At 44.0% G+C, this 57,671-nt stretch carries 58 protein-coding genes (2 of these 58 running past the window's edge); 49 read left to right on the top strand and 9 right to left on the bottom strand.

The annotated features are described in order from the left end of the window. The 6 genes from M9194_RS12250 to nqrM form a co-directional block, all read left to right on the top strand. A protein-coding gene (locus M9194_RS12250; protein ID WP_250612934.1) for a Na(+)-translocating NADH-quinone reductase subunit C crosses the window boundary here: on the top strand, positions 1-193 show its 3' end. The gene continues 581 nt to the left of window position 1, outside the view; only the last 193 of its 774 coding nucleotides appear in the window; its start codon lies off the left edge, out of view; the stop codon is at positions 191-193. Beyond that, positions 186-818 (top strand): NADH:ubiquinone reductase (Na(+)-transporting) subunit D, encoded by a 633-nt coding sequence (locus tag M9194_RS12245; protein ID WP_250612933.1) that lies wholly within the window; start codon positions 186-188, stop codon positions 816-818. Before M9194_RS12250 ends, M9194_RS12245 begins: the two co-directional genes overlap by 8 nt. 8 nt (positions 819-826) lie before the next feature. Then, entirely contained in the window at positions 827-1,423 is a 597-nt protein-coding gene (gene nqrE, locus M9194_RS12240; protein WP_250612932.1) for an NADH:ubiquinone reductase (Na(+)-transporting) subunit E, read from the top strand. Positions 1,424-1,456: 33 nt separating this feature from the next. Then, on the top strand, positions 1,457-2,683 hold the full coding sequence (gene nqrF, locus M9194_RS12235; protein WP_250612931.1) for an NADH:ubiquinone reductase (Na(+)-transporting) subunit F: 1,227 nt from the start codon (positions 1,457-1,459) through the stop codon (positions 2,681-2,683). A gap of 75 nt (positions 2,684-2,758) precedes the next feature. Then, positions 2,759-3,820 (top strand): FAD:protein FMN transferase, encoded by a 1,062-nt coding sequence (locus tag M9194_RS12230; protein ID WP_250612930.1) that lies wholly within the window; start codon positions 2,759-2,761, stop codon positions 3,818-3,820. A gap of 10 nt (positions 3,821-3,830) precedes the next feature. Then, on the top strand, positions 3,831-4,064 hold the full coding sequence (nqrM, locus tag M9194_RS12225) for a (Na+)-NQR maturation NqrM (protein ID WP_250612929.1): 234 nt from the start codon (positions 3,831-3,833) through the stop codon (positions 4,062-4,064). A gap of 17 nt (positions 4,065-4,081) precedes the next feature. Here nqrM and M9194_RS12220 read toward each other — a convergent pair whose 3' ends face one another. Continuing rightward, a complete protein-coding gene (locus M9194_RS12220) occupies positions 4,082-5,296 on the bottom strand; it encodes a GGDEF domain-containing response regulator (protein ID WP_250612928.1) in 1,215 nt (404 codons plus the stop codon). A gap of 201 nt (positions 5,297-5,497) precedes the next feature. Here M9194_RS12220 and dinB point away from each other — a divergent pair, with 201 nt between their 5' ends. Together dinB and M9194_RS12210 are read left to right on the top strand one after the other, a co-directional pair. Then, positions 5,498-6,574: a DNA polymerase IV gene (dinB, locus tag M9194_RS12215; protein WP_250612927.1), complete on the top strand. Its 1,077-nt coding sequence runs from the start codon at positions 5,498-5,500 to the stop codon at positions 6,572-6,574. A 40-nt stretch (positions 6,575-6,614) separates the two neighbouring features. After that, entirely contained in the window at positions 6,615-7,361 is a 747-nt protein-coding gene (locus tag M9194_RS12210) for a DUF2884 family protein (RefSeq protein WP_250612926.1), read from the top strand. A gap of 81 nt (positions 7,362-7,442) precedes the next feature. Here the strand turns inward: M9194_RS12210 and M9194_RS12205 are convergent, their stop codons facing one another. After that, positions 7,443-8,915 (bottom strand): aminoacyl-histidine dipeptidase, encoded by a 1,473-nt coding sequence (locus tag M9194_RS12205; RefSeq protein WP_250612925.1) that lies wholly within the window; start codon positions 8,913-8,915, stop codon positions 7,443-7,445. 762 nt (positions 8,916-9,677) lie between these two features. On the opposite strand from M9194_RS12205, the gene M9194_RS12200 reads away from it, so the two are divergent. The 13 genes from M9194_RS12200 to pgpA all read left to right on the top strand — a co-directional run bounded on the left by M9194_RS12200 (position 9,678) and on the right by pgpA (position 20,812). Further along, positions 9,678-10,967 (top strand): NCS2 family permease, encoded by a 1,290-nt coding sequence (locus M9194_RS12200; protein ID WP_250612924.1) that lies wholly within the window; start codon positions 9,678-9,680, stop codon positions 10,965-10,967. A gap of 29 nt (positions 10,968-10,996) precedes the next feature. Beyond that, complete coding sequence (gene gpt, locus M9194_RS12195; RefSeq protein ID WP_250612923.1) at positions 10,997-11,461, top strand: xanthine phosphoribosyltransferase; 465 nt, start codon at positions 10,997-10,999, stop codon at positions 11,459-11,461. A gap of 99 nt (positions 11,462-11,560) precedes the next feature. Further along, entirely contained in the window at positions 11,561-12,808 is a 1,248-nt protein-coding gene (frsA, locus tag M9194_RS12190) for an esterase FrsA (protein ID WP_250612922.1), read from the top strand. Between the two features lie 85 nt (positions 12,809-12,893). Next, positions 12,894-13,283: a sigma factor-binding protein Crl gene (gene crl, locus M9194_RS12185; protein ID WP_250612921.1), complete on the top strand. Its 390-nt coding sequence runs from the start codon at positions 12,894-12,896 to the stop codon at positions 13,281-13,283. A 180-nt stretch (positions 13,284-13,463) separates the two neighbouring features. Then, entirely contained in the window at positions 13,464-14,603 is a 1,140-nt protein-coding gene (gene proB, locus M9194_RS12180) for a glutamate 5-kinase (protein WP_250612920.1), read from the top strand. A gap of 21 nt (positions 14,604-14,624) precedes the next feature. Beyond that, positions 14,625-15,875 (top strand): glutamate-5-semialdehyde dehydrogenase, encoded by a 1,251-nt coding sequence (locus M9194_RS12175; RefSeq protein WP_250612986.1) that lies wholly within the window; start codon positions 14,625-14,627, stop codon positions 15,873-15,875. A 56-nt stretch (positions 15,876-15,931) separates the two neighbouring features. Further along, positions 15,932-16,381 (top strand): transcriptional regulator NrdR, encoded by a 450-nt coding sequence (nrdR, locus tag M9194_RS12170; protein WP_250612919.1) that lies wholly within the window; start codon positions 15,932-15,934, stop codon positions 16,379-16,381. A gap of 12 nt (positions 16,382-16,393) precedes the next feature. Beyond that, entirely contained in the window at positions 16,394-17,500 is a 1,107-nt protein-coding gene (ribD, locus tag M9194_RS12165) for a bifunctional diaminohydroxyphosphoribosylaminopyrimidine deaminase/5-amino-6-(5-phosphoribosylamino)uracil reductase RibD (RefSeq protein WP_250612918.1), read from the top strand. Positions 17,501-17,521: 21 nt separating this feature from the next. Next, positions 17,522-18,178 carry a riboflavin synthase gene (locus tag M9194_RS12160; RefSeq protein WP_250612917.1) on the top strand — a complete coding sequence of 219 codons (657 nt, stop codon included), beginning with the start codon at positions 17,522-17,524 and terminating at the stop codon, positions 18,176-18,178. 148 nt (positions 18,179-18,326) lie between these two features. Continuing rightward, complete coding sequence (gene ribH / locus M9194_RS12155) at positions 18,327-18,797, top strand: 6,7-dimethyl-8-ribityllumazine synthase (RefSeq protein WP_250612916.1); 471 nt, start codon at positions 18,327-18,329, stop codon at positions 18,795-18,797. Then, positions 18,797-19,264, top strand: coding sequence for a transcription antitermination factor NusB (nusB, locus tag M9194_RS12150; RefSeq protein ID WP_250612915.1), 468 nt, complete (start codon positions 18,797-18,799; stop codon positions 19,262-19,264). Before ribH ends, nusB begins: the two co-directional genes overlap by 1 nt. A gap of 73 nt (positions 19,265-19,337) precedes the next feature. After that, positions 19,338-20,312, top strand: coding sequence for a thiamine-phosphate kinase (thiL, locus tag M9194_RS12145; RefSeq protein ID WP_250612914.1), 975 nt, complete (start codon positions 19,338-19,340; stop codon positions 20,310-20,312). Continuing rightward, complete coding sequence (gene pgpA, locus M9194_RS12140; protein ID WP_250612913.1) at positions 20,309-20,812, top strand: phosphatidylglycerophosphatase A; 504 nt, start codon at positions 20,309-20,311, stop codon at positions 20,810-20,812. Before thiL ends, pgpA begins: the two co-directional genes overlap by 4 nt. 82 nt (positions 20,813-20,894) lie before the next feature. On the opposite strand, the gene M9194_RS12135 is transcribed toward pgpA, so the two are convergent. The 3 genes from M9194_RS12135 to map form a co-directional block, all read right to left on the bottom strand. Further along, a complete protein-coding gene (locus tag M9194_RS12135; RefSeq protein ID WP_250612912.1) occupies positions 20,895-21,278 on the bottom strand; it encodes a DUF3461 family protein in 384 nt (127 codons plus the stop codon). 77 nt (positions 21,279-21,355) lie between these two features. After that, a complete protein-coding gene (gene glnD, locus M9194_RS12130) occupies positions 21,356-23,980 on the bottom strand; it encodes a bifunctional uridylyltransferase/uridylyl-removing protein GlnD (protein ID WP_250612911.1) in 2,625 nt (874 codons plus the stop codon). A gap of 145 nt (positions 23,981-24,125) precedes the next feature. Next, entirely contained in the window at positions 24,126-24,965 is an 840-nt protein-coding gene (gene map, locus M9194_RS12125; RefSeq protein ID WP_250612910.1) for a type I methionyl aminopeptidase, read from the bottom strand. 396 nt (positions 24,966-25,361) lie between these two features. Here map and rpsB point away from each other — a divergent pair, with 396 nt between their 5' ends. The 21 genes from rpsB (at position 25,362) to M9194_RS12020 (ending at position 47,863) form a co-directional block, all read left to right on the top strand. Then, positions 25,362-26,093 (top strand): 30S ribosomal protein S2, encoded by a 732-nt coding sequence (rpsB, locus tag M9194_RS12120; RefSeq protein ID WP_250612909.1) that lies wholly within the window; start codon positions 25,362-25,364, stop codon positions 26,091-26,093. 127 nt (positions 26,094-26,220) lie between these two features. Further along, entirely contained in the window at positions 26,221-27,063 is an 843-nt protein-coding gene (tsf, locus tag M9194_RS12115) for a translation elongation factor Ts (protein ID WP_250612908.1), read from the top strand. A gap of 184 nt (positions 27,064-27,247) precedes the next feature. After that, on the top strand, positions 27,248-27,982 hold the full coding sequence (gene pyrH, locus M9194_RS12110) for a UMP kinase (RefSeq protein ID WP_250612907.1): 735 nt from the start codon (positions 27,248-27,250) through the stop codon (positions 27,980-27,982). 91 nt (positions 27,983-28,073) lie between these two features. Next, positions 28,074-28,631, top strand: coding sequence for a ribosome recycling factor (frr, locus tag M9194_RS12105; protein WP_250612906.1), 558 nt, complete (start codon positions 28,074-28,076; stop codon positions 28,629-28,631). A 101-nt stretch (positions 28,632-28,732) separates the two neighbouring features. Then, entirely contained in the window at positions 28,733-29,485 is a 753-nt protein-coding gene (gene uppS, locus M9194_RS12100) for a polyprenyl diphosphate synthase (RefSeq protein ID WP_250612905.1), read from the top strand. An 18-nt stretch (positions 29,486-29,503) separates the two neighbouring features. Beyond that, the gene (locus tag M9194_RS12095) at positions 29,504-30,346 is read left to right on the top strand and encodes a phosphatidate cytidylyltransferase (protein WP_250612904.1); all 843 of its coding nucleotides are present in this window, start codon (positions 29,504-29,506) and stop codon (positions 30,344-30,346) included. Between the two features lie 48 nt (positions 30,347-30,394). Next, entirely contained in the window at positions 30,395-31,594 is a 1,200-nt protein-coding gene (gene ispC / locus M9194_RS12090; RefSeq protein ID WP_250612903.1) for a 1-deoxy-D-xylulose-5-phosphate reductoisomerase, read from the top strand. Position 31,595: 1 nt separating this feature from the next. After that, complete coding sequence (gene rseP, locus M9194_RS12085; RefSeq protein WP_250612902.1) at positions 31,596-32,954, top strand: sigma E protease regulator RseP; 1,359 nt, start codon at positions 31,596-31,598, stop codon at positions 32,952-32,954. 32 nt (positions 32,955-32,986) lie between these two features. After that, positions 32,987-35,431 carry an outer membrane protein assembly factor BamA gene (bamA, locus tag M9194_RS12080; RefSeq protein WP_250612901.1) on the top strand — a complete coding sequence of 815 codons (2,445 nt, stop codon included), beginning with the start codon at positions 32,987-32,989 and terminating at the stop codon, positions 35,429-35,431. Between the two features lie 24 nt (positions 35,432-35,455). Further along, complete coding sequence (locus tag M9194_RS12075) at positions 35,456-35,956, top strand: OmpH family outer membrane protein (RefSeq protein WP_250612985.1); 501 nt, start codon at positions 35,456-35,458, stop codon at positions 35,954-35,956. Positions 35,957-35,963: 7 nt separating this feature from the next. Then, positions 35,964-36,995: a UDP-3-O-(3-hydroxymyristoyl)glucosamine N-acyltransferase gene (lpxD, locus tag M9194_RS12070; RefSeq protein WP_250612900.1), complete on the top strand. Its 1,032-nt coding sequence runs from the start codon at positions 35,964-35,966 to the stop codon at positions 36,993-36,995. Positions 36,996-37,131: 136 nt separating this feature from the next. Further along, positions 37,132-37,584, top strand: coding sequence for a 3-hydroxyacyl-ACP dehydratase FabZ (fabZ, locus tag M9194_RS12065; RefSeq protein WP_250612899.1), 453 nt, complete (start codon positions 37,132-37,134; stop codon positions 37,582-37,584). Positions 37,585-37,586: 2 nt separating this feature from the next. Continuing rightward, entirely contained in the window at positions 37,587-38,375 is a 789-nt protein-coding gene (lpxA, locus tag M9194_RS12060) for an acyl-ACP--UDP-N-acetylglucosamine O-acyltransferase (RefSeq protein ID WP_250612898.1), read from the top strand. Positions 38,376-38,497: 122 nt separating this feature from the next. Next, complete coding sequence (gene lpxB / locus M9194_RS12055; RefSeq protein WP_250612897.1) at positions 38,498-39,634, top strand: lipid-A-disaccharide synthase; 1,137 nt, start codon at positions 38,498-38,500, stop codon at positions 39,632-39,634. Positions 39,635-39,643: 9 nt separating this feature from the next. Beyond that, a complete protein-coding gene (rnhB, locus tag M9194_RS12050) occupies positions 39,644-40,264 on the top strand; it encodes a ribonuclease HII (protein WP_250612896.1) in 621 nt (206 codons plus the stop codon). 36 nt (positions 40,265-40,300) lie between these two features. After that, positions 40,301-43,780, top strand: coding sequence for a DNA polymerase III subunit alpha (gene dnaE, locus M9194_RS12045; RefSeq protein WP_250612895.1), 3,480 nt, complete (start codon positions 40,301-40,303; stop codon positions 43,778-43,780). Positions 43,781-43,817: 37 nt separating this feature from the next. Beyond that, the gene (gene accA, locus M9194_RS12040) at positions 43,818-44,777 is read left to right on the top strand and encodes an acetyl-CoA carboxylase carboxyl transferase subunit alpha (RefSeq protein ID WP_250612894.1); all 960 of its coding nucleotides are present in this window, start codon (positions 43,818-43,820) and stop codon (positions 44,775-44,777) included. Positions 44,778-44,882: 105 nt separating this feature from the next. Beyond that, positions 44,883-46,211, top strand: coding sequence for a tRNA lysidine(34) synthetase TilS (gene tilS / locus M9194_RS12035; RefSeq protein WP_250612893.1), 1,329 nt, complete (start codon positions 44,883-44,885; stop codon positions 46,209-46,211). A gap of 44 nt (positions 46,212-46,255) precedes the next feature. Continuing rightward, positions 46,256-46,570: a c-type cytochrome gene (locus tag M9194_RS12030; protein ID WP_250612892.1), complete on the top strand. Its 315-nt coding sequence runs from the start codon at positions 46,256-46,258 to the stop codon at positions 46,568-46,570. Between the two features lie 65 nt (positions 46,571-46,635). Next, positions 46,636-46,974, top strand: a complete 339-nt coding sequence (gene glnB / locus M9194_RS12025; RefSeq protein WP_250612891.1) for a nitrogen regulatory protein P-II — start codon at positions 46,636-46,638, stop codon at positions 46,972-46,974. A gap of 34 nt (positions 46,975-47,008) precedes the next feature. Next, positions 47,009-47,863, top strand: coding sequence for an endonuclease/exonuclease/phosphatase family protein (locus tag M9194_RS12020; RefSeq protein ID WP_250612890.1), 855 nt, complete (start codon positions 47,009-47,011; stop codon positions 47,861-47,863). Between the two features lie 89 nt (positions 47,864-47,952). Here M9194_RS12020 and M9194_RS12015 read toward each other — a convergent pair whose 3' ends face one another. Both M9194_RS12015 and gloB read right to left on the bottom strand, forming a co-directional pair. Then, positions 47,953-49,548, bottom strand: coding sequence for a lytic transglycosylase (locus M9194_RS12015; RefSeq protein WP_250612889.1), 1,596 nt, complete (start codon positions 49,546-49,548; stop codon positions 47,953-47,955). 70 nt (positions 49,549-49,618) lie between these two features. Then, positions 49,619-50,377 carry a hydroxyacylglutathione hydrolase gene (gloB, locus tag M9194_RS12010; protein ID WP_250612888.1) on the bottom strand — a complete coding sequence of 253 codons (759 nt, stop codon included), beginning with the start codon at positions 50,375-50,377 and terminating at the stop codon, positions 49,619-49,621. Between the two features lie 37 nt (positions 50,378-50,414). Between gloB and M9194_RS12005 the strand changes: the two genes are divergently transcribed. Together M9194_RS12005 and M9194_RS12000 are read left to right on the top strand one after the other, a co-directional pair. After that, complete coding sequence (locus M9194_RS12005; RefSeq protein ID WP_250612887.1) at positions 50,415-51,152, top strand: methyltransferase domain-containing protein; 738 nt, start codon at positions 50,415-50,417, stop codon at positions 51,150-51,152. 58 nt (positions 51,153-51,210) lie between these two features. Continuing rightward, positions 51,211-51,771, top strand: a complete 561-nt coding sequence (locus M9194_RS12000; protein WP_250612886.1) for a sugar O-acetyltransferase — start codon at positions 51,211-51,213, stop codon at positions 51,769-51,771. Positions 51,772-51,836: 65 nt separating this feature from the next. Here M9194_RS12000 and M9194_RS11995 read toward each other — a convergent pair whose 3' ends face one another. Together M9194_RS11995 and rnhA are read right to left on the bottom strand one after the other, a co-directional pair. Then, positions 51,837-52,580 carry a metallophosphoesterase gene (locus M9194_RS11995; RefSeq protein WP_250612885.1) on the bottom strand — a complete coding sequence of 248 codons (744 nt, stop codon included), beginning with the start codon at positions 52,578-52,580 and terminating at the stop codon, positions 51,837-51,839. Positions 52,581-52,604: 24 nt separating this feature from the next. Next, complete coding sequence (rnhA, locus tag M9194_RS11990) at positions 52,605-53,072, bottom strand: ribonuclease HI (protein ID WP_250612884.1); 468 nt, start codon at positions 53,070-53,072, stop codon at positions 52,605-52,607. Between the two features lie 56 nt (positions 53,073-53,128). Here rnhA and dnaQ point away from each other — a divergent pair, with 56 nt between their 5' ends. The 5 genes from dnaQ to M9194_RS11965 all read left to right on the top strand — a co-directional run. Further along, on the top strand, positions 53,129-53,866 hold the full coding sequence (gene dnaQ, locus M9194_RS11985; RefSeq protein WP_250612883.1) for a DNA polymerase III subunit epsilon: 738 nt from the start codon (positions 53,129-53,131) through the stop codon (positions 53,864-53,866). A gap of 45 nt (positions 53,867-53,911) precedes the next feature. Then, positions 53,912-55,159 carry a TIGR03503 family protein gene (locus M9194_RS11980; protein WP_250612882.1) on the top strand — a complete coding sequence of 416 codons (1,248 nt, stop codon included), beginning with the start codon at positions 53,912-53,914 and terminating at the stop codon, positions 55,157-55,159. 574 nt (positions 55,160-55,733) lie between these two features. Beyond that, on the top strand, positions 55,734-56,381 hold the full coding sequence (locus M9194_RS11975; protein ID WP_250612881.1) for a S24 family peptidase: 648 nt from the start codon (positions 55,734-55,736) through the stop codon (positions 56,379-56,381). Positions 56,382-56,388: 7 nt separating this feature from the next. After that, positions 56,389-57,141, top strand: coding sequence for a queuosine precursor transporter (locus M9194_RS11970; RefSeq protein ID WP_250612880.1), 753 nt, complete (start codon positions 56,389-56,391; stop codon positions 57,139-57,141). After that, positions 57,131-57,671 carry the 5' portion of a DMT family transporter gene (locus M9194_RS11965; RefSeq protein ID WP_250612879.1) on the top strand. Its footprint extends 320 nt past the window's final position, so 541 of the gene's 861 nt are visible here — the first part of the coding sequence; it begins with the start codon at positions 57,131-57,133; its stop codon lies off the right edge, out of view. The genes M9194_RS11970 and M9194_RS11965 overlap by 11 nt, the downstream gene beginning before the upstream one ends.

Raw genomic sequence — 57,671 nt, 5'->3', positions numbered from 1 at the left:
CTCAAACTTTAAACCAGCTATCGAAGTGGTGAAAGGTGGCGCGCCTGAAGGATCAACTCATGACGTCGATGCCCTTTCTGGTGCCACACTGACCAGTAATGGTGTGCAACATACGTTTGACTTTTGGTTTGGTAAGCTGGGATATGGGCCTTTCTTAGCAAAAGTGAGAAATGGAGAGCTAAATAATGGCTAGTGGGCAATCATTGAGAAAGAGTTTGCTTTCTCCAATCTTAGACAACAATCCAATTGCACTACAGGTACTTGGGGTTTGTTCAGCCCTAGCGGTGACGACAAAGCTAGAGACGGCATTTGTAATGACGGTTGCGGTATGTTTCGTAACGGCGTTTTCAAACCTGTTCGTTTCTTTAATTCGTCATCACATTCCAAATAGTGTGCGTATTATCGTCCAAATGGCGATCATCGCGTCTTTGGTTATCGTGGTCGACGAAGTGTTAAAAGCCTTCTTGTTTGAAATCTCTAAGCAGTTGTCGGTTTTCGTTGGTTTGATTATTACAAACTGTATCGTTATGGGCCGAGCTGAAGCATTTGCGATGAAGTCTCCACCGATGCCGTCGTTCTTAGATGGTATTGCAAACGGACTGGGGTATGGATTCGTTTTGTTAACCGTTGGTTTCTTCCGTGAGCTATTGGGTTCCGGTAAGTTGTTTGGTATGGAAGTACTGCCTTTAACTAAAAATGGTGGCTGGTACGAACCAAATGGCCTAATGCTATTAGCACCTTCCGCGTTTTTCCTAATCGGTTTCCTTATCTGGGGTATCCGTACGTTTAAACCAGAACAAGTTGAAGCTAAGGAGTAATAATCGCCATGGAACATTATATTAGCTTATTGGTTAAATCCATATTCATAGAAAATATGGCACTGGCGTTTTTCTTGGGAATGTGTACCTTCTTAGCCGTATCCAAGAAAGTAAAAACCGCGTTTGGTCTTGGGGTAGCGGTGACCGTGGTATTAACACTTGCCGTTCCAGTGAACGAGCTGGTTTACAACCATGTTCTTAAGGAAAACGCCTTGATTCAAGGTGTTGATTTAAGCTTCCTTAACTTCATCACCTTCATTGGTGTTATCGCTGCTCTGGTTCAAATCTTAGAGATGATTTTGGACCGCTTTTTCCCACCACTTTACAACGCATTGGGTATTTTCCTGCCCTTGATTACCGTGAACTGTGCCATCTTTGGTGGTGTGTCGTTTATGGTGCAGCGCGATTACAATTTCGCAGAATCAGTAGTATATGGCTTTGGTTCTGGGGTGGGCTGGCTTTTAGCCATTGTTGCTCTTGCGGGCATTCGCGAGAAGATGAAGTATTCTGACGTTCCCCCTGGATTACGTGGCTTAGGTATCACGTTCATCTCTGTGGGTCTGATGGCGTTAGGTTTTATGTCTTTCTCTGGTGTTCAACTGTAAGTCGGGTAAACCGCAACAATAAAGGATTAGTCAATGGAGAGTATTCTTCTTGGTGTAGTGATGTTTACCCTGATCGTACTGGTATTGGTGTTAGTGATTTTGTTTGCTAAGTCCAAACTGGTACCGACAGGTGACATCACCATTGCAATTAATGGAGACGATGATAAGTCGATCATAACCGCCCCTGGTGACAAGTTACTTGGTGCTTTAGCTGGATCTGGAGTCTTTGTATCCTCAGCATGTGGTGGTGGTGGCTCATGTGGTCAATGTAAAGTAAAAGTGAAATCTGGTGGTGGTGATATTTTACCCACGGAACTTGATCACATTACCAAAGGTGAGGCGCGCGAAGGTGAGCGATTAGCGTGCCAAGTTGCTGTTAAAGCAGACATGGAAATCGAGCTTCCAGAAGAGATTTTTGGCGTTAAAAAGTGGGAATGTACGGTTATTTCTAACGATAACAAGGCGACATTCATCAAGGAACTTAAACTGCAAATTCCTGACGGAGAGTCCGTGCCGTTTCGTGCTGGTGGCTACATCCAAATTGAGGCGCCGTCTCACCATGTTAAATACGCGGATTTCGATGTGCCCGAGGAATATCGCGAGGATTGGACTAAGTTCAATTTGTTCCGTTACGAGTCGAAAGTTAACGATGAAACGATTCGCGCTTATTCGATGGCAAACTATCCGGAAGAAGAGGGCATCATTATGCTCAATGTCCGTATAGCAACGCCTCCACCAAATAACCCAGATGTGCCACCAGGTATTATGTCTTCCTATATTTGGTCATTGAAAGAAGGTGATAAATGTACCATCTCTGGCCCATTTGGTGAGTTCTTTGCCAAAGATACCGATGCTGAGATGGTGTTTGTCGGTGGTGGTGCTGGCATGGCACCAATGCGCTCTCATATCTTCGATCAGCTAAAACGATTGAACTCAAAACGCAAGATGTCTTTTTGGTATGGTGCTCGCTCTAAACGGGAAATGTTCTACGTGGAAGATTTTGATGGCCTGCAAGCAGAAAATGACAACTTCAATTGGTACTGCGCGCTTTCCGACCCGATGCCTGAAGATAATTGGGAAGGTTATACTGGCTTTATTCACAATGTCTTGTATGAGAACTATTTGAGAGATCACGAGTCTCCAGAAGATTGCGAATATTATATGTGTGGTCCACCAATGATGAATGCTGCAGTAATTGGCATGCTGAAAGACTTAGGGGTAGAGGATGAAAACATTCTCTTAGATGACTTCGGCGGTTAATGATTGGGTCACTAGATAACATCCGAGGCTGCCAACAGGCAGCCTTATTTTTTACTGGCAATTGATGAAGTAAATATGATTAGGATAAGACGATACGCAACCTCCGTGAACTCTTCAATCACCGCACTAAAACTCATAGTGTTAGGGTTATCGGCTCTGCTACTTTTTGGGTGCGGACAGCAGCGCGAGCTGGTTTCGATCAGCGGAACCACAATGGGCACCTACTATTCAATAAAATGGGTTAACCAAGCAGGCCTACCAAGCCCTGAAGTTATACGTCAGCAGGTGGAAGAACGGCTCGAGCTTGTCAATGACCAGATGTCAACCTATCGGCCTGATTCAGAGTTAAGCCGATTTAATCAGTTTCAATCGGATACGCCTTTCCAAGTATCAGCCGCAACGGCAAAAGTGGTACAAGAAGCGCTCAGGATATCTAAGCTTAGTGATGGTGTGTACGATGTCACTATTGGACCTCTAGTGAATTTATGGAGCTTCGGCCCCGAGGCAAGGCCAGAGCAAATTCCGAGTGATAAGCTCATCCATCAAAGGTTGTCCGAGGTGGGTTATGAGCATCTAAAGGTGATGCCCGATTATAGGCTTTCCAAAGATATTTCACACTTATATGTGGATTTATCCTCTATTGCTAAAGGTTATGGTGTGGACTTTGTTTTTGATTACCTAAAAGACAGTTTACATATTAACAACTTGATGGTGGATATTGGTGGCGAAATACGTGTACAAGGGGAAAACCAGTCTGGTGTGCCTTGGCGGATTGCAATTGAAAAACCGCTAGCTGATCAAAGAACCGTGCAACAGGTTATTGAGGTAGGAAATAAAGCGATCGCTACATCAGGTGATTACAGAAATTACTTTGAAGAAAACGGTAAACGTTTTTCTCACCTTATCAATCCTAAAACTGGTCGCCCTATTCAAAACCATGTCGTCTCTGTTACTGTTATTGATGATAATTGCATGACCGCCGATGCTTACGCTACTATGTTTTCTATTATGGGAGAGAAAGAGTCGATAGCATTAGCGAACCAACATAAGATTCCGCTGTTACTTATCGTCAAAACAGACAAGGGCTTTGCGGAGTATCCTTCTAACACGTTTGAGCAATTCGTGAAGAAACAGTAGAGAGGCACATGTGGAAGTATTTTTGATAACATTTGCTATATTTTTGCTAGTGATTGCTGGCATGGCTATCGGTTATATCGTGCAGCGCAAAACGGTCAGTGGCAGTTGTGGTGGTCTAGGCGCGGTGGGTATTGAAAAAGTTTGTAATTGCCCAGAGCCCTGCGATGCGAGAAAAAAGCGTGAGGCTAGAGAAGCGGCGAGAGCTGCGAAACTAGCAGAATGGGAAAAAGATAAAATTTTGTAGATATTTACGGTTAGCGGCTAGTCGTAAGCGACTCTATTTCGCCCGTTTTCTTTGGCATAATAAAGCTTCTCATCGGCAAGTGTAATTTGCTGGTCTAAGTTACCATTAGTATTGGTTGCGCCAATGCTGATGGTGACTTGTAGGCAGTTATCATCATAGGGCACGCTAACTTTTTCGATTTGCTCTCGCATCGCTTCGAGTCGGTGGATAAAATTGTCAAACTCACCATGTTGTAATATACAAAACTCCTCGCCACCAAACCTTACAGTAATCCCATCTTTAAAGTTCTGTTTAATCACATTGGCGACTTCAACTAAAACGAGATCTCCTGCGTTATGACCGTAGGTATCATTGACCTTTTTAAAGAAATCGATATCGAGCATAGCAATGTTTCTATCCCCACAGTGCTCGCCATCATGTTCAAATAGGTAGCGCCGATTCCATAAACCAGTCAGCACATCTTGGTTGGCCATTTTATATAGCTCATCCGTGGCTTCTTTCATGTTCAGCATTTGGTGAACTCGGCAGTAAAATTCTTCTTGATTGAAAGGCTTATACAGGAAGTCGTTTGCGCCTGCTTTGAGAAATTGGGCGGTTAAGGTTCGATCAGAGCTAGCGGAAAGGCCTAATATGGCTAGTTGATTTTGGTTATAAAGCTGCCGGACCTCTTTCACCATCTCTACTCCGTCCATTTTTGGCATGGCGTAGTCAGTAATGATAAATGTGACATCTGGATTTTCGGCAAGTTTTTCAATCGCGTCTTGTCCATCAATTGCTTGAGTTGTACGTATATATTGATGATCAAGTAGTCTGATGATGTTTTGTCTCATGGTAAATGAGTCATCCACGACCAAAGCGTGGTGACTGACATTATTCATAATTCGTTTAATAAAAGGAATTAAATAAGAAACCGAACACATGCTGTCTTTAAGGATGTACTCCAATACGCCTTTGGATAAAAAGTGATCACGAATCTCACCATTAAAATATGAAGTGAGCACCACGACCTTTAGCTTGCTTTCTAAGACCAGATCAATGACTTCTCCATTCTCTCCATCCGGTAAGCAGTAATCTAGCACCGCACACACAAACCCTTTATCCTCAGCTAGGATTTTCTCCGTTTCGGATACCGAAGACGAGCTGACAACCTCACATCCTAAAGAAGTTAACTGTTGATACAGAAAATTCCTCAGGGCTCGACTATCTTCCACGAGTAAAATTCTATTTTTCAAAGTAGTGTCCTAAATTCCATTTCATCAGCTTTAATCAAGAATTGAGAGTAACCTTTGTACCTTACCGTGTTTCGCTTTAAACAAGGAAATAATAAAGGCGTATTGTTAGTTATAGCAGATTTTATCGCCGTACAATCTTTGATTCTCATAGAATGTTGATAGAGGTATACTGTTTATATATACAATACCTAAAAAGTTGCAATGGTGGAGAAAATCAGAAAAATCATACATATAGATATGGACTGTTTTTTTGCTGCTGTTGAAATGCGTGACAATCCAGACTACAGAAATATTCCACTTGCGGTCGGTGGCAGTGAAAAGCAGCGTGGGGTTTTAAGTACTTGTAACTACATCGCTCGGGAGTATGGTATTAGAAGTGCGATGCCAACTGCTCAAGCAAAGAAGTTGTGCCCTAATTTGGTCGTAGTCCGAGGGCGAATGCAAGTTTACAAGTCGATCTCCGCTCAAATCCGTACGATCTTTGCCAAGTATACCCCACTCATTGAACCTCTATCGCTCGACGAAGCCTTTCTTGATGTTACCGACTGCCCGCTTTGCAAAGGCTCAGCAACCTTGATTGCGTCAGCTATTCGGCAAGAAATTTTTGATAAGTTGGGTCTTACAGCGTCAGCAGGGGTAGCGCCAATTAAGTTTCTAGCAAAAGTGGCATCAGATTTTAATAAGCCTAACGGACAATTTGTGATATCTCCTGAAGAGGTTCAGACCTTTATCGATGATTTACCGCTGCAGAAAATACCAGGAGTTGGAAAAGTTGGCATACAGAAACTCAATCAAGCAGGCTACTATACCGGCAAAGATATCCGTCTTGGTGATTATCGACAGATATTGCGTCAGTTCGGTCGATTAGGTGCGTCACTATGGAAAAAGAGCCAAGGCATAGATAATCGAGCAATTGTTATCGAACGGGAGCGAAAATCCGTTGGTGTTGAGCGAACATTTAGTGAAAATATACTCAGTTTTGAACAATGCTGGGAAGTGATTGAGTCCAAATTGTACCCTGAGTTAGAGCTGAGGCTGAAAAAAGCTAACCCAAGCCAAGAAATCGCAAAACAGGGGATAAAAGTAAAATTCGCTGACTTTACATTGACAACCATTGAGCATGTTCACCCCATGCTTGAGCTGAATTATTTTAGACAGCTGCTCGTTGAGATCCTGAAGAGACAAAGAGGCCGAGAAATTCGCTTACTTGGTTTGAATGTGATGCTAAAACCTGAAGAGCAGCACAGGCAGTTGAGTTTTTTCGAAGAGTTAGAGTAGGTCTGTTGACCTTATGTATGAGAGATAGGACATCATTTCCATGACAAAATATTTTATAGGCGTTATCGCTTTTTTGTTGAGTTTTTCAAGTTGGGCGGCGCTTTGCAAGGTAGATTTAGCCAATGAACTTCAGATCACTGGTCAATCTATCACTATTGTCAAATCCAATGGTCAGAAGGCATCGGTAGATCCGGCGGATAATCTTGTGGTCGGCGGAAAAAAGGTAGAACTCGATAGCCAGCAAAGCCGCTTACTAGACAGTTATAGACAAAAAGTAGCGAAATACTCCCCAGAGTTTAAAAGTCTGATCGCGCAAAATCTAACGTTTGCAGATGGGGTTGTTGATGAGGTATCGAAAAGCTTAGGCACACCAGGCGCGTTTGACCGTTTCAAACAATCTTTGAAGACATTCGTTGGCGAGATACAAGATAAGTATTATAAAGGTGACAGTTTAATACTGCCTGCCAATGCTTTTGCAAAGGCAAAAAAAGAGATGCCTGCTTACGCTGAAAAAGCAAAATCGTTATTTAATAGTGAGTTTGTTAATCAAGCCTTCACTGCGATGTCATCTAAAATGAATCAAAATGGTGGGATCAATTTGACGGAGTTCAGTAACAAGATATCGTCACTAAAAACTCAAGTTGAAGGTCAGCTGCAAACCCATTCGGGAGAACTGAAGAAGCAAGGAGTGAAAATGTGCCAATCGCTCAAGGAGTTGAAAAAGGAAGAGATTACGTTGCAACAAAACATTCCACAGCTTAAGGGGTACAATATTTTTAAGCAGTGAGGTAAAGGGCACACTCTCTTGTAGCAAAACTAAAAAGCTGGCAAACAATGCCAGCTTTTTAGATTAAAGCGTGGAGACAACTTACGCTTTGTCTGGGATATTCTCTAGCAGAGCGACCATTTGTTCCCAATACAACGCCACCGTATCGATTTTTACTTTTTCGTCAGGTGAATGTGGGAATTTGATAGTTGGGCCAAACGAAACCATGTCCATATTTGGATAAGGCTTTTTAAACAGGCCGCACTCTAATCCAGCATGAATGACCATGATATTTGGTTTATTGCCGTAAATACCTTCATACATATCACGGAATATTGCCATGATTTCTGAATCAGGGTCAGGCTTCCAGCCAGGATAAGCGCCAGAAAACTCAATTGATGCATTGGCCAATTCCGCGACTGACTTCAATGTACTCTCAACTTGCAGACGACCTGAATCAATTAGGGAGCGAATCAAGCACAAGATAGTCACTTTGTTGCCATCAGTGGTGATCACGCCAAGGTTCAAGGAAGTTTCTACTACGCCCTCGATATCATCGCTCATCCTTACAACCCCATTTGGGCACGCGTTTAATGTGGCGATGATGCGCTGTTGATCGTGCATGGAGAATACATCGGCAGGCTCTTCAATCGCTTCATTGAAAGACACCATGCTGGTCTCAATGCTACCAAGTTCAGATTGAATAAGTGCGGTAAATTGAGCGAACAGCTCCTCAAGTTTCGCTTGATTTTCTGCAGGTACAGCGACCTGTACAAACGCTTCACGAGGGATAGCGTTACGCAGGCTTCCACCTCTTACGCTAATTAAACGTAGGTCTAGTTCTTGGCTGTGTGCGGCTAGGAATCGGGCTACCAGTTTGTTAGCGTTACCCCGACCAGTATTGATATCACAGCCAGAGTGCCCACCTTTCAAGCCTTTTAGAGTGAGCTCACGGGCAATGTAGCCTGCAGGCATTTTGACCCTATCGATGTTGAAAGAGATCTCTCCATCTATGCCGCCTGCGCACCCCATGTACACTTCGCCTTCTTGCTCAGAGTCAGTGTTAAGTAGGATGTCGCCTTCAAGCCAGCCAGGTTGTAAGTTTTGTGCACCTGTCATGCCAGCTTCTTCGTCAATGGTGAGAAGGACTTCGATAGGGCCATGCTTAATGTCATTGGAAGCTAGCACAGCTAAGCAAGATGACATGCCGATACCGTTATCTGACCCTAAGGTGGTGCCATCAGCGGTGACCCAGTCACCATCAATATATGGTCGAATTGGATCTTTAACAAAGTCATGGTCTGTTTCTTCATTTTTCTGTGGGACCATGTCAAGGTGCGCTTGCAGTACAACCGCTTTCTTACCTTCCATGCCAGGTGTGGCTGGCTTTTTAATGAATACGTTACCTACGTCATCTCTTTTTACTGCTAGGCCTTGCTTGGTGGCCCAGCTGACAATGTATTGTGCCAGTGCTTCTTCATGTTTGGATGGGTGAGGGATTGAACAAATCTTGTCAAAAAATTGCCAGACAATTTGTGGCGATAGGGTGCTAATTTCAGAATGAGTATCAGACACGGTTCACTCCTAGTTAATAATTGTATTACTTCATTTAGGCGTACAGGATGCCAAGAATAACACCAGATACAAGCTTGTAGGAAAGGAAATTCGCCAAATAGATAGATTTTATTTTTGCATAGCTACGCGTGATGATAGAAAACAACACCAAAACACTATTAGTGAAAATTTATTACCTTTTTTATTCTTTTTTGATTAAATAGTGCGCCATTAAAAACTGCAATCACTTGAAGTTGTAATTTAATTACATTGTGGTATATTGATTACCAACTTCGAAAGAAGAAAAATGCTTAATGGATGAGTCCGTTCTATCGCCTCCAAGGAACCGAGAGTAATTTGTCTGTGTTCAATTGACTATTAAGGTGATATTTATGAAAGGTTTACCATCTGCAACTTACTGGAAACGTGGTGCCATGTTTACGGGTAGGTTTATATATCCAACCAGTTTTGGTTACTAAGGATTCTCCGCTTATAGCAACTTCTTCTTTGGTCGTTAAGTACCCCCTTGATTTTAGAATTTACTTACAGTTTCAAACTGAATTGATTCACCAGCCACTCGAATTGAGTGGCTTTTTTTATGCCTGAAAATTCACTATCCATTTGAACCACGACCTAATCCATTCATGGTAGGCCTGCGATTTAAGTCACTAACCCGTCGAAAATAATAGAGGTGGAAAATAGCACTTTATGAACTTATAATTCATAGCCAATCGATTGCCCTGCTGGTTTTAGCTCGCTTTCTACTAGACAACGGATGCTATTATGCTAGAAAAGTTATTTAAGCTTAGTCAATATGGGACTAACGCTAAGACAGAATGTGTTGCTGGAATAACAACATTCTTAACAATGGCTTATATCATTTTTGTCAATCCAGCAATTTTGTCTGCCACGGGGATGAACCATGGAGCGGTGTTTGTCGCCACCTGTTTAGCTGCTGCCATTGGTTGTTTTGTGATGGGCTTTTGGGCGAATTTACCTATTGCTCAGGCGCCAGGTATGGGGCTGAACGCGTTTTTTACTTATTCCGTTGTGTTAGGGATGGGATACACCTGGCAAGTGGCACTCGCTGCTGTATTTGTTTCTGGCTGCCTTTTTATCTTGTTGAGCCTGGCCAAGATTCGAGAGCTTATCATTGACTCCATCCCTCTTTCGCTTCGTACGGGGATTTCCGCAGGTATTGGCTTATTTCTGGCGTTTATCGCGTTGAAAAATGCGGGTATTGTCGTAGCAAGCCCGGCGACCTTCGTTACTTTGGGTGATATCACCTCTTTGCATGCGGTTTTAGCTTGTTTAGGCTTTTTTGTCACCATTGGTTTGGTACAGCGCGGCGTAAAAGGTGCCGTGATGATCGCGATATTAGCCGTCACCGCTTTGGGCTTAGTGTTTGGTGATGTGCAATGGCAGGGGGTTGTGTCGGCCCCGCCAAGCATTGCTCCAACATTTTTGCAGTTGGATTTTTCTGGCCTACTCAATGTCGGCATGATCTCAGTGGTATTTGCCTTTCTTTTTGTTGATTTGTTTGATACTGCTGGCACTTTAGTTGGCGTCGCATCAAAAGCGAACTTGATAGGCAAAGATGGCAAAATTCCTAGATTGAGTAGAGCCTTGCTTGCCGACTCAACAGCTACGTCAATTGGTGCTCTGCTTGGCACTTCCAATACCACTTCTTATGTTGAAAGTATTTCTGGCGTAGCGGAAGGAGGGCGCACAGGACTCACAGCAGTTGTTGTTGGCGTTTTCTTCTTGCTTGCTTTATTCTTCTCCCCACTTGCGGGGATGATACCAGCATACGCGACCTCTGGAGCCTTGTTCTATGTGGCAATTTTAATGCTTTCCGGACTAGTGAGCGTAGATTGGCGAGATTTAACCGAGGCGGCCCCTGTCGTTGTCACGTGTTTATTGATGCCTCTAACGTTTTCTATTGCAGAAGGTATTTCGTTTGGTTTCATCTCTTATGCAGCAATAAAAATATTAAGCGGTAAGGGGCGCACAGTATCCATCAGTGTTTACGTGATGGCTGTTATTTTTATTGTGAAGTACACAATCGGTTAACCAATAATTTGAATAAGTTAGGTCATACAATGAGTAATAAATTCGTTATCACATGGGAAATGATGCATGGCTACTGTCGTCAATTGGCTGAAAAACAGATGCCAGCAGAGCAGTGGAAAGGTATTCTAGCGGTTAGCCGCGGTGGCTTAGTCCCTGCTGCTATTCTTGCTCGAGAGTTGGGCATTCGCTACGTTGATACAGTGTGTATTTCGAGTTACGACCACGATCACCAACGAGATATGAGCGTGTTGAAAGCGCCAGAGCATGATGGTGAAGGGTATTTGGTCATCGATGATCTAGTAGACAGTGGTGACACGGCAAGAAAGATCCGTGAGATGTACCCGAAAGCAAAATTTGTTACTGTGTGCGCAAAACCTGCAGGTAGTGATTTGGTCGATGAGTATGTGGTTGATATTGCTCAAGATACTTGGATTGAACAACCTTGGGACATGGCATTTGGCTATGTTGAACCAATCAACCGCAAGAGAAAATAATCCACTCTTGGCAGTTAAATTGCGAAATGGCCCTTTTAAGGGTCATTTTTTTGATTAAGATAGAGGCCAAAGCCACCCCTCAATAGATTAGATAAAGACATGTCAGAGATATCCAATACCAATTTATCCGAAGTGCTATTTGCAAAGCACAAGCAGGCCAAAGAGACCTCTGCATTGACAGATTATCTTCCCAGCAGCGAAACCATATTAGAGCAAAATAAGAAAGAAAATGGTATGGCGTGGTATAGAACGGTGCGAAGACTTCAGTGGGTTTGGCAAGGCGTTGACCCTATTGATCAAGAAGAAGTGCTCGCCAGGATCGCCTGCTCAATCCATTCGCGCACGCACGATGATTGGTTAGATACTGTCATGGGTTACCGAAGTGGTAATTGGGCGTTTGAGTGGACCAAACTGGGTATGAAATACCAAAGACGAGCGCACGATTTAGAGGGAGAAGATGCTGCTAATTCACTGTTTAGTGCGTCACTATGCTTTAGCATTGCAGGCTACCCGCATATAAAAAATGACACGCTAGCTCGTCAAGCACAAACTCTGGCGAACAATGCTTATACAGAGGCAGCGAAGAAAACCAAATACGTGATAAAGCCTATCGAGGTTCCGTATAAAAATAAGAAAATTGTGGCTAACTTGCACCTTTCCAACACCGAAAAGCCACAACCTGTAGTTATCGTCAGCGCAGGTTTAGACAGTTTGCAAACGGATATGTGGCGTCTGTTCCGAGACTACTTGGCGAAAAAAGATATTGCTATGTTGACGGTTGATATGCCCTCTTTGGGGCATAGCAAGCATTGGCCGTTAACCGAAGACACCAGTTGTTTGCACCAAGCGGTGTTAAATGAACTACCAAAAATCCCTTGGGTCGATCACCATAAAGTGGGCCTATTTGGCTTTAGGTTTGGTGGTAATGCTATGATTCGTCTGTCATTTCTAGAGCAAACGAAAATTAAAGCGTGTGTCGCATTAGGTGCGCCCGTACACGATATCTTATCGTCGCCCAGCAAGATGTCAGGCATGCCGAAAATGTACGTTGATGTGCTTGCATCAAGGTTGGGGAAATCGGTGGTTGATTTAAATAGTTTGTCGAGGCAGCTTGTTGCTTGGTCATTGAAAGTGCAGGGCTTTTTGACAAGCCGAAAGACCCGAGTACCGATTATGGCTTTGAGCCTAGAAAATGATTTTATTTCTCCATACTCGGATAATCAGCTTGTGGCGCTATTTAGTCATGGTGGCGAAGCAAAGAAAATCAGTAGTAATAAAATTTCACAGGGATATGAGCAATCCCTCGATTTAGCGATAAAGTGGTTGGAAAAAGAGCTATTTAGATGACATTTCCAGTTTTATAGTTAAGCATGTTAATAAGGAATTTATAAATACCCTACCATCATGCTTAATGTTGAAATGGAGAAGCAATATGTCTGATGTGATCAAGCACCCGACCCACTATCGTTTGTTATCTGCCTTAAAAGCCATTGGCCCCTATTTGAGAGAGCCCCAATCAAGTGAAGGGTACTATTTGTTTGATTGCTTGGCAGCTTGTGTGAATGATAAGAAATCTCCAGAAGAAAGAGAATTTTGGGGGTGGTGGTTGGAGCTTGAGAAAGGGGAAGGTGGCTTTGCGGCAAAATACTATATTGGACGTTACAACCTTGAAGGAGTATGGGAAGCCCATAGCATCCCGAAAAAAGCCGTCTCAGAGGTGAATCGGACTCAAGAAGACTTCCACAAGAAGTTAATAGAAACACTCAGCAATCAGTTTAGCTTGAAAGTGAAAATGCATGAAGAGTCGGTAGAGTTTGTCTAGTTTGAGTCACTTCCCTGAAATGGCCTCGCTTTATAACTTTAACGTTTACTTTTCGGCGTAACTCCATTTTACATACTGCTATTTTATAGAAAGGTGCTTTTTGGCACCTTTTTTCTTGTTTAATTGTCTACGGATTGTTAAAACATCTTCTCAGTTACAATTTCTACATTAGACATGGATATGGCAGAGAAACAACAAACAAGCAGTGATGCTTCAGGCAAGACTATTGTCGTTAAGTTGGGCACGAGCGTCCTGACCGGAGGCACGTTAGCGCTTGATAGAGCACATATGGTGGACTTGGTCCGCCAATGTGCGGAACTAAAAAAGTTGGGCCACTCTGTTGTCATTGTTTCTTCAGGTGCAATGGCGGCGGGACGTGAGCACCTAGGTTACCCAGCATTGCCTAACGCCATGGCGAGCAAACAGTTGCTTGCTGCGGTGGGGCAAAGCCAACTTATTCAAGTGTGGGAGTCACTGTTTGCTATCTATGGAATGAAAATAGGGCAGATGCTTCTTACTCGCGCCGATCTTGAAGACAGAGAGCGCTTTCTCAATGCCAGAGACACTATTAATGCGCTCGTCGATAATGACATTATTCCAGTAGTGAATGAAAATGACGCGGTAGCCACTAGCGAAATCAAAGTAGGAGATAACGATAATCTTTGCGCGCTGGTGGGTATTTTATGTGCGGCGGATAAGTTGTTGCTGCTGACTGACCAAAAAGGCCTGTTTACCGCCGATCCTCGTAAAGACCCCAATGCCCAGCTGATTAAAGAAGTCACCGCCATAGATGCTACTTTGAGAAAAATTGCCGGAGGTAGCGGCACGACCTTAGGGACAGGAGGGATGGCAACCAAATTACAGGCTGCTGATATTGCAAGGCGAGCGGGTATTGAAGTCATGATTGCCGCGGGAAGTGCGCACAATGTTATTCTAGATAGTATGAGTGATACGCCCCAAGGCACTCGATTTTTACCACTGGAAGAAGCACTGGAAAACCGTAAAAAGTGGATACTTGCCGGTCCCGCTGCGGTTGGCGATATCGTGATTGATGATGGTGCAGTCGTTGCGGTGATTAACAAAGGTAGCAGCTTACTGGCTAAAGGTGTCATTAAAGTCAGAGGCCAGTTTGCCCGTGGTGATGTAGCGAGAGTAACAAACAAACAAGGCGATCTGATCGCAAAAGGGCTGTCTAGTTATTCGAGTACTGACTTGGCTAAAATTGTTGGCAAGCACAGCAAGGATATCGTCAATATACTGGGCTATGACTACGGCTCTGAAGTAATTCACCGAGATGATCTTGTCGTGATACAAGACTAACGCAAGAGAAAGGGAAAGATGTTGGATCTTACTAAAATGGGTGAGGCTGCAAAACGCGCGTCGTATCACTTAGCGACAGCTTCTACCACACAGAAAAATTTAGCTTTGCAGACCATCGCGGATCAACTAGAGCTAAATTGCGACGCGATATTATTGGCCAATGAAAAAGATATTACGCTAGGCAGAGAAGCTGGCCTAGGTGAGGCGATGCTAGATAGATTGCAGCTTAATCAGCAGCGTGTCAAAGCCATTGCCGATGATGTGAGAAATGTGATTGGCTTGGCTGATCCTGTGGGTAGCGAAATCGACAGCAAAGTGTTGCCAAATGGTATGTCATTGGCGCGCCGTCGGGTGCCACTGGGTGTGGTTGGTGTTATCTATGAAGCGAGACCAAACGTCACCATTGATATCGCAGCACTTTGCCTCAAAACAGGTAATGCCAGTATCTTGAGAGGCGGAAAAGAAACGTTTTTTACTAATATTGAACTCGTTAAAGTGATTCAAATTGCCTTGCAAAAAGCAGGGTTGCCGTCCGAATCTGTACAATACATCGAAAAGCCAGATAGGGAATTGGTCTCTGCGTTACTCAAACTGGATCAGTTCGTGGATATGATCATTCCTCGAGGTGGCGCCGGGCTACATAAAATGTGCAAAGAAAATAGCACCATACCGGTAATTATCGGTGGATTTGGTATTAGTCATATATTCATTGATGAGAGTGCTGAATTATCTAAGTCAGTCGATATTGTCGAAAATGCGAAAACGCAGCGCCCATCAACCTGTAACACCGTCGATACCCTACTAGTGCATGAAAAAGTGGCCGCTCAAGTGCTACCTTTGTTAGCCGATAAGTTATCCGGCCGCGTGAAATTTGTCGCAGAACCTAAAGCAAAAGCCCACTTAAGTCATCTTGATAACCTAGTTGATGCTAAAGAAGGGGATTTCAATACAGAATGGCTGAGCCTGACGCTTGGCATAAAAGTGGTTCAAAATATCGATGAAGCCATCGAACATATGCGTAATCATAATGCCAGTCATTCAGATGCCATCATGACCAACAGTCTGAAAAATGCAGAGCGTTTTATTAACGCTGTCGATAGTGCGGCAGTGTATGTGAACGCTTCAACTCGCTTTACCGATGGGGCGCAATTTGGTCTTGGCGCTGAAGTGGCTGTGTCGACGCAAAAGCTGCATGCTCGTGGCCCAATGGGGCTTGAAGAACTCACCAGTTATAAGTGGGTTGGGAAAGCGGATTATTTGTCACGAGGCTAGAGTTGTTATCATGTGTTTAGAGATGTGCCCTAGATACATGATGTCATGGAGGTAATATGCATTGTCCATTTTGTTCAGAGAATGACACAAAGGTCATTGATTCACGTTTAGTTGCCGATGGCCACCAAGTGAGGCGAAGGCGGCAATGTCTTGCATGTCACGAGCGCTTTACTACATTTGAAAGCGCTGAGTTGGTCATGCCGAAAGTTGTTAAATCTAATGGCAACAGAGAGCCATTTAATGAAGATAAAATGATAGGCGGTATTCAGCGTGCGCTAGAGAAAAGGCCTGTTAGCGCAGATTCAATTGAGCTGTCAATTAGTATGATTAAATCTCGCTTAAGAGCCACAGGCGAGCGAGAAGTGGAGAGTGCCATGATAGGCAACTTGGTTATGGAGCAGCTCAAAGAATTGGACAAAGTGGCTTATATCCGCTTTGCATCAGTGTATCGAAGCTTTGAAGATATCCGCGAATTTGGCGAAGAAATCGCCCGGCTAGAAGATTAGTTTGGCGACAAGATGTCTACATACAGTTCAATAGATTATCAACTAATGCTACGCGCCATCGAACTGGCGAAAAATGGCATGTACACTACGGCTCCGAATCCCAATGTCGGCTGTGTGATTGCTCATGGCGATGATGTGGTGGGTGAGGGATTCCATTATCGGGCTGGTGAGCCTCACGCAGAAGTCCATGCACTGAAAGCTGCCGGTAACAAAGCCAAAGGCGCGACGGCTTATGTAACGCTAGAGCCTTGTTCACACTATGGCAGAACGCCTCCTTGTTCTGAAGCGTTGATCAAAGCTGGCGTGAGCAAAGTTATTTGCGCGATGAAAGACCCGAATCCCAAGGTTGCAGGTCAAAGCATCAAGATGCTAAGAGATGCGGGCATAGAAGTGTTGGTAGGACTAATGCAGCCAGAAGCTGAAATGCTTAACCGCGGTTTTATCAAACTCATGAAAACGGGCTTGCCGTTCGTTCAACTAAAAATGGCGGCGAGTATTGACGGGCAAACAGCACTATCTAATGGTGAAAGCCAGTGGATCACTTCAAAGCTAGCTCGCAGTGATGTGCAGCTATTTCGAGCAAAATCTTGCGCCGTGTTATCGACAAGCAAAACGGTAACGGATGACAATGCCTCACTCAATGTTCGCTGGACTGAGCTTCCCGATTGCTGTCAAGAGAAGTACCATCAAGCTCAGTTAAGGCAACCTGTACGAGTTGTCTTAGATAAAAATCAAACGCTTAATCCTTCTTTAAAGCTGTTCAATACCGATGGTGAGGTGATCGTCGTTGGTAACCAAGCCGGGCAATATGCTGCGAAGCTCAATCAAGATGGCCAATTTGATCTAGCAGAGTTGTTTCGCTCTCTAGCTACAACGCATCACATTAACCATCTATGGGTTGAAGCAGGTGCCACATTAGCGAGTTCGCTAATTAAAGCTGGGTTGGTGGATGAATTAGTGTTATATCTAGCGCCTAAAATCATGGGCAGTGACGGAAAAGGTCTATTTGGAGCGCTTGGGCTGCAATCTATGCAAGATGTGATAAACATCGAGATAAAGGATGTGCGCCGAGTGGGGCCCGATTTGCGCCTCATTGCAACGATTGAAGACAAACAATAGTAACGATATTGACGGGAATTTATGTTTACGGGAATTGTTGAAGCGGTAGGTACGCTTAAAGCATTGGAGCGAAAAGGCGGCGACATGAGAGTCAGCGTTCAAGCCGGCTCTTTGGACATGTCCGATGTTAAACTCGGTGACAGTATTGCAACCAATGGTGTGTGTTTAACCGTCATTGAAAAAAACGCCGATGGTTTTAAAGCCGATCTCTCGATTGAGACGCTTAACAAATCAGGTTTTGCCGATTATAGCGTCGGTGATAGCGTGAATTTAGAAAAAGCAATGCTGCCGACGACACGTTTTGGCGGTCATATTGTCTCTGGTCATGTGGATTGTGTCGGCACCATTACAGGAGCTCAACAAAAAGGACGGGCAACGGAATATTGGGTCGAAATCCCAAAAGAATACAGCAGATATGTGGCTGAAAAAGGCTCGATTACCGTCGATGGCATCAGCTTAACCATTAATGATGTGGCTGAGCATTCGTTCAAGCTTACCATCGTCCCCCATACTTCAAGTGAGACCACAATAAGTGACTTCCAGGTTGGTAAGAGAGTCAATATCGAGGTGGATTTGCTCGCTCGATATATGGAAAGGTTATTGCTCAGTAAACAAGAGGCGCAGCAACCAGAATCTAGGCTGACGATGGACTTTCTTCGAGATAACGGTTTTGCTTAATTTAGGTATAAAAACAATCCCTATGCGTACTTGACTGCATAGGGATTTTGCTTTTTATCATCTTGTTAAATTCCTATTAGATATTGCTCACAATTCTATGCTAGAATCCGTCGGTTCTCACTGGTTAAACATGGTTAAAGGAAAACATATGAAAGTTATCGAGGGTGGCTTCCCAGCACCAAATGCGAAAATCGCGATAGTAATTTCTCGTTTTAATAGTTTTATTAACGAAAGCCTTCTTTCTGGTGCAATCGATACTTTGAAGCGTCATGGTCAAGTCAGTGATGACAACATCGTTGTTGTGCGTTGCCCTGGAGCGGTAGAGCTTCCACTGGTTGCCCAGCGTGTTGCAAAAACTGGTAAATATGATGCTATTGTTTCTTTAGGAACGGTTATTCGTGGTGGTACACCACACTTTGAGTATGTATGTAACGAGTGTAATAAAGGTTTAGCGCAAGTGTCTATGGAGTACAGTATTCCTGTTGCATTTGGCGTGTTAACTGTTGAAACGATTGATCAGGCTATCGAACGTGCGGGAACCAAGGCTGGAAATAAAGGTGCAGAGGCAGCACTTAGCGCACTCGAAATGATTAACGTTCTATCTGAAATTGATTCTTAATGGGGGCGAGTGTGAAACCAGCCGCACGACGTAATGCACGTCAATTTGCTTTGCAAGCGATCTACTCTTGGCAAATCACCAAAGAAAATGTTGCTACAGTAGAAGAGCAATTTTTATCCGGTGGTAAGTATGATGAAGAAGAGCATCATGCAGCAGAGCCAGCATTAACAGCACCGGAAACGGATGTGACTTACTTCCGAGAGCTATTGACAGGTGTCGTGCTAAATCACACAGAGCTAGATAGCAAACTAAGACCGTACCTATCTCGTCCAATGCAAGATCTGGATATGATGGAATTGGCGTTGCTACGTTTGGCAATGTACGAAATGACTCGTCGCGAAGATGTCCCTTACAAAGTGGTCATTAACGAGGCGATTGAATTGGCAAAAGTATTTGCGGCCGAAGACAGCCACAAATTTGTCAACGGAGTGCTAGATAAAGCAGCTCCCCATGTTCGCATAAAGTAATACCCATTCAAAAAGGCCAGCATTCGCTGGCCTTTTTTCTCTCTTCAATTTGAAACCATTGACCGATTGCACAATGAATGAGTTTAATTTAATTGATAAATATTTTGTTGGTAAGCAGAACCAGCGAAAAGACGTTTTATTGCCTATAGGTGATGATTGCGCGGTAGTAAAAGCACCCGACAATGCAGCCATCGCCATCAGTACCGATACTTTAGTCGCGGGTACCCATTTTTTGGCAGACGCTGATCCTGCTCTAGTCGCACATAAGGCGCTTGCTTCAAATTTGAGCGATCTGGCAGCCATGGGCGCGACGCCAGCTTGGGTATCGCTGGCTTTGACTTTACCTGATGTGAATCCGTCTTGGCTAGACGCATTTACCGAGTCTTTTTATGAGCTTGCAGATTATTTCAGCGTTCAGCTAATAGGTGGAGATACGACGAAAGGCCCTTTGAGTATGACGTTAACGGTTCAGGGTTTTGTCCCCGAGCAGCAACCTTTAACCCGGCGTGGCGCTAAGGTTGGCGATTGGATTTATGTCACCGGGTGCCTCGGTGATAGCAAGGCAGGCCTAGAAGTCATCTTAGATAGCTCAAAGCGAAGTAAATCGTGCGCCAGAGAGTTGGAGAAAAAACATTATCTCACCATGCCAAGAATATTAGTTGGGCAAGCACTTCTACCCATTGCAAGCTCTGCTGTGGACATTTCCGATGGGTTGATCGCAGATCTCTCCCATATTTTAAAAGGCTCTAATGTGGGTGCGCAGCTTGATGTGGATTTACTGCCTGTCTCTAAAGAATTGACTTCGTATTTAGCCGACTCTGAGCTGGCTAAGCAATACGCGTTAAGCAGTGGTGAAGAGTATGAGCTTTGTTTTACGGTATCAGAAGAACATCGTGGTTCTTTGGAGAGCGCTCTAGCGCACTGTGGGACAACGTTCACTTGTATCGGGCAAATTCGAGCTGGGGACAAACTTGAACTGCACTCGCAAGGAAAGGCCATCGATTGGCAGTTAGATGGATTTGATCACTTTGAGGATAACACGTTATGACTGATCCAAAATCTCTGATTTCACTCAAAAACCCATGGCATTTATTTGCAACTGGCTTTGGAAGTGGCTTATCTCCGATTGTCCCTGGTACCATGGGCACGATTGCTTCCATCCCCTTTTATTTGCTGCTGGTACAATTGCCAGCGCCCGCGTATTACCTAGTCGTTGTTCTGGCTTGTGTTATTGGCATCAAAATCTGCCAGGTTACCTCAGATGATATGGGTGTGCACGATCACGGCTCCATCGTTTGGGATGAGTTCGCAGGCTACTGGATCACCATGTTAGTGGTACCGTATTTGCACATCAATACGTTAGATTGGCGATGGGTGGTAGCCGGGTTCGTTATCTTCCGCTTTTTCGACATGGTAAAACCTTGGCCCATTAGTTGGTTGGATAAACGCGTTGGTGGCGGTTTTGGGATTATGGTCGACGATATCCTTGCAGGAATTATGTCGCTGATTGTCTTGACGTTGGTGGGGTATTATTTCGGCTGGATGTAGAACGTTAGGAGAAGGCTAGCTGTGAAAGAGCGAGCCTTCTCGGTATTTCTTTTCACTCGAGTCACTAACACTCAACTGCGTTTCACTTAAGCTTTTCTAAATCTGACTCAATTTCAGCGATTTTACAGGCGACCACTTTTTCGAGGTGTTTAAGATCTTGCAAAATCTTGGTCTTTACATCGACTTGGGCCATTTTTTCTGGTTTGGTGATGGTGTTCAACTCATCAATGACCAAGGTCAGGTTGCGATTGATTTCAGTGACTTCTTTGTATTGGTGGCTGCCGCTATCCACCAATACATTTTTGACTTGTCTTGGGTATTTAAACTTGACGCTTTTAGCGAACAGCTCGCCTTTTTGCTTACGAAAGTAAATTTTTAGTATGTCTTTATGGGCTTCTTGTCGAAGCGAGTAACGCTCAATTTGTTTTGGCTCTTGAATGCCAAGGCCAGTCAGATTTGGAAACATAATCGATCTCTGCTTTTTATTATCCCATCCAAGGATATTAGGTGTAGAAACGAGAAGTTGCCAACTTCTCTCTGCTGTTATTCGGATGCAATTTTGGCGACATTTTCTTTGAGTAACTGGTGTAACGCCTCTTGCTCTTGTTGGTTTAGTTGAGCGTTGCTTTCGTTAGTAATAATGAATAAATCCTCGGCTCGTTCACCTATGGTGGTGATTTTTGCTGCATGGAGATTAATGCCGAGTTCCGCGAACGTCGCGCCAACAATGGCCAGTAAACCTGGCGTATCAAGAGCGACCAATTCCATCAAGGTGCGCTTCTTACTTTTGGTTGGTAGAAAATCGACTTTCGTTGACACCTTGAAGTGTTGCAAATTCCTTGGTGTGCGGCGGCGTTTTATTTTGGTTTGCCAACCTTTTTCTAGCGCATTGGACAGGTGCTTAATCAACGTTCTATGACGATTACGCTCAATGGCTTTGCCGCGTTGATCAAGTACCATAAAGGTATCGAGAACAAAACCGTCTTTGCTGGTCATGACTTGGGCATCGTGGACGTTGAAATTACGCCTATCGAGTTCGGCGACCACATTGGCGAACAGCGCTTCTTGATCTTTGCAATAGACAAATACCTCGGTGCCCCCACGAGTGGCGTTTTTACTTATCAATACCAGTGGGAAGTCATGGCTTTCATGCTGCAAAATATGCGAGCAATGCCACGCAATCTGTTTGTGCGTGTGACGCAGAAAATAGTCGGCTTTAAATCGTTGCCAAAGCACTTCTATTTCTCTTGCGCTAAAGCCCTCTTTTCTGAGTAGCGCTGAGGCTAACTGCTGGTTATGACGAATTCTGTCACGTACATCAACGGGGTTCTCGAGTCCTCGTCTCAAAGCACGTTGAGTGGAATAAAATAACTCAGCGAGCAGTGTCCGTTTCCAGCTATTCCACAGTTCGGGATTGGTGGCGCAGATATCTGATACGGTAAGGCAGACCAGATACTCTAGGTATTCTTCATCGCGTACTTGTTTGGCAAATTCGGTGATAACTTCAGGATCGTAAATGTCTCTGCGCTGCGCTGTCACTGACATTAATAGGTGGTGTTTGACTAACCAAGAGACCAGTTTGGACTCAGGCTTTGATAAGCCGTGTTCAATACAAAAATCATAAGCTTCTTTCGCGCCAATTTCAGAATGATCACCACCACGACCTTTTCCAATATCGTGGAAAATGGCCGCTAGAATCAGCAGCTCTTTTTTCTGGATGCGTGGATAGACTTCACAACAGATTGGGTGTTTATCGTAATTATCGGGGTTATTGAATTTGTTGATGTGCTTGAGAAGTCGAATGCTGTGTTCGTCCACCGTATAGACATGAAATAGGTCAAACTGCATTTGACCAACAATTTGATTCCACTGTGGGAAGTAGGTGGCGAGCACGCCAAGTTTATGCATTAAGCTAAAAGCGCGAGTTAAACAGTTCGGGTGACGGGCCAGCTCCATAAACTTCTCACGAGCAGCCGGTATGGTGTGAAGAAACTTGTTTAATCGCCGCCTTGCAGTACGAAGCTGACGAAGTGTGCTTGGTGCCACGCTATCTATCGTTGAATCGTTGGCAATATGTAAGAACATATCTAATATCGATTCAGGGCGAGATTGAAATAAAGCGGGCATTCTTGCTTCAATGAGATGGCCTCGGCGCAGAAAGTCCTTGCTGAGCACCTCTGGTTCTTGTTCTATGCCATTGTTAAGGATGACTTGGTCGAAAATCTTTAGCAGCATTTTGTTTAGCTCTGCTACTCGCCGAAGGGTACGATAAAACTCCTTCATCATCATTTCGACGCCTCGGTTTCCTTCGCCTTGAAAACCTAGGTGTTCGGCGACCTGAGCTTGATGTGCAAAGGTTAATCGATTGTCATAACGTTTGAGTTCAATATGCAAGGCAAAGCGCACGCGCCATAAAAAGTTTTGGCACTCCACGAGCTCGCGATACTCAGCATCGGTTAAAAAGCCAAATCGACTCATTTCTAATAAGCTAGTCGCACCAAAATGTCTGCGTGCTACCCAGCTAAGGGTGTGAATATCTCTTAGCCCGCCAGGAGTCGATTTAATGTCTGGCTCAAGGTTGTATGTTGTATCATGATATCGAGCGTGGCGCGCTTTTTGCTCTTGTACTTTGGCTTGATAAAAGTCTTCACTGGGCCAAAATGACTTAGAAAGCACTTGCTCTTTCAGCTGTAAATAGATGGATTCATTACCCACTAAATATCGGGCTTCTTGCAAGTTGGTCGCCACGGTTAAATCTTCTCGGCCAATATGGGAACACTGGTTGACGGTTCTGACGGCATGGCCTATTTCTAAGCGCAGATCCCATAGAAAGGTAATAAATTGGCTGATTTTGGCTTCGGTTGATTCGGAGAGCTTGTCCTGTGATATCACCAGAATATCGATGTCAGACAGTGGGTGCAGTTCGCCTCTCCCATAACCCCCGACTGCAATCAATGCAATGTCAGACACATCGGATAACGCTAAAGATTGCCAGAGCTGAACTAATATCCCATCGATAAAGATGGAGCGCCCGGTAACAAGCTCGCTTACGGGTTGATGATTAAGGAACTGCTCTCTTTGTTGCTGAGTGAATAGCTCAAGTTGATGTTTGATATCTGAAATGGACAGGCACTCTGACGGTGGAATTTGAGAAGATTGTGCAGACATAAAAGGCTATCCATGAGCGAAATGGGCAATTCATTACAATCTATCAGATAAACTTAAATAAAAAAATGCCCCGAAAAAACGGGGCACTGTGATGATACTGGCTCGCAGTCTAAGCGACAATTGTAAGGCGCTAGTTTGTAGGGCGCTAGTTATGCAGTACTCGAGCGATGGTTTCTTCTTCTCGGAGGGTCAAAATCTCGCAACCTGTTGCGGTAACCAACAAGGTATGCTCCCACTGAGCAGAATTTTTGCCATCGCCAGTGTAAACCGTCCAACCATCTTCATCGTCCAGTTTACAGCCAAATTTTCCAGCATTGATCATTGGTTCAATTGTAAAGGTCATGCCTTCACGTAAAACGGTTGAGTCGTTGTTCTTGTAGTGTACGACTTGTGGCTCTTCATGAAACTCAGCGCCAATGCCATGACCACAATAATCCTTAACGATAGAGAATTTAGCGCGAGGATTATTTTTGTTGTTGGTCTTAATGTATTTTTCGATAGTTGTGCCGATTTCACCAAGTTTGACGCCGGGTTTTACTTTTTTGATGGCTAAATAAAGGCTTTCTTGCGCGACCATGCAAAGTCGTTTGTCAGCTGGTGAAACGTCACCAACAAGAAACATTTTTGAGGTATCACCATGAAAACCATCCTTAATCACAGTGATGTCGATGTTTACAATATCGCCATCTTTTAGTACCGCTGGTCTTTGAAAACCGCCGAGCTGTTGATCCTCTTCTGCAGGGATACCATGGCAAACCACGTGATTGATAGAAGTACAAATCGATTTTGGAAAGCCGTGATAGTTTAATGGGGCGGGAATTGCGTTTTGTACCTCTGTGATATGCTTGTGGCAAATCTGGTCTAATTCTTCAGTCGTCACGCCTGATTTCACATGCGGCTCGATCATTTCAAGGATCTCTGCGGCTAACTTGCCAGCGACACGCATTTTCTCAATTTCTTCGGCTGATTTGATATTTATAGACATCGACTTTCTCAAAGGGTTAGGGGAATTTCTACTCAGTGGCGATTATTTTAGCAGGAAGCCGTGAGAAAGTGTACGGCTATAAAACCTTGTCAAAGTTGTAGGTTTTAGAGGAGTTAAATGATTCCTCAAGGTTTTTCAGTGAAAAACCGAAAATTACCTGGTGTTTTCTTTTCGATTAACAATGAAATTTACTAGCCTTATACCCCTAAAATATGGTATAAAGCGCGCCGGATAGATGGTCTGTTTTCTCTGTACTAAGCGAGGCAGATTACGTCCAACTAAATTTTATCTTTAAATCACACACATTCCGACACATGTTCCGGGGTGCTTGAAGCGAAAGCGGTCAAGTCGGACACATGGGGGATGTGGAGGCCTAACCCCATAGAGGATTTTAAAATGGCAACTGTATCAATGCGCGATATGCTAAAAGCTGGTGTTCACTTCGGTCATCAGACTCGTTACTGGAACCCAAAAATGAAGCCATTCATCTTTGGTGCTCGTAACCGTGTACATATCATCAACCTAGAAAAAACTGTACCTATGTTCAACGATGCTCTAAACGAGCTAGCTAAAGTTGGCGAGAAAAAAGGTAAAGTTCTTTTCGTTGGTACTAAACGCGCAGCATCTGAAGCTGTTAAAGAAGCGGCAATTGCTAGCAACCAATTCTACGTAAACAACCGTTGGTTGGGTGGTATGCTAACGAACTACAAAACAGTTCGTCAGTCTATCAAGCGTCTAAAAGATCTAGAGTCTCAAGCTCAAGACGGCACTTTCGACAAGCTAACTAAGAAAGAAGCTCTAATGCGTACTCGTGAAATGGAGAAGCTAGAGAAGTCTCTTGGTGGTATCAAAGACATGGGCGGCCTACCAGACGCTCTATTCGTTATCGATGCTGACCACGAGCACATCGCTGTTAAAGAAGCAAACAACCTAGGCATCCCAGTTTACGCTGTAGTTGATACCAACTCTAACCCAGATGGCGTTGATTACATCATCCCAGGTAACGATGATGCAATCCGTGCAGTTCAGCTTTACCTAAACGCTGCTGCTCAAGCTGTATCTGAAGGTCGTAACAAAGACGTAGCTGAAGTTGCTGAAAAAGACGGTTTCGTAGAAGAAGCTGAATAATTGCGGCTCTGCTGACCTAGATGATGTGACATAAAATCGAAGCATTATCTAGGTTATAGTTTGCGTCAGGGGCCCATTAATTGGCCCCTGATTTTTACCCTATCCAGAATTAACTGAGGAATAGAGAATGGCTGTAACTGCTGCTCTAGTAAAAGAACTGCGCGACCGTACTGGCGCAGGTATGATGGACTGTAAGAAAGCGCTGAACGAAACGAACGGCGACATCGAACTAGCAATCGAGAACATGCGTAAATCTGGCGCTGCAAAAGCTGCTAAAAAAGCAGGTAACGTAGCGGCTGAAGGTACTATCATCATCAAAGACGCTGATGGTGTTGCGGTTCTTCTAGAAGTTAACTGCCAAACTGACTTCGTAGCAAAAGATGCTAACTTCACTGCATTCGCAGAGAAAGTTGCAGCAGACGCTCTAGCATCTAAAGCATCTACTGAAGAGCTAGTTGCTAAATTCGAAGAAGAGCGTATTGCTCTGGTTGCTAAAATTGGCGAAAACGTGAACATTCGTCGTGCTCAATACATCGAAGGTGCTGCTCTAGCAACTTACCGTCACGGTGAGAAAATCGGTGTTGTTGTTGCTGGTGAAGGTGACGCTGAAACTCTTAAGCACGTTGCAATGCACGTTGCTGCGTCTCGCCCTGAGTACGTTAACCCTGAAGATGTACCAGCGGAAGTTGTAGAAAAAGAGAAAGCGGTTCAAGTTGAAATCGCAATGAACGAAGGTAAACCTGCTGAGATCGCTGAAAAGATGGTTGTCGGCCGTATGAAGAAGTTTACTGGTGAAATCTCTCTAACTGGTCAAGCGTTCGTAATGGAGCCTAAGAAATCTGTAGGCGAAATCCTAAAAGAGCGCGGTGCAACAGTATCTACTTTCGTTCGTCTAGAAGTTGGTGAAGGCATCGACAAAGGCGAAGAAATAAGCTTTGCTGAAGAAGTAGCACAAGCGCAGAAAGGTTAATCTTAGCGCTCAGTGTTCATAAATTAGACCGTAGCCAAGGCTGCGGTCTTTTTGTGAGTAGCGTCTCGGTGTGCAGTGACGATTTAATATTTAACTGGTTTCGCTCCTCTTAAGTGTTAAATCATGACTGTTATATATCTAAGTCATTTAATACAACGACTCTCATTTTTGGAAGGAAAAGTCCATGACAACGAACCCTAAACCAGAATATCAACGCATCCTATTAAAACTCAGTGGCGAAGCGCTACAAGGTGAAGAAGGTTTTGGTATTGATCCTACGATTCTTGATCGTATGGCCCAAGAGGTCAAAGAGTTGGTCGAACTTGGCGTTCAGGTTGGTGTTGTAATTGGTGGTGGTAACTTGTTCCGTGGAGCAGGGCTAGCGGAAGCGGGCATGAACCGTGTGGTTGGCGATCATATGGGCATGCTTGCCACTGTGATGAATGGCTTAGCAATGCGTGATGCACTGCACCGTGCTTACGTTAATGCTCGTGTCATGTCGGCGATTCCATTGAATGGTGTGTGTGACGATTACAACTGGGCTGACGCAATCAGTCAGCTTCGCCAAGGCCGAGTGGTGATCTTTTCTGCAGGTACGGGCAACCCATTCTTTACTACAGACTCAGCAGCCTGTTTACGTGGCATCGAAATTGAGGCCGATGTGGTATTGAAAGCGACCAAAGTCGATGGCGTATTTACCGCAGATCCTGTAGCCAACCCAGACGCGGAGCTGTATGATAAGCTTTCTTACCAAAGTGTTTTAGAAAAAGAGCTTAAAGTGATGGATTTAGCGGCATTTACGCTAGCTCGTGATCACAAAATGCCTATTCGCGTATTTAATATGAACAAGCCAGGTGCATTACGCCGTGTAGTGATGGGTGAGGCTGAAGGCACACTGATCAGTGAGTTGTCTGAATAACGTCGCTGATAAGTTATGCACTCTATGTAACCCAGTTAAATACCCAATAGATATCTCTATAGTACAGAGCACAACATATTAAGGTGAAATTGTGATTGACGAAATCAAACTAGAAGCGCAAGAGCGCATGGAAAAAAGTGTTGAAGCACTAAAAAATAACCTCGCTAAAGTTCGTACTGGCCGTGCTCACCCAAGCCTACTGTCTGGTATTTCAGTCGAGTATTACGGCGCAGCGACGCCACTTAACCAAGTCGCGAACGTCATTGCAGAAGATGCACGTACTTTAGCGATTACTGTTTTTGATAAAGAGCTGGCTCCGAAAGTAGAAAAAGCCATCATGCAATCGGACTTGGGTTTGAACCCTATGTCAGCAGGCACTGTCATTCGTGTACCACTTCCACCACTAACAGAAGAGCGTCGTAAGGACTTGGTTAAAATCGTACGTGGTGAAGCGGAAGGTGGCCGTGTTGCTATCCGTAACATCCGTCGCGATGCGAACAGTGAGCTTAAGGCGTTGCTAAAAGACAAAGAGATCTCTGAAGACGAAGATCATAAAGCGCAAGACGAAATCCAAAAAATCACTGACTCTGCGGTTAAGAAAGTAGATGAAGTTCTTGCTGCAAAAGAAAAAGAGTTGATGGAAGTTTAATTTTTTCGATAAACTCGCCTATCAAATTACGCTGTGCTGACAGACGGCGCAGCGTTTCTTTACACAATTCATACGCCCATTTATAGACGCTTTATCTTAATATGCAAAACTCACAACTCCCCTTAGAAGCCATGCCAAAGCACATTGCGATAATCATGGATGGAAACGGCCGTTGGGCGAAAGCTCAGGGCAAGCCAAGAGTATTTGGTCATAAAAATGGTGTGGTGGCGGTGAGAGAAAGTATATCAACCGCGGCCAAATTGGGCGTCAAAGCCATTACATTATTTGCATTTAGTAGTGAAAATTGGCGTCGCCCAGAAGAGGAAGTCGGTGTTCTGATGGAGCTGTTTATCACCGCTCTATCGACCGAAGTGACCAAATTACACAAGAATAATCTCAAGCTGCGTGTCATTGGTGATATATCGCGATTTAGTGCTCGTTTACAAAAGAAAATCGCTAAGGCTGAGGCGACTACGGCGGAGAACACCGGCATGGTGGTAAACGTGGCGGCGAACTATGGCGGTAAATGGGACATTGCCCAAGCTGCTCGGAGCGTGGCTGAAAAAGTCGAACAAGGCGAACTCTGTGCTTCTGATATCTCCGAAGACGTGCTGGCGAAACACATGATGATGTCCGATTTGCCAGAAGTGGACTTGTTGATTCGAACGAGTGGCGAATGCCGCATAAGTAACTTTCTGCTTTGGCAAATAGCCTATGCTGAAATATACTTTACTCCGACTTATTGGCCTGATTTTAAAGAAGAGAGTCTAATTGAAGCTGTGACTTGGTTTATCAACCGCGAACGAAGATTTGGCTGTACAGGCGAACAAATCAAAGCACTACTAGAAAAATAAATACAAGGTTCATAGAGTTTGAAGCAAAGAATAATCACAGCGCTTATCTTAGCCCCACTTATTATTTTGGGGATTTTTGTCTTACCCCTCCCATGGTTTGTCGTTGGGATGGCCTTTATCGTCACACTGGGATTTTGGGAATGGACTCAGTTTGTAAAAAACAATTCTCGATTGATGGCGATTGTCCCTGCGCTTCTCGTTGGTGCTGCCAGTCTTTATTTTATCCCTTTTAGTCATCAAAGTTTAAATCAGCACCTGCCTGAATATTACGTTATTTTAGGTATTGGCGCGTTGTGGTGGATTGGCTCAAGCGTATTTGCGATCACCTATCCTAAATCTCGTTCACTTTGGGAGCAGAACAATATTGCCCGCCACCTTTTTGGCATATTGACCTTAGTGCCCTTTTTCTGGAGTGTGTTATTGCTAAGGGCTGAAGGCTGGGCGAATGACCCGTATCACGGTGCTAAGATTGTTTTGTTTGTCTGTTTGATCGTATGGGCTGCCGACACTGGCGCTTACTTTACTGGAAAAAGCATTGGTAAGCGTAAGATGGCACCACATGTCAGCCCAAATAAAACCATTGAGGGGCTGATCGGCGGTATTATTACCGCAATTATCGTGGCTTGGCTATCAGCACAATACTTCCATGTTGAGTTTGAAAGCCCCCTTGCTATGATTATGATAACCTTGTTAACCGTTGTGTTTGCGGTATTAGGTGATCTGGTGGAAAGCATGTTTAAACGCGTTTCTGGTGTGAAAGACAGCAGTAACATTATCCCTGGGCATGGTGGCGTGTTAGACAGGATCGACAGTCTGACCGCGGCTTTCCCTATCTTTGCGCTTCTGTACTTACTTTTTTAGTACACTCTCAGGCTTCTTTTCTCATGGTTAATTCGGTTACTCTTTTCTATGCATAAGTTAACAATATTAGGTGCGACGGGCTCGATAGGCGCGAGCACTCTGCGAGTCGTAGAGCAAAACCCAGATAAATACTCCATTGTTGCTCTAGCCGCAGGCAGTAACGCGAAAAAAATGGCGGAGCTGTGTCGTCAGTATCAGCCGAAATATGCGGTGATGGCTTCTACTGAAGCGGAGAAACAATTACGCCTCTTGCTTGATAAAGATAACTTATCGACTCAAATCATGAGCGGTACTGAAGCGGCTAGCCACGTTGCTGAGTTAGATGAAGTGGATATCGTGATGGCAGCCATTGTTGGCGCAGCGGGTTTATTACCTACGTTAGCGGCAGTAAAGGCTGGCAAGCGGGTGCTATTGGCAAATAAAGAAGCCTTGGTGATGTCCGGGCAGATATTTATCGATGCGGTGGAAAAACATGGCGCTGAGCTACTGCCTATTGATAGTGAGCACAATGCAATATTTCAATGTATGCCAAAGGAAATACAAGCCCAGCTTGGGCGATGTGATTTACATCAACACGGCATCTCTGAGATTTTGTTAACTGGCTCGGGCGGCCCGTTTAGATATAGCGACGTGGACAGTTTGGTTAATGTCACTCCAGCTGAAGCGATTGCACACCCAAATTGGTCGATGGGCCCTAAGATTTCCGTGGACTCTGCCACCATGATGAATAAAGGCTTAGAGTACATTGAAGCTAAATGGTTGTTTAATGCTCAGCAAGATCAATTAAAAGTACTGGTTCACCCTCAGTCTGTTATTCACTCTATGGTGCAATATAAAGATGGCTCAGTGTTAGCGCAAATGGGCGAACAGGATATGGCAACACCCATTGCTTATGGCATGTCCTATCCAAACCGAATTCAATCAGGTGTTAAAGCCCTTAACTTTGCCGACGTAGGTGAACTCACTTTCATGAAGCCTGATTTCTCTCGTTACCCTTGTTTGAAATTAGCCATCGAAGCTTGCTATCAAGGCCAACACGCAACAACCGCATTGAATGCCGCGAATGAAATTGCCGTGGATGCTTTTCTCAAAAACCAATTACGCTTCACTGATATCAGCGCTATTACAGACAGTGTGTTATCCAAAATAGATGCCTCTGTCTCTCGTTACGATGTGCTCGACTTGGAAAGCGTGCTAGAGGTCGATAGAATGGCCCGTAACTATGCGGCAGAGAAATTGAGCGGATAATATGACCGGATTTTTGTGGGATTTTGCTTCTTTTATTGTAGCTCTTGGTGTCTTAGTGTCTGTTCACGAGTACGGCCATTTTTGGGTAGCCAGACGCTGCGGAGTAAAAGTAGAGAAATTTTCCATAGGGTTTGGCAAGTCATTATGGAGCCGAGTGGGCAAAGACGGTACTGAGTACTCAGTGTGTGTTATCCCGCTTGGTGGCTATGTTAAAATGCTTGATGGTCGTATCGATGACCTCACCGAAGAGCAAAAACCGTTCGCCTTCGACCACAAGACGCTGTGGCAGCGCACTGCAATTGTTGCCGCAGGTCCTATCTTTAACTTCTTGTTGGCTATTGTGGCTTATTGGCTGGTATTCATTATTGGCGTTCCCACAGTCAAGCCAGTGATAGGTCAAATCGCCCCTTCCTCTATCGCTGCGCAAGCAGGTTTACAATCTGGTATGGAACTAAAAGCCATATCCGGCGTCAAAACCGCTGATTGGGAGTCCGTCAATATGAGGTTGATTTCTCATATTGGCGATAAAAGCCTAACGATGACGGTGTCGCCTAAAAACGATATCGGAGTGGTAGAAACCAAAACCTTGGATTTGGCAAGCTGGCATTTTGACCCCGAGAAAGAGTCAGCCATGCAAGCGCTTGGCATCACGCCCTATAGCCCCAAAGTATTGCTTACATTATCAAATGTAGTAAAAGGTGGTGCGGGTGAGAAGTCTGGGCTTCAGGCGGGAGACACTTTAGTTAGTCTTAATGGCAAAGCGCTAAATAACTGGCAACAGGTGGTGAAAGGTATCCAAGGAAGCCCTAATCAACAAGTCAAATTGACGGTTGAACGAAAAGGGAAGATGGTGGATATTAGCCTGCTTCCCGGTCAAAAGACATTATCTAATGGTAAAGTGATCGGGTTTGCTGGGATTGTTCCTTCCGCTGAGCCTTGGCCAGAAGATTACAAAATTGACTTGAAGTACGGAGTAGTCGATTCAGTAGGAAAAGCGATTGAAAAGACAGGTCAAGTCATTGCGCTAACCGCAAGCGTGCTTAAAAAGCTAATTGTTGGTGATATAGGATTAAACAACTTAAGTGGACCCATCTCGATTGCAAAAGGAGCGGGCACCACTGCTGAACATGGATTGGTTTACTTTTTAGGGTTTCTGGCACTCATAAGTGTTAACTTAGGCATCATTAACCTGGTTCCTTTACCAATGCTTGATGGGGGACATTTACTGTTTTTTGCAATTGAAGCTGTTATTCGCCGACCTGTTTCCGAGAAGGTCCAAGAAATGGGATATAGAGTGGGCGGTGCGATTATTTTTTCTTTAATGGCATTAGCCATTTTTAACGATTTTACACGCCTATAGAGCAGTAGTATCAAGGAATAACTAGAACCAAGATGGCAATGAAAAAAATATTGTTAGCCACGTTGTTAGCAACAAGTGTATGTGCAAATGCCGCCGATAGCGTAACGAGTCCCCAAACTCAGTCCAGTATAGACAATTTCGTAGTTAAAGATATCAAAGTTGAAGGCTTGCAGAGAGTCACTCTTGGTGCAGCTCTGCTCGAAATTCCGGTGAGAGTGGGTGATAAAGTTGATAGTCGAGATATCGCTGATACCATTCGCTCAATGTACGCTTCAGGCAACTACGAAGATGTGCAGGTATATCGTAATCACGATGTTCTGATTATTAAGGTTAAAGAAAGGCCGACGATTGCGAGTATTTCTTTTTCTGGCAATAAAACGATAAAAGATGAACAGCTAAAGAAGAACTTGAATGCGTCAGGGATCAGTGTTGGTGATGCTTTAGATCGCACCACCTTGACCAACATAGAAAAAGGGCTAGAGGACTTCTATTACAGTGTAGGCAAATACAATGCTACGGTGAAAGCTGTCGTCACGCCATTGCCGCGTAATCGTGCTGATCTCAAATTTGTCTTTACTGAAGGGCCATCTGCTGAAATCAAGCAAATTAACCTGATTGGCAACAAAGTTTTCTCAACCAAGACCTTGCTTGAACACTTCAATTTAAAAGCCGATGTGGCTTGGTGGAATTTCTTATCTAGCGACAAGTACCAAAAGCAAGAGCTCGCGGGTGATTTAGAGTCGCTGAAGTCTTTTTATTTGGATCGTGGCTACTTAAAGTTTCAAATCGTCTCTACAGAAGTCTCTATCTCTCCTGATAAGAAAGGCGTGTACATTACCTTAGTGCTGAACGAAGGTAAGCCTTACACCGTGAAGAAGGTCGAGCTACGCGGCAATCTGGTTGGTGAGAGAAGCAAATTTGAAGCGCTGATCCCGTTTAAATCAGGTGATACCTACAATGGCTCTGAAGTGACGCGACTTGAAGATGGTATCAAGAAGGACTTAGGCCAATCTGGCTACGCTTACCCGAAAGTACAAACGATTCCACAATTTGATGACAAAAACCATCAGGTGACCTTGATTGTTAATGTTGAGCCTGGCAAACGTATGTACGTCAAGGACATCAAATTTAAAGGCAATACCGCCACCAAAGATGAAGTTCTGCGACGTGAAATGCGCCAGATGGAAAGCAGCTGGCTCAATTCTAAAGATGTAGAAACGGGCAAAACCCGATTAAACCGAACTGGTTTCTTTAAGTCGGTCAATGTCAAGACTGAGCGTGTCCCTGGTAGTTCTGATGAAGTGAACGTGGTCTACGATGTCCAAGAAGCGAACTCAGGCAGTGTCAACTTTGGTGTGGGCTATGGTACCGAGTCAGGTGTCAGCTTCCAAGCCGGGGTGCAACAAGATAACTTCTTAGGCACGGGTAATCGCGTTGGTATTAATGCCATGACGAACGATTACTCAAAAAACGTCACCTTGAGTTACACCGACCCATATTGGAATTTAGATGGTGTCAGCCTTGGCGGCAAGATTTTCTATAACGAGTTTGAAGCTTCTAACGCAGGTATTGTTGACTACACCAACAATAGCTATGGTACCAGTTTAACTTGGGGCTTCCCTGTAGACGAATTGAATCGTCTTGGTCTTGGGGTTGGCTATACCCACAATGACATCGGTAACGTGCCGACCTACATTCAGGCGGAAAACTTTGCCAAAAGTATCGATCAATATGGTAACAGTAACCTGATCACCAACGATTACGATGTAAACTTCACCTGGACTCGCAATGCCTTAGACAGATCGTACTTCCCAACTGCGGGTAACTATCAGAGTGCGTCATACAAAATTACGGTGCCAGGGTCAGGTGCTCAGTACTTTAAAATGCAGTATGATGTGCGCCAATATATACCGCTCACGAAAAAACATGATTTTACTCTGTTAATGCGTGGACGTTTAGGCTACGGTAACGGTTATGGTCAAACAAATGGGAATGATAATCTCTACCCATTTTATGAGAACTTTTATGCGGGTGGTTTCTCTACGCTGCGCGGGTTTAGTCCTAATACCGCAGGTCCAAAAGCGGTCTATCGGGATTACTCAGGTTCAAATAATGGCGAAGACTATGTAACCAGTGATTCGGTAGGTGGTAACGCGACTTGGCTTGCAAGCATGGAGCTGATCGTACCAACGCCATTTGCTTCGGATGAAGCACAAAGCCAAATACGTACTAGTATTTTTGTGGACATGGCGAGTGTGTGGGATACGGAATTCAACTATGATCCATCCCAAGTAAAATATGGAAATCAGTACTATTACGATTATTCTAGTCCGTGGAATTATCGTGCTTCAACAGGTGTAGCATTGCAGTGGATGTCTCCGATGGGACCACTTGTCTTTGCTGTGGCTAAACCATTGAAAATTTATGATGGCGATAACGAAGAATTCTTCACATTTACTATCGGTAGAACCTTCTAACCAAAGGATATAATTTTGAAAAACTTGATGAAAGCGGCTGGTATTAGCCTATTGTTATTGACGACTTCTTTTTTTGCTAATGCAGCGCAAGCAGCTGAAAAAGTGGCTTATGTGAACACCCCAGAAGTATTTCAAGCTTTGCCACAGCGCGAAGTGGTGATGAAGCAGATGCAACAAGAGTTCAAGGACAAGGCCGCTGAACTGCAAAGTATCAAAGCGCAGGCACAGGAAAAAATCAAAAAGCTTCAACGCGATGGTTCTATCATGAGTCAATCTGACGTGGAAAAACTGCGTATTGAGATTAGCCAATTAGAGTCAACCTACAAAATTAAAGGTCAAGCTCTAGAGCAAGAGTCTCAGCGCAAAGAAGCGCAAGAAAGACAAAAACTGTTCCAAACTATCCAAGCAGCGGTAGCGAAAGTGGCGAAGAAAGACGGCTACGACATGGTTGTCGATATCCAAGCGCTACGCTACGCTAATCCTAAGTATGATATTACTCAACAAGTTATCAAAGAGCTGAAATAAATAAAATATGGCTGAGCTGACTTTAGCGCAATTAGCCAATATCACGGGTGGCGAGCTTTACGGTGATAAAGACGCCACAGTGACAATGGTTGCGCCTATGGACAAATCTGAGGAAGGTCACGTGACCTTCCTTTCTTCACCTAAGTATGCCAAGCACTTAACTGATTGTAAGGCCACGGTGGTGATGGTAAAAGACGCACAGCGTGAGCTGTGCAATACGAATGTGTTAGTGGTTGCAGATCCTTATGTCGCTTTTGCGAAAGTCGCTCAAGCACTGGATATTACCCCAGCACCAGCTGTTGATATCGCCCCATCTGCGGTGATTGATGAAACAGTAAAGATTGGCAGTGGTGTCTCTATTGGCGCTAACGCCGTTATAGAGTCTGGTGTTTGTCTAGGCGATAATTCTGTGATTGGTGCGGGATGCTTTATTGGCAAAAATGCGAATATTGGCTCGAATACTAAACTGTGGGCGAATGTGACGATTTATCATGATGTACAGATTGGTCAAGATTGCCTAGTCCAATCTAATACCGTGATAGGTTCAGATGGTTTTGGCTATGCCAACGAGAAAGGTGAGTGGATCAAAATTCCTCAGTTTGGCTCGGTAGTGATCGGCAATCGAGTCGAGATTGGCGCTTGTACCAGTATTGATCGCGGCGCACTCGAAGATACCATTATTGAAGATAATGTGATTATCGATAACCAAATGCAAATCGCTCATAACGTACGAATTGGCTATGGAACAGCGATGGCTGGCGGTACGATTGTCGCTGGCAGTACAACCATTGGTAAGTATTGTGCCATTGGTGGCGCTTCGGTGCTAAATGGTCATATTGAGATTGCCGATGGTGTGACCATCACTGGTATGGGTATGGTCATGAGAAGCATTCCTGAGAAAGGCATGTATTCTTCAGGCATCCCACTACAGCCAAATAAAGAATGGCGCAAGACCGCTACACGAGTTCATCGAATTGATGAAATGAACAAGCGACTCAAAGCGGTTGAAAAGAAACTGGAAGACAATTCAGATTCTTGATGGCTAAGTGCCATTTTTCAGTCATTTGGCGTAGAATTGGGCGTATTTTTAAAAAGGCTCGCGAAATGCGAGCTTTTTTCGTTTATAATGCGCGCTATTAAAAATTAAACGAAATATTTTGCATAGGAAAATGACTTTGACTACTGAAAATAAAACGATGAATATCACGGAGATACAAGAGCTTTTACCCCATAGATATCCTTTTCTATTGATCGATCGTGTTATTGATTTTCAAGAGGAAAAGTATCTGACTGCGATCAAAAATGTTTCCGTCAATGAACCACAATTCACCGGTCATTTTCCTCAATTACCCGTGTTTCCAGGTGTACTAATTCTAGAAGCAATGGCGCAAGCGACAGGTCTTTTAGCATTTAAATCTTTTGGCGCTCCGTCAGAAAATGAGCTTTACTATTTTGCAAGTGTTGATGGCGCGAAATTCCGTAAACCAGTGACGCCTGGCGACCAACTCGTGATTGAGGTCGAGTTTGTAAAAGAGCGTAGAGGCATTGCAGCGTTTAACGGAACAGCAAAAGTAGACGGGGAAGTTGTGTGTTCTGCTGAGCTGAAGTGCGCTCGTAGAGAGTTCTAAGTATGATTCATGAGAGTGCCAAGATTCACCCGAGCTCCGTTGTGGAAGATGGAGCAAAAATTGGGGCGAATGTTGTAATAGGTCCATTTACTTATATTACCCAAGATGTAGAAATCGGCGAGGGTACGGAGATCATGTCGCACGTGGTGGTCAAAGGCCACACTGTGATAGGTAAAGGCAACCGTATATTTCCGCAAGCGGTAATTGGTGAAGAAAACCAAGATAAAAAATACGGTGGTGAAGATACTAAAGTCATCATCGGCGATCGCAATGTGATTCGTGAAAGTGCCCAAGTTCACCGAGGGACAGTGCAAGACAAGCACCAAACCGTGATTGGTAATGACAACCTGCTGTGTGTTAACGCTCATATCGCCCATGACGTGATTATTGGTAATCATACCCACATAGGTAATAACTCTATTTTGGGTGGTCATGTGACGGTAGGCGATTACGCTGGGGTCATGGCGTTATCGGCAATCCATCCATTCTGTCACGTCGGTGCGTATTCCTACATTGGCGGCTGTTCAGCAGTGGTACAAGACGTACCTGCTTATGTGCTTGCTCAAGGTAACCATGCTTCGCCATTCGGTTTGAATTTGGTCGGGCTTAAGCGTAACGGTTTTGAAAAGCGAGAATTGCGCGCCTTGCAGAAAGCCTATAAAGAGCTATATCGCTCGGGAAATACCCTTGAAGTAGCGATGCCAGTGCTTAAAGACATGGCAAAAGAATGGCCGTCTATTCAGTTAATTATCGATATTGTCGAAAACAGTGAGCGTGGTATCATCCGCTAAGCTGTAATCAATTGAAGTCAAAAGATCGCCACTTCGGTTGCGATCTTTTTTGTCATTTAGGAACTGGCTCAGTGAGCCCTGCTCAATAGCCTGCCAAATTAAACGGACTCTATGGAACCCCCATGAACAAACCTCTAAGAATCGGTATTGTGGTTGGCGAATTGTCAGGTGATACCCTGGGCGAAGGCCTTATTAAAGCGATCCGAGAGCAATACCCGGACGCAGAATTTGTTGGTATTGGTGGCCCCAAAATGATGGCGTTAGGTTGTCAATCGCTGTTTAACATGGAAGAACTTGCTGTGATGGGCTTGGTTGAGGTGCTGGGTAGACTACCAAGATTAATTAAGGTCAAAAAACAGCTTGTAGAACATTTCACTAGCAATCCACCAGATGTGTTTATTGGCATCGACGCTCCTGATTTTAACTTACGTTTAGAGCGCAGTTTAAAAGACGCAGGCATCAAAACCGTCCATTACGTGAGCCCCTCAGTATGGGCGTGGCGACAAAAAAGAATCTTTTCTATCGAAGCGGCCACTAACCTCGTGTTAGCTTTTCTACCATTCGAAAAGGCATTTTACGATAAGTATAACGTTCCTTGTGAGTTCATTGGCCATACACTTGCCGATACGATTCCAATGGATACGGACAAGGTACAAGCGCGAGAGCAATTAGGTCTAAGCCAAGATAAACAATGGCTAGCTGTGCTGCCGGGCAGCCGAGGTAGCGAATTGAAGATGCTGTGCGAGCCATTTATTAACGCGTGTAAAACCATCCATAGCCAAAACCCTGAGTTAGGTTTTGCCGTTGCTTTGGTCAACGCAAAGCGGCGTGAGCAATTTGAGCAAGCCTGGAAAGAGCTGGCTCCTGAGCTGGAATTTCACCTCATTGACGATACAGCGCACAATGTGATTGCTGCTTCTGATGTGGTGATGTTAGCTTCTGGTACAGTAGCGCTTGAATGTATGTTGCTGAAGCGTCCAATGGTCGTCGGCTATAGAGTCAATGCCATCACCGCCTTTATCGCTAAACGACTGGTGAAAACCAAATATGTATCACTACCCAACATTTTGGCAGATCAGGAGTTGGTAAAAGAATATTTGCTTGAAGATTGCACGCCAGAGAATTTAAGTCGTGAAGTGATGAGGTTGCTCGACTCGGACAATCAAGCAATGATAGACAAATTTACAGAAATGCATCACTGGATACGTAAGGATGCGGACAAACAAGCTGCAAATGCCGTACTAAATTTAATTGGTTGATTACACGTCATGGTACAAAAAACTTCAAATCAAGCATTCTCTCCCTTTGAGTATCCACCAGGGGTGCAACTTATCGCTGGTGTCGATGAAGTAGGACGCGGTCCTTTAGTGGGAGATGTGGTTACCGCTGCTGTCATTCTTGACCCGAATAACCCTATCGAAGGGTTAACCGATTCGAAAAAATTATCTGAAAAGAAACGATTGGCGCTGTTTCCAGAAATAAAGGAAAAAGCGCTAGCATGGTCGGTTGGCCGATGCTCTCCGAGTGAGATTGATGAGCTGAATATCTTGCAAGCCACGATGGTTGCCATGCAAAGGGCAATAAAAGGGTTAGCTATTGAGCCGGAATATTGCCTTATCGATGGTAACAAAGTGCCTGAGCTAGCAATGCCAGCCCAATCTGTTGTAAAAGGTGATTTACGGGTGGCAGAGATCAGTGCAGCGTCTATCCTTGCTAAAGTTGTCCGTGACCAAGAAATGCTAGAGCTTGATAAATTGCACCCAGAGTTTGGCTTTGCTAACCATAAGGGCTATCCAACCAAGGCCCACCTTGCTGCGATTGAAAAGCACGGGGTCATTTCACAGCATCGCAGGAGTTTTAAACCCGTACAACGAGTCTTGGCACTGTAGCCGTTCCTCTCGTATTCAACCTTCAGGATTTAAAGTATGTCAGAGCCGCAGTTCATTCATTTAAAAGTCCACAGTGATTTTTCAATGGTTGACGGTCTTGCAAAAGTACCTCAACTAGTGAAGAAGGTTGCTGAAATGGGTATGCCAGCCATGGCATTGACAGATTTTACTAACCTATGTGGTTTGGTAAAGTTTTATGGCGCAGCCCATAATAATGGCGTCAAGCCTATTATTGGTGCGGAATTTTCAATGCAATCTGCTGAGTTTGAACAAGAACTGACTCAACTGACGGTGTTAGCTGCAAATAATCAAGGCTATAAAAACCTCACTTTACTTATCTCGAAAGCCTATTTACGGGGTCATATTCAGCACAAGCCAGTGATCGACAAAGAGTGGCTTGCCGAGCTAAATGAAGGCTTGATTATTTTGTCTGGTGGTAAAAATGGCGACGTGGGTAAAGCACTGCTCAAAGGCAATCAACCGCTAGTAACGAAGTGCGCGCAATTTTATACCACCCACTTTCCCAATCGTTTTTATCTAGAATTAACCAGAACGGGCAGGCCTGATGAAGAAAGTTATCTGCACTTTGCATTAGAGCTGGCCGAGCAACTTGCGTTACCAGTGGTTGCCACCAATGATGTGGTTCTGCCAAGTAGCGATCTTTTCGATGCTCATGAAATCCGGGTGGCTATCCATGATGGCTACACACTAGACGATCCAAGGCGGCCAAAAAATTACTCCGAGCAGCAATACTTGCGCAGTGAACAAGAAATGTGTGAGTTGTTCTCGGATATTCCCGAAGCATTAGAAAATAGTGTAGAAATTGCCAAACGCTGTAACGTGACGGTTCGGTTAGGTGAGTATTTCTTGCCAAACTTCCCAACTGAAGGTATGAAAATTGAAGACTTTTTAGTGAAAAAGTCTCAAGAAGGTTTAGAAGACAGGCTGGCGTTTTTATTCCCAGACCCCGCTGAGAGATCAGCTCGTCGCCCCGAGTACGACGATAGATTGCAGATCGAATTAGATGTGATTAACCAGATGGGCTTTCCTGGTTACTTTCTCATCGTAATGGAGTTCATCCAATGGTCAAAGGATAATGATATACCCGTTGGTCCTGGCCGTGGTTCGGGCGCAGGCTCGTTGGTGGCGTATGCGCTGCAAATTACCGATCTCGACCCACTTGAATACGATCTACTGTTCGAGCGTTTCTTGAATCCAGAGCGGGTATCCATGCCCGATTTTGATATCGACTTTTGTATGGATAAACGTGATTTAGTCATTGATCACGTTGCGGAAATGTATGGCAGAGACGCGGTTTCTCAGATCATTACCTTTGGTACAATGGCCGCGAAGGCGGTGATTCGAGATGTTGGCCGAGTTCTAGGACACCCCTTTGGTTTTGTCGATCGCATCTCTAAGTTAGTGCCACCCGATCCAGGCATGACCCTAGAAAAAGCCTTTAAAGCAGAGCCGGCATTACCTGAGCTTTACGACAACGATGAGGAAGTGAAAGAGCTCATTGATATGTGTCGTATTCTTGAGGGGTGTACTCGAAATGCGGGTAAGCACGCCGGGGGCGTGGTTATATCGCCGACTACCATCACGGATTTTGCACCGATTTACGCTGATGCCGAAGGCAACTTTCCGGTCACTCAATTTGATAAAAATGATGTAGAAACCGCGGGCCTAGTTAAGTTTGACTTTCTTGGTCTTAGAACACTGACCATCATTGATTGGGCATTGGGGCTCATCAACCCAAGATTGGCCAAAGAAGGCAAAGAGCCATTGCGAATCGAGTCGATTCCACTTGATGATGCAAAATCTTTCAAACTGTTGCAAAACTCTGAAACCACCGCTGTTTTCCAGCTTGAATCTCGGGGAATGAAAGAGCTGGTAAAACGTCTTCAGCCCGATTGTTTTGAAGATATTATCGCATTGGTGGCATTGTTTAGACCGGGCCCGCTTCAATCTGGCATGGTGGACAACTTTATCGACCGAAAACACGGTCGAGAGCCTATTTCTTATCCAGATGAAACATGGCAACACGAGTCGCTTAAAGAAACCTTGGAACCGACCTACGGCATCATTCTCTATCAAGAGCAGGTGATGCAAATTGCGCAGATTTTGGCTGGCTATACGCTTGGTGGAGCGGACATGCTTCGCCGTGCGATGGGTAAGAAAAAACCTGAAGAAATGGCAAAGCAAAGGGCCATATTTGAAGACGGGGCGATAAAAAATGGCGTAGACGGTGAGCTCGCTATGAAAATATTCGACTTGGTAGAAAAGTTTGCTGGTTATGGATTCAATAAATCTCACTCGGCGGCTTATGCTTTGGTGTCTTACCAAACGCTTTGGTTGAAAACGCACTTTCCTGCTGAGTTTATGGCGGCGGTTATGACCGCTGATATGGACAACACTGAGAAAGTAGTTGGCCTTGTGGATGAGTGCTTCAGAATGAAACTCGACGTACTCCCACCGGATATCAACAAAGGTTTGTATCGATTTAATGTCGATGAAAATGGCGCGATTGTCTACGGAATTGGAGCGGTGAAAGGTGTCGGTGAGGGACCAATCGATGCCATCCTTGAGGCAAGAAACAAAGATGGCCACTTTAAAGACTTGTTTGATTTTTGTGCGCGAATCGATCTTAAAAAAGTCAATAAGCGCGTTATTGAAAAACTGATCCACGCAGGCGCACTGGATCGATTAGGCCCGCACCGTGCTGCGATGATGGCGTCACTAGATGACGCGGTGAAAGCCGCGAGCCAACATCACCAAGCTGAATCTTTTGGTCAAGCGGACATGTTTGGCGTGTTGACAGAAGCCCCTGAAGAGGTCGAAAACAAATACGCACAAGTAGAGCCATGGCCAGAACGAGTGTGGTTAGAAGGGGAAAGGGATACCCTTGGCCTTTATTTGACGGGGCATCCCGTCAATGAATATATAAAGGAACTTAGTCACTATACCAGTTGTCGATTAAAAGATGCGACGCCAACTCGTAGAGACCAAACGGTCACTATCGCAGGCTTGGTAATTGCGGCTAGAGTGATGACAACGAAGCGCGGAACACGGATCGGACTCATGACATTAGACGATCGATCTGGACGAATGGAAGTGATGTTGTTCTCGGATGCATTAGAAAGGTATGCAGAACTGTTAGAAAAGGATAGAATTCTGGTAGTTTCTGGACAGGTCAGCTTTGATGATTTCAATGGTGGTCTTAAAATGTCCGCTCGCGAGGTTATGGACCTTGGAAGCGCACGTGAAAAATACATCCGAGGTTTATCGATATCGATAAACGACTCCCAGATTGACAGCCACTTTTTTGAACGTTTCGGTCAAATATTGGAGCCACACAGAGCGGGCTCAGTGCCTGTTAATGTCTATTACCAGCGGTCAGATGCGCGAGCAAAGCTGACGTTAGGGACAGAATGGAGAGTAACGCCAAATGACGCGTTGCTGGATGAATTGAAACAATTGCTTGGTAAAAGCCAAGTAGAACTCGAATTTAACTGATTCTCGATAATAACGTCGAGTGGAAAAGGATCTATAGATGAGCCTAAACTTTCTAGAATTTGAAAAGCCAATTGCGGAACTTGAAGCAAAAATCGAAGCACTACGTGGTGTTTCTCGTCATGGTGGCGAAGGTGCAATTGATCTAGATAAGGAAATCGAACAGCTTGAAAAGAAAAGCTTAGAATTGAAGAAAAAAATCTTTAGTGATTTAGGTGCGTGGGAAACAGCACAGCTAGCGCGTCACCCGCAACGTCCATACACACTGGATTATATTGAGCACGTATTCACTGAATTCGATGAACTGGCTGGTGATCGTGCTTTTGCTGATGACAAGGCAATCGTAGGCGGTATTGCACGTTTAGAAGGACGCCCAGTGATGGTTATCGGCCATCAAAAAGGTCGTGAAACTAAAGAAAAAGTTAGACGTAATTTTGGTATGCCTAAGCCTGAAGGTTATCGCAAAGCACTACGCCTCATGAAAACGGCAGAGCGCTTTAATATGCCTATTATTACCTTTATTGATACAGCAGGTGCATACCCAGGCGTGGGCGCTGAAGAGCGTGGTCAGTCTGAAGCGATTGCCACCAACCTAAAAGTAATGTCTGGACTTAAAGTGCCTGTGATTTGTAATGTTGTTGGTGAAGGCGGTTCAGGTGGTGCACTTGCAATCGGTGTTGGTGACTACGTCAACATGCTGCAATACTCAACCTACTCGGTGATTTCTCCAGAGGGCTGTGCATCTATCTTATGGCGCGATGCTGAAAAAGCACCTCAAGCTGCAGAAGCGATGGGGCTTGTTGCTCCTCGTCTTAAAGAGTTGGAGTTGATTGACGAGATCATCGAAGAGCCTCTAGGTGGAGCACACCGAGATTACAAACAAATGGCTGAGAACATGAAAGCGACATTGCTTGCTCAGCTAAAAGAACTGGATAACCTAACTAAGGATGCGTTGCAAGAACGTCGCTTCCAACGCCTAATGAGCTACGGTTATTGTTAAGCAATATCTATTAGTGAAGGGTCGACTTAGTTCGGCCCTTTTCTTTTTGTGGTGTTCTACCATAAAATTGTCAATAGACAGTGGAAACGGCAGCAATAGGCAGTCATGAGCAGTATTCATTCAACCTTCGCGCAAACTCTTAGCCAGTTCGTTTCAGCTGAGTCACGGTTAGTGATTGCGTTTAGTGGTGGTGTTGACTCACGTGTTCTTTTAGAACTCAGTGCTTGTTTTGCCAACCAGCAATCACTAGATTGTATTGCCATTCACGTCAATCATGGTCTTAGTCGCCATGCTTCGGCTTGGTCAGCTCAGTGCCAGTCTTGGTGCGACGAGTACAATATTCCCTTAGTGATAGAAACCGTGTCGCTTGATTTAAGCCAAGGTGAGAGTGTTGAGAAGCTTGCGCGAGACGAGAGATACAAAGCATTAGGTAAACATATTAACCCCAATGACATTGTGCTGACGGGGCAGCATGCGAATGACCAACTAGAAACCTTTTTACTAGCTTTAAAGCGTGGCAGTGGCCCTAAAGGGCTGGCCGCTATGCCTGAGAGTAAAGCCTTCTATTCTGGCAAGATTGTCAGACCCTTACTTGGTGTAGCACGTCAAGAGATTGAGCAGTACGCTAATGAACGTGGTATGGATTGGATTGAAGATGAAAGCAATCAAGATGTTCGATTTGATAGAAACTTCATTCGCCATCAGGTGACACCAACTCTAGTGCAGCGCTGGCCTTCGTTTGCCCAATCTATTCGTCGTAGTGCGCATTTGTGCGCCGAGCAAGAAGCATTGCTAGAAGAGTTACTTCAAGAGTCATTGCATTCGTTATTGGATTCGAAAAAGAGCATAGACATTGATGGGCTAGCTCAGCATAGTGACAGAGCCCGCTGGCAGCTTATCCGCATGTGGATGAGCCAGTCAGGTTATCTTATGCCTAGCTACGAGCAGCTTAAAAAAATATGGCACGAAGTCGCCTTATCTGCGCAAGATGCCAATCCACAGCTCAATACTTCAGATTGTCAGGTGAGGCGATTTAATAACAGACTATATATACTTTCTGAGATGATGGATGTGTCGAGTTGGAGCGCTCAGATTTATCTCGATACGCCTCTGCAACTACCGGACAAGCTTGGTTATGTCACTCTATCGGGACACTCTGCTACGGCAAACCTATCGATTCCCAGTAACATGCAGCAAAGTTTGTCGATCACGTTTAATCCCGAGGGTTTGTCCGCGCACCCGGTAGAGCGTAATCACAGTCGCAAACTAAAAAAGCTGTTCCAAGAATATCAGGTGCCAAGTTGGCAGAGGCGGCGCACTCCGATCTTAATGTGTGGAGGAAAGGTGGTCGCCGTTGCTGGGTTATTTGTCGATCGGGCATTTGAAGGTCAAGACTGTGAGATAATCTGGGACAATATAGCAGAATCTGTGTGACACTTATTTTGTTTACTACAACTTGAAACATACAAGGACGTCTTATGAAAAACTGTATCAATACTTTGTTGCTGATGATGCTGGCAGTGAGTACTTCTGCTTTCGCAAATGGAGATATTGCCGCTGGCCATAAAAAGTCCTTGGTGTGCGCAGCCTGCCATGGTTCTGATGGTATCTCGGCAATACCAGGTTATCCAAACTTGAAAGGTCAGAATGAGCAGTATTTAGTGAATGCGTTAACGGCCTACAAAAACAATCAACGAGGCGGAGGCTTGTCATCGGTTATGCAGACCCAAGCTTCCTTATTAAGTGAAAGTGACATAAAAAACCTTGCCGCCTACTATGCGAGCTTAAAGTAGCCAGTTGAATGTCGATGGGCACTAGATAATAATGGGCCTAACCCATTAATGTGTAAGGATTAAAGATGAAAAAAGTAGAAGCGATAATCAAGCCTTTTAAACTTGATGATGTGAGAGAAGCGCTGGCTGAAGTCGGGATCACAGGCATGACGGTCTCTGAAGTGAAAGGCTTTGGTCGCCAAAAAGGGCATACAGAGTTATATCGCGGCGCCGAGTACATGGTGGATTTTCTACCCAAGGTAAAATTAGAAATCGTAGTGTCCAGTGATGTTCTTGATCAGTGCGTAGATACCATCGTTGACACGGCTCAAACGGGCAAAATCGGTGATGGCAAAATCTTTATTACTGATATCGAGCGAGTGGTTCGTATACGAACTGGCGAGGAAGACGAAGAAGCGATTTAATGATGAGATAACAGCAGTAGTTTCGATTTAGCGTATGAAGAAAAAAACTAAGATCATAGGGGTGATAACGGCGGTGTCCGCTTCGGTTGCGACTGGCTATTCACTAGTGTTTGACCTGCCAAGTGCCCCGACCTTATCGATTATCGATGGTCAAAAAATAGAAAAGCATGTGTTTTGCTATGAGAACAGTGATTCGCAGCCAATTGATAACAATGGCAAAATCAACGTCTTAGTTTGGAATATTTATAAGCAGAATCGCGACAATTGGCAGCAAGCGTTAGCGCGTTTTTCTGCCAATACCCAGTTGATATTATTGCAAGAATCTAGCTTAACGCCAGAGTTAGAAAAATGGATAGCCGATGACAACAAATTTGCTATCCAAGTGGACGCCTTTAAAGCATTCAAAGTGCCAGCAGGCGTACTTAGCCTGTCTACCTCTGCCCCTTTTTTTGCGTGCGCCTATACAGAAAAAGAGCCTTGGATTCGACTACCCAAGTCGGGGTTGTTTAGCTTATATAAGCTATCAAATGGTCAATCGTTGGCGGTAGTGAATTTGCATGCCATTAATTTCACTTATGGCACAAAGGAATATCAAGAGCAAATAAAGACCCTGGTCAGCCGATTGTTGGATCACTCTGGTCCTGTTTTGGTTGGTGGTGATTTTAATAGCTGGAGCGCAGTACGTTGGAAAGTGTTAAAGCGCAATCTGCACGAAATTGGGGTGGAAGAAGTGCCGTTTAGCCCAGACAATCGTAAGCAGTTTATTAACGGGCTACCACTTGATCACCTGTTTTATCGCGGTTTAACCCTAGATCAAGCGACATCTCCGACAACCGATGCATCCGATCATAATCCACTGATAGCCACCTTCACTCTCTCATCCAGTTGAATCTGTTTTGGCTGCTATATCCCAATATGACAGTTAAATAAAAAGCTCGCGTCTAAATAGCGCGAGCTTTTTCGTAGGCTGTGTGAGTGTTACACGCTGACTTTGGTGACGTCGACGTAGAGTTTCAGTTTTTGCCCCGGCTGGATGTATTTCTGGTTCGCAAGGCCGTTCCATTTGACGATATCGTGTCGACTTACCTTAAATCGATAAGCGATGGCATCAATGGTGTCGCCCGTGCGCACTCGATAAAATACAGTACGGATGATGGCGCCATCTGTGGCTTTCTTCCAAATCACAATCTTTTGTCCGATATGCAGGACATCACGTGGTCCCATGCCATTCCATTTGGCTAATGACTTATAAGAGACCTTATTTTCTCTAGCTATCGTCCATAGGTTATCACCTGCTCTAACAGTGTGAGTCAGCTTGTATTGACCTCTGGACTCGGCTTGCAGCTTAGCAAGGCGATTAGAAGCACTCAGCGCGTATGACTCGTCACTTCTCGTGGACGTAGGAATCAACAAATAGTGCCCAACACGAATAGTATTGCCGGTTAGATTATTGGCTACTCTAATCACTTCTGGTGTGGTGTTGTATTTCTTCGCTAAAGAAATCAAAGCGTCGCCAGGTTTGACTTTGTAACGAACCAGTTTTAGGCCTTTTCCAGGATTATCTTTCAGCTCTTTTTCAAATCTCGCTACCGACTTAATCGGAAGCAACAATTGATAAGGGCCTTGAGGATCGGTTGCCCATTGGTTGTACGCCGGGTTTAGCTCTTGTAATTTCTTTAAAGGAATGTTGGCAAACTTTGCAGCAATGGCCAAATCAAGTTGTTCTTTGGGATTCACAACTTCGACCACAGGCTTGTTGGCAATAGGTGGAATATGTACGCCGTATTTTTGTTGGTGTGCCACTATGTCTGCTAAGGCGAGTAACTTAGGAACATAGGCACTGGTTTCGCTCGGTAAGTCAAGCGAGAAAAAGTCTGTCGGCTTGCCGAGCCTTTGGTTTTTTCTAATGGCGGCAGCAACGCGCCCACCACCACTATTGTAAGCCGCAATGGTATTGTACCAGTTACCATTGAATCGCTTGTTCAACTGAGTTAAGTAATCGAGTGCAGCGTCCGTCGCGGCACTCACATCGCGTCTGCCGTCGTACCAGTAGTTGCGTTTTAAGCCCAACATCTTGCCAGTACTTGGCACAATCTGCCACAAGCCAGCAGCACTACCGTGTGAATACGCAAACGGGTCGAAAGCACTTTCTACAACAGGAAGCAAGGCCAACTCAAGGGGTAATCCGCGAGCTTCGATTTTCTTGGTAATCAAGTAAAGGAAAGGCGCTGCTCGTTCGGAGACCACTTTGAGATGCCCAGGGTGGGTGATGTACCAAGTGCGATAATAGTTGACCATCTGATTGTTTGGCACTTTCATATGCAGCTGCATACCGATTCTATGCCAAACGTCTTTTTGCGATTGCGGTGTGTCTTCCGATACCACATGCTCGTGGCGCGAGTGTTCTTCTGAGCGTGAATGTGATGAAGAATACGCAGATGAACTTGAAGGCTGCGTGTCTTTCACTGAAGAGGATGGATTGTTGGTTTGCTCAGGTAGGTTTTTATCAGTCGACTGGGTTAGCTGACACCCCGATAAGAGAATCGCCAAAACCCAGCTGTATTTTACTCGCATTACACAGCCCTTTTATTACACGGCTGCTGATAATACTTGTCAACTCCCGCTGGTGACAAGTAGCAATTTGTCAAAATTCGTTTTTCCACTCGCGCAATGCTGTAAAAATTGACAATGGATCGGTTTTGGCAGTTCGAGCTGCTACTGATTTAATCACACTTGGTTGATCTGTACGCAAAAATGGGTTGACCCACTTTTCTTGGCGAATGGTTGTTGGGATGGTTGGAATGTTCTGTCCACGTAGTCGATTGACCTTATCACGATACTCCCTTAGCAGTGTGTTATCCGGTTCCACTGCTAAGGCAAAAGCAATGTTACTGGCGGTATATTCATGGGCACAGTACACTTCAGTCTCTTCAGGTAAGCTGGTCAGTTTATGTAGTGAAGTAAACATCTCTTCCATGGTTCCTTCAAATACACGGCCACAGCCTGCAGAAAACAGTACATCACCGCAAAAGAGTTTAGCATCGCCAACGTAGCCAATATGGCCATGAGTGTGACCCGCTAGCCCCAAGACTAAGAACACTTCGCCAAATAACTCGATCTGATCGCCCGCTTTTACTTCATGAGTGAGGGTGGGCACTGGCTCAGAAGACGGGCCGACAACGTTAATACCCGGATGTTGCCTCACCAGCTCGGCTACGCCGCCGATATGGTCGTGGTGGTGGTGAGTAATCAAAATTGCATCTAACTTTAAATCATGCTGTTTAAGATAATCTAGAACAGGCTCAGCATCGCCAGGATCGACCACTGCGCAGCGATTATCATTATTTTTTATCAGCCAGATGTAATTATCATTAAATGCAGGTATGCTTTTGATATATAACATTCTCGAGTCTCCAACATCCAAGAGAAAATAGGTATTAATGAAGCCAGCACGTAGCGAAAAAGAGTTAGAAAAACCTCACTCATGGTCCCAACTGAAAAATGGCCAGTGGGTGAGTGAGTCTATCCAGCTTCGCCTCGATGAATGGAGTCCAAAGTTGTTTGGTTACCATCTGCTCAAACTTGGCGGACTTAGCTGCGAACTCACCAGCTCCGATTGTAATATTCAACACCAAGTGAACTTGGATATCCAGAATGAGTTGCATAATATTATCGCTGATGGCTACGATCTACCATTTTTGGAAAAAAGTTTTGATGCCGTCATAATGGCGCATCAGCTTGATTATTGTAATGATCCTCACCGAATGTTACGTGAAGTGGATAGGGTGATGATTGACGATGGTTATCTAATACTCACAGGCTTTAACCCCATTAGTATCACAGGGCTGTCGAGTTTGATGCCGTGGCGAAAAAATAATTTACCTTGGAGCGGGCGTATGTTTACGCCCAATCGAATAAAAGATTGGTTAGGTGTTTTGAATTACCAAGTAGTGCATAGTGATTCTTATGCGGTTTTTCCGTTCCAAACCTATCCGCCGATGTGGACAGCCATTGAAAATAGCTTTAGTGGTTGGATACAATTCTTTGGCAGCTTGTACTTCATCGTCGCCCGTAAAAGAACCTATCCTTTGAAACCGATTCGCCCACATTGGCAGTTAAAACGCAAGCTTTCGCCAGTGAGTGTGAATTGTAATACTCACTCTAAAGTGAAAAAATAAGTCGACACGCCCTAATTCAACCTCCTAGAACGTTAAAAACATAGACTGGCTATATCAAGTGAAAAGCGAAAAACAGAAAATGTTGGCGGGAGAGCCATATAATGCATGGGATCCAGTGCTTTATCACGAACGCATTGAATGCCGTAAGCGTCTGCAACAGTTAAATGGTTCTATTCCAGATACAAAAGAGTGGCGTGATGCAATTGATGCGTTGATACCAGACTCCGAAGGGGCATTTCTAGAACCTCCTTTTCGCTGTGATTATGGAAGCAATATAAGATTGGGTAATAACTTCTACGCCAATTTTAACTGCGTAATTTTAGATGTTGCTGAGGTGCGTATAGGAAGCAATGTCATGTTCGCACCGAATGTTCAGATCTACACAGCAGGTCACCCATTAGATGTAAAGAGCCGAGTGGAAGAGGGCATTGAGTTTGGCTCTGCCATCGATATCGGCGACAACGTTTGGTTAGGCGGAGGGGTAATAGTATGTCCTGGTGTCACTATTGGAGAAAACTCAGTCATTGGCGCAGGTAGTGTGGTCACGAAAGATATACCAGCGAATGTGCTTGCCGTTGGAAATCCTTGCAAAATCATCAAACAGATAGACAATGGATGAAAGCGGACCTGCAGGGCAATGGCCTCTTTCCTTGCTTCATTTACCCGGAAAGAGGCGAGGTATAGTTAACTCACTGGCAGCGTTATTGTTTCATGAGATATTTCATCGGATAGAGAGAAAACGTTAAACCCTATCTCCCGATCATGATCGTACCTTATCGTCTCATCACAACTATGGTCGAATTGAACCCATGAGGAAGGACACGATAAGAAAACAGTGGGGCCACTTTCTTTGACAAAGTAGTTGTGACAATGCCCATATGCCAAATATTTCAAATTATCGATTTGCGATAGAGACTCCATGAATCGCTCACCATTATCAAGGCAGATTTTCTGAAACCATTCAGCGCCAATTTTAAATGGTGGATGATGGATAAAGACCAATTTATTCGATTCCTTGCGAAGTTTCATTTTGACCTTCTCGAAGTGGGCTAGGTCAATTTTTCCACCTCCTAGGTGCTCACCTGGTGTACTCGAGTCTAAAAGCACCACATCGGTGTTGTTAATTTCTACGATGTCTTGTATCGGAAAAAATTCATCCTGAGAGGCAAGCTTACGCATCAACGATATGTCATCGTGGTTGCCAGGAATTGCATAGGCTTCGCTTTGAGTATATTCCCGGATAAAGCGGTATAGTGCGAGGTAGTGCTCTTGGTTTGGCTTCATGACTAAATCGCCAGAAAATACCAAAACATAATTATCGTATCGGCGGTTTATTTCTTCTAGGACTGCAGATAAGTGCTCTCTAGATTTATGACTCTTATCAGATGCACAAAAATGTGAATCTGATATTTGAATGATTTTATTCATACCTATGTAGTTTCCCTAACGCAACTATTGGCTTATCTCGTAACCCTTGTCATCTTCTGTCGGTTGTTCGGCAGCCGCTCTCGCCAGTTCATCACAGATTTCATTTTCTCTGTGTCCCGCGTGACCTTTCACCCAGCGCCATTCAATTTGATGCCTTTGCGACTCTTGGTCGAGTTGCTTCCATAAATCGGCATTTTTGACTGGTTTTTTATCTGCTGTTTTCCAGTCGCGTTTTTTCCAATTGTGGATCCACTGGGTAATGCCCTGACGAACATATTGACTATCGGTGGTTAAAATGACTTGGCAGGACTCCTTTAGTGATTGCAATGCGACAACCGCAGCCATCATCTCCATTCGGTTGTTGGTCGTTAACTTAAACCCTTTTGACAACGGTTTTTCAATATCTTTGTAGCGCAGCAAGATTCCATACCCGCCCGGTCCAGGGTTTCCTAAACACGAACCGTCGGTGAAAATTTCTACTTGTTTCGTCATGATTTGATACTATTGAATGAAGTACGTTATTTACATAGTCTGACACAGTTATTGTTATGAATACTAGCCACAATTCTGAACACCAGCGTATCGTTGTGCTCGATACCGAAACGACCGGTATGAATACGGAAAGTGGGCCTCATTATTTGGGCCACCGAATTATCGAGATTGGTGCGGTGGAGATCGTCAACCGGAAACTAACAGGGCGACACTTTCACGTTTACATAAAGCCAGATAGAGAAATTCAGCCAGAGGCCATCAAGGTTCACGGTATCACAGATGAATTCCTCAAAGACAAACCTGAATACAAACAGGTGCACGACGAGTTTTTAGACTTCATCAAAGGGGCAGAGTTGGTTGCCCATAACGCGCCCTTCGATGTGGGCTTTATGGACTATGAGTTTGGCAAGCTAGGCGAAGCTTCAGGCAAAACCGAGCAATACTGCAAAATCACCGATACCTTAGCGATGGCTAAGAAGATATTTCCCGGCAAGAGAAATAACTTAGACGTGTTGTGTGATCGTTACGGTATAGATAACTCTCATCGTACGCTTCACGGCGCGTTACTCGATGCTGAGATTTTGGCGGACGTCTACTTGCTAATGACGGGTGGCCAAACATCAATGCAGTTTAATGCGGGTGCTCAAGGTGACTCTGGCGCAGCGGGAGCGATAAAACGCGTGGCTGGTGGAAGAAAAGCGCTAAAGGTTTTGCGTGCTACCGCCGATGAACTAGAAGCACACCAAGAAAGGCTGGATCTTATCGAAAAAAGTGGTAGTTGCCTTTGGCGGTAAACTAAAGGCAAGTCGTAAACGGAAAAAGGGGCGCTAGGAGAGATTATGTTAAGGACGATGCTGGCTATGATTGGCGTTTGGTTTAGCGTTAGCGCATTAGCAGCGACAGAGTCCTCTATTTCTTTACTGGATAATCGATTCCGAATTGACCCAACGGTAGAGCAAGTTACGTTTGTCATCTATCGAGCCAAGCCTTCAGAGCCCGTTGTGTTGGTTCGCCCTGATGGCACCAAGTACTTTGCTTGGGATAAGCCTGATAAGGTTCAGTGGTATCAAGAGCCTTCGATGGATATCATTATGATTGATCACCCCATGCCTGGGCCTTGGCAAGCCATAGGCAAGGTGACGCCGAAAAACAATATCAAGCTTTTTTCTCATCTGGAATTGTCTACCGATAAGCTTCCACAGCGTTTGTACCATGGTGAGAAAATCAAGTTCACCGCTCAGCTCACCTCAGACAACAAGCCTTTAGTATTAAGAGACTTTTTAGATAGGTTAGAGCTAAAAGTCACTTTCACGAAATACGTTCAGAATGAGTCTGAATTGTCAGAAGAGGCTCGCCCTATCCCCGAGGTTATTGGTGAATTCGCAGATGACGGTAAAGAGCTAGACGAATACCCAGGAGATGGAATATTCACCGTCACCTTGCCAATTAAACCTCAACCCGGCAAATATAAAGTTCGAATCACATCAGGTAATGGTGTATTTCTCCGAGCACGTGAGCAAGAAGTGTTGGTTTATCCAGAGCCTTTTCACGTAACGTTTATTCAGGCTAGGGAAGAAGGGGTCGATCATCAGGTGATCGTGTCAGGTGAAGAAGGAGCGATCAGGCCAGGATCAATTGCAGCGCACATTAATCGACTAGATCCTGGTGATAAAGAAGTGATGGTTGAGGGCTATGCCAAAAAAGGCAGTATGAAACTCGAACTTAATTTACCGAATACGGGAGACTTGGGAAACTACACTTGGTTTGGACGAGTGTTCGCAACTGAAGTCGGTACCAACCGCCCGTTAATCTTTGATCTCAATAACCGCACTTACAGCGTGTTAGAAGACATCGACATAGAAGAAACAAGGCGTATCCAAGAAGAAAAAGAGCTGCAACAACAAAAATTGATGGAAGAGTTACGTTTACTGCAAATGCGTGAAGAAGCTCGAACGCGAAGTATGATGCTAATTGGCATCGGTAATGTTGTGGCGATTATCTTAGGTTTCGTAATTTGGTTTGTATGGAAGAAATTCAAAGCAAGCCGCCAAGTACCCGAGATGAAGCTCGATATCCCTGAAGAGTAAGGAACTTTTTGTTCTGGACCCCACACCTCTTTGCTTATTGCGTTTTTAGACTTTCACTCTTTTCATCCGGTATCACCTCCGAGTAAGAATCAATTGCACCTTGTATTCTAACTGATATTGGGTTCGTCAATTGAAACCCTTACTTTTTAATAGTGGGACAATAAGTGTTATTGAACTTAATATTTTAAAGGTGCATAGATCTATTGTTGACAATAAAATTAAGTCTTTTTGGTTCAAAAAGATAAAAAATAGCCCAAGCTTCATGGCTTGGGCAAAACTTCTGTCTTACTTTGAAGAGGCCAAAATTTAGACAAAGTTAATAGTTGGCTATAAATTGAACGCAATACTCTATCAAAAAATATTGCTATATAAGCCTTGAACCCAGGGCTTATGGAAAATCCTAAAGTGATTTTCTATGAAAATAGTATCACTTAAGGGGTTAAAATCAATCCTTAAAGTGATATTTTTTGAGTTTTCGAAAAATTACATGTTTTAGAGTATAATTTAGTGGAATTTTCAAACTGTTTAACAATAATAGCCACTAACATCCCTCTAGTGGTTTGATTATTTATTGATGAGAAATATTAGAAAGCTATATTTAAATCGAGATGTGAATGATAGTTTGGTTATTAATATTCGCCGATTGATGCAGAATAATGATGTAAGTGAGGCGAAACTCTCTCGTTATACAGGGATACCACAATCGACGTTACATAAACTTTTAACTGGAGAAACTCTTGACCCCAGAATATCGACATTACAATCACTTGCGAGCCACTTCCACGTTACCGTTGATGAGTTAATTGATAAAAAAGAAAAAGTACAACCAAAAACACAAGCTATTCCTATCATTTCTTGGTCAGATAGCATCCATAATTTATCAATGTTGTGGAAAAATATATCAGTAGAGTCTTATGAACGTTGGGTAGTTGTAGAACCTACATCGGAACTATCTTTTGCTCTATTGAGTAAGCCGTCAATGGAACCAAGGTTTCCAAAAGAAACTGTGTTTATAGTGAACCCTGAAGTGGAAGCAATAGATGGAGATATAATAGTTGTTCATTACCCAGATACTCAAGAAGCAACATTAAGGGTTCTATCTATTGATGGTCCTAACCGATTGCTACTTCCTATTAACACAAACTCGTCACCGGACCCACTACAAGAATCAATAAGGATGTTAGGGGTAGTTGTGCAGTCTAGATTTTCTTATAATAAATGATATAACAATGAAAAATAAATTATACGTTCCAGAACCAGAGTTAATATCTTGTCCTGAATCTAGGGTAATCATGCAAGGGTTTAAGTTTTATCCAATTATCGCTATGTTGTTTATTGCATCCGAAATAATTGGGTTAACTTTAGGCCCTAGATTGATAAATGAATTCGGGTTACTTTTGCCTGGTGGGATTTTATTCTTCCCTTTAACATATTTCTTTATAGATGTAGTGGCTGAGGTCTATGGGTATAAGCAAACTAGGCATTTGATATGGTCAAATATTTTTACACAGATTTTTTATGGACTGATGGTATATGTTTCTCTTGCTATACCTAGCGCTAAAATAATTGAAAATCCTGAAAATTATAATTTAGTCTTAGGTCATATCCCTCATATGGTCGTAGCAAGCATATTAGCAACATCCTCTAGCTATTTTATTAATGCAATTCTCCTTGCTAGGCTAAAAATACTGACTAAAGGTCGATATTTTGGTTTAAGGAGCATATCTTCAACAGCAATTGCTGAAGCAGCATTTTCTATTATATGGGTTATTGTGTTTTTTCATGGAAAGCTGCCAGCAGAAGACCAAGTTTGGTTAATATTATCTCAATACTTTTTAAAAGTAGGTTATGAAGTATGTGCTACACCATTAACATATTTAGCCGCTGGTTTCTTGAAAAAGAAAGAGGGGATTGATATTTATGACTATAGGACAAGGTTTTCGATTTTCTCCCTAGAATTAAATAAAAAAAATGACTCTTGATATAAAAAAGTCGATATTATACTCTACTATAGCGAGCTTAGCTTATGCCATCAGTGGTATTGCTGTTAAATACCTAACTTCTAATACACCATATACTATGATTGTCTTTAGTAGATTTCTAGTTGGTCTATTGTATTTAACCCCATTTGCAATTAGAAATAATGAATTTGCATTGATAAGAAACTATCCAATTCAGTTTGTAAGGGGAGGAGCAGGGTTATTGGCAATAATGTGTTTTTTCTGTTCATTAAAATACATACCCATAGTAGATGCAATAGCATTAAACAATGTTGCACCTTTGTTTATACCAATTATCCTATTTCTATTTTATAAAGTCAGTATATCAAGAAAGCTAATTTTTTGTATAATTATAGGGTTTATAGGTGTGTTATTAATAATAAAGCCGGATAAAGGTATATTTAATTGGATGTCATTGATTGCATTGTTATCTAGTTTTTTTGCAGCTATAGCAAGTCTATCAATAAAGAGATTGAGTAAAACAAATTCTACTCAATCAATACTGTTTTTTT

Origin of the sequence: Vibrio sinus, assembly GCF_023634645.1 — a bacterium.
Classification (GTDB): Bacteria; Pseudomonadota; Gammaproteobacteria; order Enterobacterales; family Vibrionaceae; genus Vibrio; species Vibrio sinus.
Note: the sequence above shows the minus strand (reverse complement) of the source record. Positions and strands in the feature narration are given on the sequence as shown.

Bases quoted from the DNA above. Each gene is read 5' to 3' on its own strand.
- M9194_RS12245 (WP_250612933.1), top strand. From the start codon at position 186: ATGGCTAGTGGGCAATCATTGAGAAAGAGTTTGCTTTCTCCAATCTTA.
- nqrE (WP_250612932.1), top strand. From the start codon at position 827: ATGGAACATTATATTAGCTTATTGGTTAAATCCATATTCATAGAAAAT.
- nqrF (WP_250612931.1), top strand. From the start codon at position 1,457: ATGGAGAGTATTCTTCTTGGTGTAGTGATGTTTACCCTGATCGTACTG.
- M9194_RS12230 (WP_250612930.1), top strand. From the start codon at position 2,759: ATGATTAGGATAAGACGATACGCAACCTCCGTGAACTCTTCAATCACC.
- dinB (WP_250612927.1), top strand. From the start codon at position 5,498: ATGGTGGAGAAAATCAGAAAAATCATACATATAGATATGGACTGTTTT.
- M9194_RS12210 (WP_250612926.1), top strand. From the start codon at position 6,615: ATGACAAAATATTTTATAGGCGTTATCGCTTTTTTGTTGAGTTTTTCA.
- M9194_RS12200 (WP_250612924.1), top strand. From the start codon at position 9,678: ATGCTAGAAAAGTTATTTAAGCTTAGTCAATATGGGACTAACGCTAAG.
- gpt (WP_250612923.1), top strand. From the start codon at position 10,997: ATGAGTAATAAATTCGTTATCACATGGGAAATGATGCATGGCTACTGT.
- frsA (WP_250612922.1), top strand. From the start codon at position 11,561: ATGTCAGAGATATCCAATACCAATTTATCCGAAGTGCTATTTGCAAAG.
- crl (WP_250612921.1), top strand. From the start codon at position 12,894: ATGTCTGATGTGATCAAGCACCCGACCCACTATCGTTTGTTATCTGCC.
- proB (WP_250612920.1), top strand. From the start codon at position 13,464: ATGGCAGAGAAACAACAAACAAGCAGTGATGCTTCAGGCAAGACTATT.
- nrdR (WP_250612919.1), top strand. From the start codon at position 15,932: ATGCATTGTCCATTTTGTTCAGAGAATGACACAAAGGTCATTGATTCA.
- ribD (WP_250612918.1), top strand. From the start codon at position 16,394: ATGTCTACATACAGTTCAATAGATTATCAACTAATGCTACGCGCCATC.
- M9194_RS12160 (WP_250612917.1), top strand. From the start codon at position 17,522: ATGTTTACGGGAATTGTTGAAGCGGTAGGTACGCTTAAAGCATTGGAG.
- ribH (WP_250612916.1), top strand. From the start codon at position 18,327: ATGAAAGTTATCGAGGGTGGCTTCCCAGCACCAAATGCGAAAATCGCG.
- nusB (WP_250612915.1), top strand. From the start codon at position 18,797: ATGGGGGCGAGTGTGAAACCAGCCGCACGACGTAATGCACGTCAATTT.
- thiL (WP_250612914.1), top strand. From the start codon at position 19,338: ATGAATGAGTTTAATTTAATTGATAAATATTTTGTTGGTAAGCAGAAC.
- pgpA (WP_250612913.1), top strand. From the start codon at position 20,309: ATGACTGATCCAAAATCTCTGATTTCACTCAAAAACCCATGGCATTTA.
- M9194_RS12135 (WP_250612912.1), bottom strand. From the start codon at position 21,278: ATGTTTCCAAATCTGACTGGCCTTGGCATTCAAGAGCCAAAACAAATT.
- glnD (WP_250612911.1), bottom strand. From the start codon at position 23,980: ATGTCTGCACAATCTTCTCAAATTCCACCGTCAGAGTGCCTGTCCATT.
- map (WP_250612910.1), bottom strand. From the start codon at position 24,965: ATGTCTATAAATATCAAATCAGCCGAAGAAATTGAGAAAATGCGTGTC.
- rpsB (WP_250612909.1), top strand. From the start codon at position 25,362: ATGGCAACTGTATCAATGCGCGATATGCTAAAAGCTGGTGTTCACTTC.
- tsf (WP_250612908.1), top strand. From the start codon at position 26,221: ATGGCTGTAACTGCTGCTCTAGTAAAAGAACTGCGCGACCGTACTGGC.
- pyrH (WP_250612907.1), top strand. From the start codon at position 27,248: ATGACAACGAACCCTAAACCAGAATATCAACGCATCCTATTAAAACTC.
- uppS (WP_250612905.1), top strand. From the start codon at position 28,733: ATGCAAAACTCACAACTCCCCTTAGAAGCCATGCCAAAGCACATTGCG.
- ispC (WP_250612903.1), top strand. From the start codon at position 30,395: ATGCATAAGTTAACAATATTAGGTGCGACGGGCTCGATAGGCGCGAGC.
- rseP (WP_250612902.1), top strand. From the start codon at position 31,596: ATGACCGGATTTTTGTGGGATTTTGCTTCTTTTATTGTAGCTCTTGGT.
- bamA (WP_250612901.1), top strand. From the start codon at position 32,987: ATGGCAATGAAAAAAATATTGTTAGCCACGTTGTTAGCAACAAGTGTA.
- lpxD (WP_250612900.1), top strand. From the start codon at position 35,964: ATGGCTGAGCTGACTTTAGCGCAATTAGCCAATATCACGGGTGGCGAG.
- lpxA (WP_250612898.1), top strand. From the start codon at position 37,587: ATGATTCATGAGAGTGCCAAGATTCACCCGAGCTCCGTTGTGGAAGAT.
- lpxB (WP_250612897.1), top strand. From the start codon at position 38,498: ATGAACAAACCTCTAAGAATCGGTATTGTGGTTGGCGAATTGTCAGGT.
- rnhB (WP_250612896.1), top strand. From the start codon at position 39,644: ATGGTACAAAAAACTTCAAATCAAGCATTCTCTCCCTTTGAGTATCCA.
- dnaE (WP_250612895.1), top strand. From the start codon at position 40,301: ATGTCAGAGCCGCAGTTCATTCATTTAAAAGTCCACAGTGATTTTTCA.
- accA (WP_250612894.1), top strand. From the start codon at position 43,818: ATGAGCCTAAACTTTCTAGAATTTGAAAAGCCAATTGCGGAACTTGAA.
- tilS (WP_250612893.1), top strand. From the start codon at position 44,883: ATGAGCAGTATTCATTCAACCTTCGCGCAAACTCTTAGCCAGTTCGTT.
- M9194_RS12030 (WP_250612892.1), top strand. From the start codon at position 46,256: ATGAAAAACTGTATCAATACTTTGTTGCTGATGATGCTGGCAGTGAGT.
- glnB (WP_250612891.1), top strand. From the start codon at position 46,636: ATGAAAAAAGTAGAAGCGATAATCAAGCCTTTTAAACTTGATGATGTG.
- M9194_RS12020 (WP_250612890.1), top strand. From the start codon at position 47,009: ATGAAGAAAAAAACTAAGATCATAGGGGTGATAACGGCGGTGTCCGCT.
- M9194_RS12015 (WP_250612889.1), bottom strand. From the start codon at position 49,548: ATGCGAGTAAAATACAGCTGGGTTTTGGCGATTCTCTTATCGGGGTGT.
- gloB (WP_250612888.1), bottom strand. From the start codon at position 50,377: ATGTTATATATCAAAAGCATACCTGCATTTAATGATAATTACATCTGG.
- M9194_RS12005 (WP_250612887.1), top strand. From the start codon at position 50,415: ATGAAGCCAGCACGTAGCGAAAAAGAGTTAGAAAAACCTCACTCATGG.
- M9194_RS11995 (WP_250612885.1), bottom strand. From the start codon at position 52,580: ATGAATAAAATCATTCAAATATCAGATTCACATTTTTGTGCATCTGAT.
- rnhA (WP_250612884.1), bottom strand. From the start codon at position 53,072: ATGACGAAACAAGTAGAAATTTTCACCGACGGTTCGTGTTTAGGAAAC.
- dnaQ (WP_250612883.1), top strand. From the start codon at position 53,129: ATGAATACTAGCCACAATTCTGAACACCAGCGTATCGTTGTGCTCGAT.
- M9194_RS11980 (WP_250612882.1), top strand. From the start codon at position 53,912: ATGTTAAGGACGATGCTGGCTATGATTGGCGTTTGGTTTAGCGTTAGC.
- M9194_RS11975 (WP_250612881.1), top strand. From the start codon at position 55,734: ATGAGAAATATTAGAAAGCTATATTTAAATCGAGATGTGAATGATAGT.
- M9194_RS11970 (WP_250612880.1), top strand. From the start codon at position 56,389: ATGAAAAATAAATTATACGTTCCAGAACCAGAGTTAATATCTTGTCCT.